Origin of the sequence: Kitasatospora sp. NPDC048365 (assembly GCF_043200835.1) — a bacterium.
Lineage (GTDB): Bacteria > Actinomycetota > Actinomycetes > Streptomycetales > Streptomycetaceae > Kitasatospora > Kitasatospora terrestris.
Genome location: NZ_JBICYJ010000031.1, coordinates 57672 through 113436 on the forward strand (window position 1 = coordinate 57672; position 55765 = coordinate 113436).

At 73.5% G+C, this 55765-nt stretch carries 57 protein-coding genes (2 of these 57 only partly in view); 41 read left to right on the top strand and 16 right to left on the bottom strand.

The window, feature by feature from the left end; translation table 11 throughout:
• From pafA to ACGFX4_RS27935, 23 genes are all read left to right on the top strand, one after another.
• A protein-coding gene (gene pafA / locus ACGFX4_RS27825) for a Pup--protein ligase (RefSeq protein WP_345700086.1) crosses the window boundary here: on the top strand, positions 1-287 show its 3' portion. The gene continues 1075 nt to the left of window position 1, outside the view; the window shows 287 of its 1362 coding nt (coding positions 1076-1362); its start codon lies beyond the left edge, outside the window; it ends in the stop codon at positions 285-287.
• A 57-nt stretch (positions 288-344) separates the two neighbouring features.
• Entirely contained in the window at positions 345-1328 is a 984-nt protein-coding gene (locus ACGFX4_RS27830) for an FKBP-type peptidyl-prolyl cis-trans isomerase (protein WP_393079794.1), read from the top strand.
• An 80-nt stretch (positions 1329-1408) separates the two neighbouring features.
• A complete protein-coding gene (locus ACGFX4_RS27835; protein WP_393079797.1) occupies positions 1409-2680 on the top strand; it encodes an FKBP-type peptidyl-prolyl cis-trans isomerase in 1272 nt (423 codons plus the stop codon).
• 46 nt (positions 2681-2726) lie between these two features.
• Positions 2727-3098, top strand: a complete 372-nt coding sequence (locus tag ACGFX4_RS27840; protein WP_393079800.1) for an FKBP-type peptidyl-prolyl cis-trans isomerase — start codon at positions 2727-2729, stop codon at positions 3096-3098.
• 116 nt (positions 3099-3214) lie between these two features.
• Positions 3215-4186 carry a helix-turn-helix transcriptional regulator gene (locus ACGFX4_RS27845; protein ID WP_393079803.1) on the top strand — a complete coding sequence of 324 codons (972 nt, stop codon included), beginning with the start codon at positions 3215-3217 and terminating at the stop codon, positions 4184-4186.
• Positions 4187-4193: 7 nt separating this feature from the next.
• Entirely contained in the window at positions 4194-5156 is a 963-nt protein-coding gene (locus tag ACGFX4_RS27850; RefSeq protein ID WP_393079805.1) for a helix-turn-helix transcriptional regulator, read from the top strand.
• On the top strand, positions 5153-5383 hold the full coding sequence (locus tag ACGFX4_RS27855; RefSeq protein WP_345700092.1) for a hypothetical protein: 231 nt from the start codon (positions 5153-5155) through the stop codon (positions 5381-5383). The genes ACGFX4_RS27850 and ACGFX4_RS27855 overlap by 4 nt, the downstream gene beginning before the upstream one ends.
• 13 nt (positions 5384-5396) lie before the next feature.
• Positions 5397-5558, top strand: a complete 162-nt coding sequence (locus ACGFX4_RS27860) for a hypothetical protein (protein ID WP_393079807.1) — start codon at positions 5397-5399, stop codon at positions 5556-5558.
• A 95-nt stretch (positions 5559-5653) separates the two neighbouring features.
• Entirely contained in the window at positions 5654-6115 is a 462-nt protein-coding gene (locus ACGFX4_RS27865; RefSeq protein WP_393079809.1) for a DUF6325 family protein, read from the top strand.
• A gap of 32 nt (positions 6116-6147) precedes the next feature.
• On the top strand, positions 6148-6456 hold the full coding sequence (locus ACGFX4_RS27870; protein ID WP_393079811.1) for an SHOCT domain-containing protein: 309 nt from the start codon (positions 6148-6150) through the stop codon (positions 6454-6456).
• A gap of 14 nt (positions 6457-6470) precedes the next feature.
• On the top strand, positions 6471-8072 hold the full coding sequence (locus ACGFX4_RS27875; protein ID WP_393079813.1) for an MFS transporter: 1602 nt from the start codon (positions 6471-6473) through the stop codon (positions 8070-8072).
• Between the two features lie 66 nt (positions 8073-8138).
• Positions 8139-8369 carry a Sec-independent protein translocase subunit TatA gene (gene tatA / locus ACGFX4_RS27880; protein ID WP_393079816.1) on the top strand — a complete coding sequence of 77 codons (231 nt, stop codon included), beginning with the start codon at positions 8139-8141 and terminating at the stop codon, positions 8367-8369.
• A 91-nt stretch (positions 8370-8460) separates the two neighbouring features.
• Entirely contained in the window at positions 8461-9357 is an 897-nt protein-coding gene (gene tatC, locus ACGFX4_RS27885) for a twin-arginine translocase subunit TatC (protein ID WP_393079819.1), read from the top strand.
• Positions 9358-9529: 172 nt separating this feature from the next.
• Positions 9530-10681, top strand: a complete 1152-nt coding sequence (locus tag ACGFX4_RS27890) for an NAD(P)/FAD-dependent oxidoreductase (protein ID WP_393079822.1) — start codon at positions 9530-9532, stop codon at positions 10679-10681.
• 5 nt (positions 10682-10686) lie between these two features.
• Entirely contained in the window at positions 10687-11001 is a 315-nt protein-coding gene (locus ACGFX4_RS27895) for a (2Fe-2S)-binding protein (RefSeq protein WP_345700099.1), read from the top strand.
• Positions 10982-12388: an FAD-dependent oxidoreductase gene (locus ACGFX4_RS27900; protein ID WP_393079825.1), complete on the top strand. Its 1407-nt coding sequence runs from the start codon at positions 10982-10984 to the stop codon at positions 12386-12388. The genes ACGFX4_RS27895 and ACGFX4_RS27900 overlap by 20 nt, the downstream gene beginning before the upstream one ends.
• A 135-nt stretch (positions 12389-12523) precedes the next feature.
• On the top strand, positions 12524-13387 hold the full coding sequence (locus ACGFX4_RS27905; RefSeq protein ID WP_393079927.1) for a dihydrodipicolinate synthase family protein: 864 nt from the start codon (positions 12524-12526) through the stop codon (positions 13385-13387).
• Between the two features lie 80 nt (positions 13388-13467).
• On the top strand, positions 13468-14472 hold the full coding sequence (locus ACGFX4_RS27910; RefSeq protein ID WP_393079828.1) for a proline racemase family protein: 1005 nt from the start codon (positions 13468-13470) through the stop codon (positions 14470-14472).
• Between the two features lie 145 nt (positions 14473-14617).
• The gene (locus ACGFX4_RS27915) at positions 14618-15997 is read left to right on the top strand and encodes an aldehyde dehydrogenase family protein (protein WP_393079830.1); all 1380 of its coding nucleotides are present in this window, start codon (positions 14618-14620) and stop codon (positions 15995-15997) included.
• Positions 15994-17001, top strand: a complete 1008-nt coding sequence (locus ACGFX4_RS27920) for a proline racemase family protein (protein ID WP_393079833.1) — start codon at positions 15994-15996, stop codon at positions 16999-17001. Before ACGFX4_RS27915 ends, ACGFX4_RS27920 begins: the two co-directional genes overlap by 4 nt.
• Positions 16998-17915: an ornithine cyclodeaminase family protein gene (locus ACGFX4_RS27925; RefSeq protein ID WP_393079836.1), complete on the top strand. Its 918-nt coding sequence runs from the start codon at positions 16998-17000 to the stop codon at positions 17913-17915. The genes ACGFX4_RS27920 and ACGFX4_RS27925 overlap by 4 nt, the downstream gene beginning before the upstream one ends.
• Before the next feature lie 40 nt (positions 17916-17955).
• Positions 17956-18666: a GntR family transcriptional regulator gene (locus ACGFX4_RS27930; RefSeq protein WP_393079839.1), complete on the top strand. Its 711-nt coding sequence runs from the start codon at positions 17956-17958 to the stop codon at positions 18664-18666.
• A gap of 90 nt (positions 18667-18756) precedes the next feature.
• Positions 18757-19353, top strand: coding sequence for a Uma2 family endonuclease (locus ACGFX4_RS27935; RefSeq protein ID WP_393079841.1), 597 nt, complete (start codon positions 18757-18759; stop codon positions 19351-19353).
• A gap of 45 nt (positions 19354-19398) precedes the next feature.
• Here the strand turns inward: ACGFX4_RS27935 and ACGFX4_RS27940 are convergent, their stop codons facing one another.
• Entirely contained in the window at positions 19399-20100 is a 702-nt protein-coding gene (locus ACGFX4_RS27940) for an ABC transporter ATP-binding protein (protein WP_393079844.1), read from the bottom strand.
• Entirely contained in the window at positions 20097-21167 is a 1071-nt protein-coding gene (locus tag ACGFX4_RS27945) for an FtsX-like permease family protein (RefSeq protein WP_393079847.1), read from the bottom strand. Before ACGFX4_RS27945 ends, ACGFX4_RS27940 begins: the two co-directional genes overlap by 4 nt.
• A gap of 257 nt (positions 21168-21424) precedes the next feature.
• Between ACGFX4_RS27945 and ACGFX4_RS27950 the strand changes: the two genes are divergently transcribed.
• The 4 genes from ACGFX4_RS27950 to ACGFX4_RS27965 all read left to right on the top strand — a co-directional run bounded on the left by ACGFX4_RS27950 (position 21425) and on the right by ACGFX4_RS27965 (position 25854).
• Positions 21425-22591, top strand: coding sequence for a sensor histidine kinase (locus ACGFX4_RS27950; RefSeq protein ID WP_393079929.1), 1167 nt, complete (start codon positions 21425-21427; stop codon positions 22589-22591).
• Positions 22588-23226 (top strand): response regulator, encoded by a 639-nt coding sequence (locus ACGFX4_RS27955; protein ID WP_393079850.1) that lies wholly within the window; start codon positions 22588-22590, stop codon positions 23224-23226. The genes ACGFX4_RS27950 and ACGFX4_RS27955 overlap by 4 nt, the downstream gene beginning before the upstream one ends.
• Positions 23227-23361: 135 nt before the next feature.
• Complete coding sequence (locus ACGFX4_RS27960) at positions 23362-24375, top strand: nitronate monooxygenase (RefSeq protein ID WP_393079852.1); 1014 nt, start codon at positions 23362-23364, stop codon at positions 24373-24375.
• A gap of 111 nt (positions 24376-24486) precedes the next feature.
• Positions 24487-25854 (top strand): acyltransferase, encoded by a 1368-nt coding sequence (locus ACGFX4_RS27965; protein WP_393079855.1) that lies wholly within the window; start codon positions 24487-24489, stop codon positions 25852-25854.
• A gap of 45 nt (positions 25855-25899) precedes the next feature.
• On the opposite strand, the gene ACGFX4_RS27970 is transcribed toward ACGFX4_RS27965, so the two are convergent.
• Both ACGFX4_RS27970 and ACGFX4_RS27975 read right to left on the bottom strand, forming a co-directional pair.
• The gene (locus ACGFX4_RS27970) at positions 25900-26274 is read right to left on the bottom strand and encodes a MerR family transcriptional regulator (protein ID WP_393079858.1); all 375 of its coding nucleotides are present in this window, start codon (positions 26272-26274) and stop codon (positions 25900-25902) included.
• Between the two features lie 74 nt (positions 26275-26348).
• The gene (locus ACGFX4_RS27975) at positions 26349-27803 is read right to left on the bottom strand and encodes an aminopeptidase P family protein (protein WP_393079861.1); all 1455 of its coding nucleotides are present in this window, start codon (positions 27801-27803) and stop codon (positions 26349-26351) included.
• A 205-nt stretch (positions 27804-28008) separates the two neighbouring features.
• Between ACGFX4_RS27975 and ACGFX4_RS27980 the strand changes: the two genes are divergently transcribed.
• The 7 genes from ACGFX4_RS27980 (at position 28009) to ACGFX4_RS28010 (ending at position 38030) form a co-directional block, all read left to right on the top strand.
• Positions 28009-29745 (top strand): ABC transporter substrate-binding protein, encoded by a 1737-nt coding sequence (locus tag ACGFX4_RS27980; RefSeq protein WP_393079863.1) that lies wholly within the window; start codon positions 28009-28011, stop codon positions 29743-29745.
• A gap of 16 nt (positions 29746-29761) precedes the next feature.
• Entirely contained in the window at positions 29762-30721 is a 960-nt protein-coding gene (locus ACGFX4_RS27985; protein ID WP_393079866.1) for an ABC transporter permease, read from the top strand.
• Complete coding sequence (locus ACGFX4_RS27990; protein ID WP_393079869.1) at positions 30718-31707, top strand: ABC transporter permease; 990 nt, start codon at positions 30718-30720, stop codon at positions 31705-31707. The genes ACGFX4_RS27985 and ACGFX4_RS27990 overlap by 4 nt, the downstream gene beginning before the upstream one ends.
• Positions 31704-32681: an ABC transporter ATP-binding protein gene (locus ACGFX4_RS27995; protein WP_393079872.1), complete on the top strand. Its 978-nt coding sequence runs from the start codon at positions 31704-31706 to the stop codon at positions 32679-32681. The genes ACGFX4_RS27990 and ACGFX4_RS27995 overlap by 4 nt, the downstream gene beginning before the upstream one ends.
• The gene (locus ACGFX4_RS28000; protein WP_393079874.1) at positions 32678-33697 is read left to right on the top strand and encodes an ABC transporter ATP-binding protein; all 1020 of its coding nucleotides are present in this window, start codon (positions 32678-32680) and stop codon (positions 33695-33697) included. The genes ACGFX4_RS27995 and ACGFX4_RS28000 overlap by 4 nt, the downstream gene beginning before the upstream one ends.
• 127 nt (positions 33698-33824) lie before the next feature.
• Entirely contained in the window at positions 33825-36164 is a 2340-nt protein-coding gene (locus tag ACGFX4_RS28005) for a collagenase (RefSeq protein ID WP_393079877.1), read from the top strand.
• A 96-nt stretch (positions 36165-36260) separates the two neighbouring features.
• Positions 36261-38030, top strand: coding sequence for a glycoside hydrolase family 36 protein (locus tag ACGFX4_RS28010; protein ID WP_393079880.1), 1770 nt, complete (start codon positions 36261-36263; stop codon positions 38028-38030).
• A gap of 14 nt (positions 38031-38044) precedes the next feature.
• On the opposite strand, the gene ACGFX4_RS28015 is transcribed toward ACGFX4_RS28010, so the two are convergent.
• The 8 genes from ACGFX4_RS28015 to ACGFX4_RS28050 form a co-directional block, all read right to left on the bottom strand.
• Entirely contained in the window at positions 38045-38419 is a 375-nt protein-coding gene (locus ACGFX4_RS28015) for a hypothetical protein (protein ID WP_393079883.1), read from the bottom strand.
• A 55-nt stretch (positions 38420-38474) separates the two neighbouring features.
• Entirely contained in the window at positions 38475-38900 is a 426-nt protein-coding gene (locus tag ACGFX4_RS28020) for a roadblock/LC7 domain-containing protein (protein WP_393079885.1), read from the bottom strand.
• A gap of 37 nt (positions 38901-38937) precedes the next feature.
• On the bottom strand, positions 38938-39795 hold the full coding sequence (locus ACGFX4_RS28025) for a transcriptional regulator (protein ID WP_393079888.1): 858 nt from the start codon (positions 39793-39795) through the stop codon (positions 38938-38940).
• Complete coding sequence (locus ACGFX4_RS28030; protein ID WP_345702041.1) at positions 39795-40178, bottom strand: hypothetical protein; 384 nt, start codon at positions 40176-40178, stop codon at positions 39795-39797. The genes ACGFX4_RS28025 and ACGFX4_RS28030 overlap by 1 nt, the downstream gene beginning before the upstream one ends.
• A 149-nt stretch (positions 40179-40327) precedes the next feature.
• Positions 40328-41608: an MFS transporter gene (locus ACGFX4_RS28035; RefSeq protein ID WP_393079891.1), complete on the bottom strand. Its 1281-nt coding sequence runs from the start codon at positions 41606-41608 to the stop codon at positions 40328-40330.
• On the bottom strand, positions 41605-42195 hold the full coding sequence (locus tag ACGFX4_RS28040; protein WP_393079892.1) for a winged helix-turn-helix domain-containing protein: 591 nt from the start codon (positions 42193-42195) through the stop codon (positions 41605-41607). The genes ACGFX4_RS28035 and ACGFX4_RS28040 overlap by 4 nt, the downstream gene beginning before the upstream one ends.
• Before the next feature lie 63 nt (positions 42196-42258).
• The gene (locus ACGFX4_RS28045) at positions 42259-44565 is read right to left on the bottom strand and encodes an immune inhibitor A domain-containing protein (protein ID WP_393079895.1); all 2307 of its coding nucleotides are present in this window, start codon (positions 44563-44565) and stop codon (positions 42259-42261) included.
• A 117-nt stretch (positions 44566-44682) separates the two neighbouring features.
• Entirely contained in the window at positions 44683-46776 is a 2094-nt protein-coding gene (locus ACGFX4_RS28050) for a prolyl oligopeptidase family serine peptidase (protein WP_393079897.1), read from the bottom strand.
• Between the two features lie 96 nt (positions 46777-46872).
• Here ACGFX4_RS28050 and ACGFX4_RS28055 point away from each other — a divergent pair, with 96 nt between their 5' ends.
• A complete protein-coding gene (locus ACGFX4_RS28055; protein WP_393079899.1) occupies positions 46873-48027 on the top strand; it encodes an aminotransferase class V-fold PLP-dependent enzyme in 1155 nt (384 codons plus the stop codon).
• A gap of 19 nt (positions 48028-48046) precedes the next feature.
• Here the strand turns inward: ACGFX4_RS28055 and ACGFX4_RS28060 are convergent, their stop codons facing one another.
• Together ACGFX4_RS28060 and ACGFX4_RS28065 are read right to left on the bottom strand one after the other, a co-directional pair.
• Positions 48047-48385: an ArsR/SmtB family transcription factor gene (locus ACGFX4_RS28060; protein ID WP_393079901.1), complete on the bottom strand. Its 339-nt coding sequence runs from the start codon at positions 48383-48385 to the stop codon at positions 48047-48049.
• Positions 48386-48412: 27 nt separating this feature from the next.
• Positions 48413-48787, bottom strand: coding sequence for a hypothetical protein (locus ACGFX4_RS28065; RefSeq protein WP_345700132.1), 375 nt, complete (start codon positions 48785-48787; stop codon positions 48413-48415).
• 264 nt (positions 48788-49051) lie between these two features.
• Here ACGFX4_RS28065 and ACGFX4_RS28070 point away from each other — a divergent pair, with 264 nt between their 5' ends.
• Positions 49052-51961, top strand: coding sequence for a DEAD/DEAH box helicase (locus ACGFX4_RS28070; RefSeq protein WP_393079903.1), 2910 nt, complete (start codon positions 49052-49054; stop codon positions 51959-51961).
• 27 nt (positions 51962-51988) lie between these two features.
• Here ACGFX4_RS28070 and ACGFX4_RS28075 read toward each other — a convergent pair whose 3' ends face one another.
• Together ACGFX4_RS28075 and ACGFX4_RS28080 are read right to left on the bottom strand one after the other, a co-directional pair.
• The gene (locus ACGFX4_RS28075; RefSeq protein ID WP_393079905.1) at positions 51989-52309 is read right to left on the bottom strand and encodes a DMT family transporter; all 321 of its coding nucleotides are present in this window, start codon (positions 52307-52309) and stop codon (positions 51989-51991) included.
• 3 nt (positions 52310-52312) lie between these two features.
• Positions 52313-52978, bottom strand: a complete 666-nt coding sequence (locus ACGFX4_RS28080) for an FMN-dependent NADH-azoreductase (protein ID WP_393079908.1) — start codon at positions 52976-52978, stop codon at positions 52313-52315.
• A gap of 116 nt (positions 52979-53094) precedes the next feature.
• Here ACGFX4_RS28080 and ACGFX4_RS28085 point away from each other — a divergent pair, with 116 nt between their 5' ends.
• The 5 genes from ACGFX4_RS28085 to ACGFX4_RS28105 all read left to right on the top strand — a co-directional run.
• A complete protein-coding gene (locus ACGFX4_RS28085) occupies positions 53095-53709 on the top strand; it encodes a TetR/AcrR family transcriptional regulator (RefSeq protein ID WP_393079911.1) in 615 nt (204 codons plus the stop codon).
• Positions 53710-53797: 88 nt separating this feature from the next.
• On the top strand, positions 53798-54262 hold the full coding sequence (locus tag ACGFX4_RS28090) for an SRPBCC domain-containing protein (RefSeq protein WP_393079913.1): 465 nt from the start codon (positions 53798-53800) through the stop codon (positions 54260-54262).
• Entirely contained in the window at positions 54259-54597 is a 339-nt protein-coding gene (locus ACGFX4_RS28095; protein ID WP_393079916.1) for an ArsR/SmtB family transcription factor, read from the top strand. Before ACGFX4_RS28090 ends, ACGFX4_RS28095 begins: the two co-directional genes overlap by 4 nt.
• A gap of 2 nt (positions 54598-54599) precedes the next feature.
• Complete coding sequence (locus tag ACGFX4_RS28100; protein WP_393079919.1) at positions 54600-55037, top strand: SRPBCC domain-containing protein; 438 nt, start codon at positions 54600-54602, stop codon at positions 55035-55037.
• Between the two features lie 79 nt (positions 55038-55116).
• A protein-coding gene (locus tag ACGFX4_RS28105; RefSeq protein WP_393079922.1) for a LacI family DNA-binding transcriptional regulator crosses the window boundary here: on the top strand, positions 55117-55765 show its 5' portion. It continues 374 nt past the right edge of the window; 649 of the gene's 1023 nt are visible here — the first part of the coding sequence; its start codon is at positions 55117-55119; its stop codon lies off the right edge, out of view.

Below are 55765 nucleotides of genomic sequence, written 5' to 3' on the forward strand. Positions count from 1 at the left end.
ACGACATCCACCGCCGCCGCGGCCTGTTCTACCTGCTCCAGAACAAGGGCCAGGCCCAGCGGGTCTCCACCGACCTGAAGACCTTCCAGGCCAAGTCGGTGCCCCCGCAGACCACCCGGGCCCGGCTGCGCGGCGACTTCATCCGCCGGGCGCAGGAGCAGCGCCGCGACTTCACCGTCGACTGGGTGCACCTCAAGCTCAACGACCAGGCGCAGCGCACCGTGCTGTGCAAGGACCCGTTCCGCTCGGTGGACGAGCGGGTGGAGAAGCTGATCGCGGGTATGTAGCCGCGCGACGGCGGTGCCTCCGGCAAGGGGGACGACCCGGGCCATACGCTGACGACCATGCGTCGAATCGCCGGCCTGCTGGTCGTCCCCCTTGCCGTGCTGCTTGCCGCGTGCAGCAGCGGATCCAGTGGCTCCTCCGGGGCCAGCCCGTCGGGCACGCCGACCGCCGCCGAGGTGCCGAGCCCGGTGGCCTCGGCCTCGCCGATGCCGACGGTCACCGGGAACTTCGGGACCAAGGCGACGATCAACCTGCCCGAGGGGCAGCCCAGCGGCCAGTTCGTGGTCAGCACGGTCAGCGAGGGCGACGGCGCCACGGTCGCCAAGGGCGACTGGGTGACCGTCAACTACACCGCCAAGGACTGGACCACCGGCAAGGACCTGGCCAGCTCCTACGACTCCGGCGGCAAGCCGCAGCTGTACCAGGCCGGGAACGGCCAGCTGGTGCCCGCCTTCGACCAGAGCGTGGTCGGCAAGAAGGTCGGCAGCCGGCTGCTGGTGGTGGCCCCGCCGGCCGCCGGCTTCGGCAGCCAGGGCTCCAGCGCGCTGAACGTCGGCAAGGACGACACCGTGGTCTTCGTGCTGGACCTGATGCAGTCGGTCCCGCAGGACTCCACCCTCTCCGGCACGATGACCGAGCCGCCGCCCACCGCCCCGCAGGTGAAGGACAACGGGAAGGCCGCGCCCACCATCACGATCCCGGCCGGCCAGGCCCCGCCCACCGAGCTGCAGACGTACGTGCTGATCAAGGGCGACGGCAAGGAGGTGAAGGCCGGCCAGCAGCTGGTGGTCCAGTACACCGGCGTCACCTGGGCGGACGGCAAGCAGTTCGACTCGTCCTGGAACCACGGCGGCGCGCAGGCGCTGCAGGTCGGCACCGGAAGCCTGATCAAGGGCTGGGACCAGGGACTGGTCGGCCAGACCGTGGGCAGCCGGGTCGAGTTGGTCGTACCGCCGTCGCTCGGCTACGGGGACCAGGCCAGCGGGTCGATCCCGGCCAACTCCACCCTGGTCTTCGTGATCGACATCCTGGAAGCGGTGTAGGTCCTCTCAGACCGACCTGACATACTTGCGCACCGCCGCACCGCGTGCAGGTCCCGTCGGGCGAGATGAATTGGGGAGTCATGTCTGAGAAACCGTCGAGCCCGGGCGAGGCCGACCTCACGGGCGGCCTCCGGGCCGGGGACGGCGAGTCGATCGTCGTCCCGCAGTCCCTGGTGACGCCGCAGGCCGGCTGGGGCCAGGTCCCGCCGCAGGGCCAGGCCTCCGCCGAGCAGAAGGACGCGCCGCCGCAGGTGTTCGCGTCGACCCAGCGCCGCCAGGAGATCTCCGAGGCCGGCTACGACGAGAACCCGCCCGGGGTGGGCCGTCTGGGTGTGATTCTCGGCACCGTGCTGGCCGTGCTGCTGGTCGGTTCCGGCATCACGCTGTACATGGTCAACAAGGACGACGGGAAGCCCGCCGCCAAGCCGGCCGCCGCGCCGAGCTCGCAGGCCCCCACCGAGGAGGCCGTCCCGCCGATCAAGGACAACGCCAAGGTGCTGCCCACGGTCACCGGCGACTTCGGGACCAAGGCGACCATCACCGTGCCCAAGGAGGCCGCCGGCGGCGACTTCGTGGTCAAGGAGCTGAGCGCGGGCAGCGGCACCAAGGTCGAGAAGGGCACCTGGGTCACCGCCGACTTCACGGCGCTGAACTGGAACACCGGCAAGGAGATCGAGGGCTCGTACGGCGACGGCGGCAAGCCGCAGCTGTTCCAGGCCGACTCCGGCAAGCTGATCGCCGCCCTCGACAAGGTGGTGACCGGCCACAAGGCGGGCAGCCGCCTGCTGGTGGTGGCCCCGCCGGCCGCCGCCTTCGGCCCGCAGGGCAGCCAGGAGATGGGCGTCGGCCCGAAGGACACCCTGGTGTTCGTCCTGGACGTCCGCAACGCCAACGCGCCCGGCGCGGTGCTCAGCGGTGACATGACGGCCCCGCCGGCCGACATGCCGAAGGTCAAGGACAACGGCAACAAGCCGGCCGACATCACCCCGGTCCCCGGCACCCCCGCGGTGACCGAGCTCAAGTCCCACGTGCTGATCCAGGGCAAGGGCCGCAAGATCGGCTCGGGCGAGAAGGTGCTGGTGCAGTACACCGGCGCGCTCTACGCCGACGGCAAGAAGTTCGACTCCTCGCTCGACCGCGGCCAGGCGTTCAGCTTCGTCACCGGTGGCGGCGGCGTCATCGAGGGTTGGGACAAGGGCGTCACCGGGCAGACCGTGGGCAGCCGGATCGAGCTGGTCATCCCCGCCGCGCTGGCCTACAAGGACCAGGCGACCGGTGGCATCCCGGCCAACTCGACCCTGGTGTTCGTGATCGACATCCTGGATGCGGGCGTCGGCGCCGCCGACCAATAGGATCGGTTCCGTCACGTTTGCATCACCGAACGAGAAGAGTTTCATCGTGAGCCTTACCAAGCCGGAGATCGACTTCCCGGGCGGCGACGCCCCGGCGGAGCTTCAGATCCGTGACATCGTGGTCGGCGACGGTGCCGAGGCCAAGGCCGGTGCCGTGGTCGAGGTCCACTACGTGGGTGTCACCTTCGCGTCCGGGGAGGAGTTCGACGCCTCCTGGAACCGCGGCCAGACCTTCCGCTTCCCGCTGGGCGGCGGCCGGGTCATCAAGGGCTGGGACCAGGGCGTCGAGGGCATGCGCGTCGGCGGTCGGCGCGAGCTGATCATTCCGCCGCACCTGGCCTACGGCAACCAGTCGCCGAGCCCGCTCATCCCGGCCGGCTCCACGCTGATCTTCGTCGTGGACCTGCTGGGCGTCTGAGCCTGCCTCCGTCCGAGCCCCCCGGTGCCCCTCGGCCCCGGGGGGCTCGGCTTTTACTCCGAGTGCCGGTACCGGTACGGTCGGCGGGTCACCAAGATTCCCAGGAAGGGACCGCGATGGCGATCGGCAAGGCCGAGCGGCTGATGAACCTCGCCCTGTGCCTGATGAACACCCGTCGGCCGCTCTCCAAGAAGGAGCTGCGCGAGTCGATCGAGGCGTACCGCGAGGCCTGGCAGCAGGGCAGCGAGGACGCCTTCAACCGGATGTTCGAACGGGACAAGGACGACCTGCGCGAACTCGGCCTGGTCATCGACGTCGACGAGAACGCGCTGGACGGCGAGATCGGCTACCTGGCCCGCCGCGACCGCAACCGGCTGCCCGAGATCGCGCTGGACGCCGAGGAGGCCGCCGCGCTCACGCTGGCCGCCCGGGTCTGGCAGCAGGCCAAGATGTCCGGCGCCGCCAGCGGCGCCCTGCAGAAGCTGCGCGCCGCCGGCGTCCCGTTCACCGAGGAGCAGGGCCACACCGCCCTGGAGCCGCGCATCCCGGCCCGCGAGGCCGCCTTCGAGCCGCTGCTCACCGCCGCCCGCGAGCGCCGCCCGGTCACCTTCGACTACCGCAAGGCCGGCGCCGCCACCCCGGAGCTGCGCTCCGTCGAGCCCTGGGCGCTGGAGTGCTGGCGCGGCCACTGGTACCTGGCCGGCTGGGACCGCGACCGGGCCGACGCCCGGGTCTTCCGGCTCTCCCGGATCACCGGCAAGGTCCGCTCCCGGGCCGGCACCTTCACCGGCACCGTCCCCGAGCACGTGGACGTCCGCGCCTACGTCGCCCGCTTCGCCGGCGAGGGCGCGACCGGCACCGCGACCGTCCGGCTGCGCCGCGGCGCCGCCTTCCCGCTCTCCACCCGCGCGCTGAGCTCGACCCCCGTCGACGAGCAGTGGGACGAGCTGGAGATCCCGTACGGCAACGGCCTGGGCGCCGACCTGGCCGAGTTCGGACCCGACGTGATCGTGATCGGCCCCGACGACCTGCGGGCCGACGTGATCGACCGGCTGCGCGCCGTCGCCGGCGTTTCCCAGGGGGAGTGACCCACCGATGAGCAATGCGATCGACCAGACCCGGCGGATGCTCTCGCTGGTCACCTACCTGCGCGAGCGGCCCGGCGCCGAGGTGGCCGAGGTGGCCCGCGCCTTCGGCATCACCGAGCGCGAGCTGATCGGCGACCTCAACGTGCTGCCGATGTGCGGCACCAGCTTCCGCGGCGGCGACCTGCTCGACATCGACACCGACGGCGAGCGGATCTGGTGGCACAACGTCGACGACGTGGCCCAGCCGCTGCGCCTCGCCGCCGACGAGGCCACCGCCCTGCTGGTGGCGGCCCGCGCCGTGGCCGGCCTGCCCGGCCTGCGCGAGCGCGACCGGCAGGCGCTCACCCGCGCCGTCGCCAAGATCGAGGACGCCGCGGGGGAGAGCGCCGAGTCCTCCGCCCGGGTCGGCGTCACCTTCGAGGCCGAGGGCCAGGTCTTCGCCGACATCGACCGCGCGCTCAGCGAGGGTCGGCTGATCTGGCTGCGCTACTGGTCGCACGGGCGCGGCGGCATGACCGAGCGCCTGGTCGACCCGATCCGGCTGGTCACCGAGGGCCACACCTACCTCGAGGGCTGGTGCCGCACCTCCGAGGACCGGCGGACCTTCCGGCTCGACCGGGTCGCCGAGATCAAGGTGCTCGACGAGCCCGCCAACCCGCCGCGGCTGCAGCCCCGCGACCTGTCCGCCGGCCTGGTCAACCCGTCCGCCGACGACCCCGAGGTGGTCGTCGAGGTCGGCCCCGGCGGCCGCTGGGTCGCCGAGTACTACACCCACGACAAGGCCGAGGAGCTGCCCGACGGCGGCCTGCGGATCACCCTGCGCAGCGCCGACCCCTCGGGGCTGCGGCCGCTCGCCCTGCGGCTCGGCCGCGACGGCCGGATCGTCTCCCCGGCGCTGCTCGCCGAGCAGGCCCGCGCCGCCGCGCGCGCCGCGCTGGAGCACTACCGGGACGGGGCCGCGACCGCGTGACGGAGGGCCTCAGATTCCAGGTGTACTGCTCGCAGTGCCGGGTCAAGGTGGAGCTCCCGGTGGAGGCGTTCCGGCTGGCGCTCGGCGCCACCAAGGAGCGCACCTTCTACAGCTTCACCTGCCCGGAGTGCGGGGCGGCCGTGCGCAAGCCGGCCGGGGAGAAGATCGTGACGGCGCTGACCGACGCGGGCGTGCGCACCATGCGGCTGCTGCCGGTGGACGGATAGGGTCGGGCCCACCATGACCTGGATCCTGACCGCCGCCGTCCTGCTCACCACTGCCGGCCTGCTGGTGCTGGGCGTCCTCGCCTGCCGCCTGTGGCTGGACGTCCGCACGCTCGCCCGCGAGGTCGACACCGCCTCCCGCACCCTCGCGGCGGCCAGCCGTGACCTGATGGGCTAACGGCCCCTCCCCCCGGTGGCCGCACCGGGCCCGCCCGCCCAGGCTGGTGTCGTGCCCCGTGCCGCCCCGGCCGGGGCGGACCCCTGGGAGCCGTCGTGAGCAGTGCAGCGAACGAGCCCGGCGAGACGGACGAGCCGGGCCCCATCGACTACGTGATCGTGGAATTCCCCGGCAGCAGGCTGACCGGTGAGGGCATGCCGATCCTGGTCGACCTGGTCGAGCGCGGCATCATTCGCATCCTCGACCTGTCCTTCGTCCACAAGGAGGAGGACGGCTCGCTGAGCGGCATGGAGCTGGCCGACATCGACGGCGACGGCAAGCTCGACCTGACCCTCTTCGAGGGCGCGGCCTCCGGTCTGCTGGACCAGGAGGACGTGTCGAACGCGGGCGGCCTGCTCAACCCCGGCGACTCGGCCGCCATCCTGGTCTACGAGAACCTCTGGGCGGCCCCGTTCGCCGCCGCGATGCGCCGCGCCGGCGCCCGTCTGATCGCCAGTGGCCGGATCCCGGTCCAGGACGTCGTCGACGCCCTGGACGCCCTGGAGACCGAGGCCTGAGCCACCGCACCCCGACCGAGGAAGGATTCGTCATGGGACTGCTTCGAGGAGTCGCCCGTACCGCCGTCGTCGCGGGTACGGCGACCGCCGTCTCCAACCGCGTCTCGCGCCGCCAGGCCGGCCGCTGGGCCGACCAGGAGGCCGCCCAGCAGCAGCAGTACGCGCAGCAGCAACAGCAGTACGCGCCGCCCCCGCCGCCGCCCCCCGCGGCGCCGCCGGCCCAGGCCGCCACGATGGACCAGAAGCTCGACCAGCTGAAGGACCTGGCCGCCCTGAAGGACCAGGGCGTGCTCTCCGAGGAGGAGTTCGCGGCCCAGAAGGCCCGCATCCTGGCCGGCTGAGAGCGAGCGAACCCGTGAACCGGTGGAAGGCGCTGGCCGTTCTCGGCCTGGCCCAGTTCCTGATGGTGCTGGACGCCTCGGTGATGAACGTGTCGATCAGCCAGCTGGTCGAGGACTTCGACACGGAGGTCACCGCCATCCAGGCCGTCATCACCCTGTACACCCTGGTGATGGCGGCCTTCATGCTGACCGGCGGCCGGCTCGGCGACATGTTCGGCCGCCGCCGGGTCTTCCTCGGCGGGCTGATGGTCTACGCGGTCGGCTCCGGGCTGACCGCGGTGGCGCCGACGGTCGGGGTGCTGGCCCTCGGCTGGTCGGTGATCGAGGGACTCGGCGCGGCCCTGGTGCTGCCCGCGCTGGCCGCCCTGGTCGCGGGGGCGTACCAGGGCAAGGACCGGGCGGTGGCGTACGGCGTGATCGGCGGGCTGGCCGGCGCGGGCATCGCGGTCGGTCCGCTGCTCGGCGGCTGGGTCACCACCTACCTCACCTGGCGGCTGGTGTTCGCCGGCGAGGTGGTGCTGGTGGTGCTGATCCTGGTGCTGAACAAGTGGATCCCGGCCGAGGAGCGGCCCGCCGAGCGCGGACGGCTGGACGTGCCGGGCGTGGTGCTCTCCGCGGCCGGGCTGGCGCTGGTGGTGCTGGCGGTGCTGCAGAGCGGCACCTGGGGCTGGGTGCAGCCGCGCAACCCGCCCTTCACCGTGCTGGGATTCGCACCGACGCTGTTCGTGATCGGGGTCGGCGGGGCGCTGCTGTACGCCTTCGTCCACAACGAGCGGCGCGAGGAGCGCCTGGGGCGGACCCCGCTGGTGCACGTGCGGCTGTTCCGGATCGGGGTGCTGCGCTCGGGCCTGATGACGCTGTTCAACCAGAACACCATCCTGCTCGGCCTGTTCTTCGTGATCCCGCTCTACCTCCAGGTGGTGCAGGGCCTGGATGCCTTCGAGACCGGGCTGAAGCTGCTGCCGGTGTCGATCGCGATGCTGGTGGCCTCGATGTCGGGCTCGCTGCTGCTGCGGGTGGCCTCGCCGCGGCGGATCGTCCGGGTCGGGCTGCTGGTCCTGCTGGCGGCGACGCTGTGGCTGATCACCACGATCGGCCCGGAGCTGAACGGCGCCTCCTTCGCCGGCTCGATGGCGCTGCTCGGGCTGGGCCTCGGGATGCTCGCCTCGCAGCTGGGCAACGTGGTGCAGTCCGGTGTCGAGGAGCAGGACCGCAGCGAGGCCGGCGGCCTGCAGTACACCGCGCAGAACCTGGGCTCCTCGGTGGGCACCGCGCTGATCGGCGCGCTGCTGATCGGGGCGCTGGCCACGTCGGTGACCGAGCTGGTCGGCGCCGACCCGCGGATCTCCGCGGCGGTCTCCGCGCAGGCCACGACCCGGGTGGAGGCCGGGATCTCCTTCGTCCCGTCCGACCAGGTGGCCGCGGCGCTGGCCGCGCAGCCCGGGCTGCCGCCGGCCGAGGCGGCCGCGCTGCTGGAGCACTACGAGAGCGCCCAGATCGCGGGGCTGAAGTCCGCGGTGCTGGCCTGCTCGGCCATCACGGCGGCCAGTCTGCTGTTCACCCGGCGGCTGCCGAGGGAGCGGTCGGGAAATCGGAAGGACCTGGGTTCCCGGTAGGCCACCCCCAGCGGCTACCATCGCCGGAAGCGGGGGAGTGGTCCCTCCGCAGGGAGGTGGTCCGCCGTGAGGATCTCGCCGACGGCGATCGTTCTGGTCGTGCTCTTCGCCGTGCTGCTCTTCGGCGGCAAGCGCCTGCCCGACGCCGCGCGGGCGCTGGGCCGCTCGCTGCGCATCCTGAAGAGCGAGACCAAGGCCCTGCGCTCGGAGTTCGTCGACGCCTCGAAGCCCGAGGCGGAACCGGACCGGGTGGTCAAGGCGGCGCCCGGCGCGGCCCGTACCGACCGCGCCGCCTGAGCCCGTACCGCCGCTCCGCTGAAGCCGCCGCACGATTCGAGGACCCGGGTTGACCAAGTCGTCCAAGTCAGACAAGGACCCTGAGGGTCGGATGGCCCTCGCCGACCACCTGCGCGAGCTCCGCAACCGCGTGGTGAAGTCGGTGCTCGCCATCCTGGTGTTCACGATCGTCGCGGCCTACTTCAACAAGCACCTGATCAACTTCCTGACCGACCCGCTGCCGCGCTGCCTCCCCGACGGCAGCAAGCCGGCCGGGCTGGAGAGCTGCGTCAAGGTCGCGAACATCGGCCTGCTGGCGCCGTTCACCGTCGTCCTCAAGGTCAGCCTCACGGCCGGCCTGGTGGCGGCGACCCCGGTCTGGCTGTACCAGCTCTGGCGCTTTGTCGCGCCGGGCCTGCACAAGCACGAGCGCCGCTACTCGCTGAGCTTCCTGGGCTTCGGCACGCCGCTGTTCCTGGCCGGCGCGGCCTTCGCCTACCTGGTCATGCCGACCACCGCGGCGGTGCTGGCCGGTATGGCGGGCGACGACGTCGAGGCGATCGTGCCGGTGGAGACCTACCTCGACCTGGTCACCCGGATGGTGCTGGTCTTCGGCCTGGGCTTCGAGCTGCCGCTGTTCCTGGTGATGCTGAACTTCGTCGGCGTGCTCACCGGCAAGCGGCTGCTGGGCTGGTGGCGCGGCATGGTGATGGGCATCACCGTGTTCGCCGCGTTCGCGACGCCGAGTGCCGACCCGCTGTCGATGCTGGCGCTGGCCGCGCCGATCTGGGCGCTGTACTTCGTCGCCGTGGGCATCTCGCTGATGAACGACAGGCGCAGGGCGGCCCGCAACCCCGACGCCGGCCTGGACGACGACGAGGCGTCCCACGTGGACCTGTCGGTGGACGGTGTGGAGGGCGCGGAGGAGATCGAGGCCTCCGCGACCCCGGAGGTGCCCGCCCCGGTGCCGGCCGCGCGCCGCGAGCACATCGACGACGACATCACCTGATCCCGCCGACGCCCGACCCGGGCCCCGTACCGCCGACCACCCCGGCGGTGCGGGGCCCTCGGCGTTCCCGCCCCGGTGTTCCCGCCCCGGACGTTCCCCGGGCGTCTGACCTGGGAAGGCTCGCGGTGGGGCGGGGTTGGCAGAGCATTGAGCCATGTGACATATTACTGAGGTGCTCAAGCGATCCCCCCACGACGTCGTGGTGATCGGCGCCGGTGTCGTCGGCGCCGCCTGCGCGTACTACGCCACCCTGGCCGGCCTGCGGGTCGCCGTGGTCGACCGCGGCCCGGTGGCCGGCGGCACCACCGGCGCGGGCGAGGGCAACCTGCTGGTCTCCGACAAGGAACCCGGCCCCGAACTCGACCTCGCGCTGCACTCCACCCGGCTGTGGCGCGAACTCGCCGACACCCTCGGCGAGGCGGTCGAGTACGAGCCCAAGGGCGGCCTGGTGGTCGCCTCCGGCGAGGCCGGGCAGGACGCCCTGCGCGCCTTCGCCGCCGAGCAGCGCACCGTCGGCGTCGACGCCGAGGAGATCCCCGGCGACCGGCTGCGCGAGCTGGAGCCGCACCTCGCCGAGGGCCTGGCCGGCGGCTTCCTCTACCCGCAGGACGCCCAGGTGCAGCCCGCCCTGGCCGCCGCCCACCTGCTGCGCGCCTCCGGCGCCGACCGCTTCCTCGGCGAGGCCGTCACCGGCCTGCTGCGCGGCCCCGGCGGCGCCGTCACCGGCGTGCGCACCGCCCGCCGCGAGCTGCCCGCCGCCGCCGTGATCAACGCGGCCGGCACCTGGGGCGGCGAACTCGCCGCCCTCGCCGGGGTCGAGCTGCCGGTGATGCCCCGGCGCGGCTTCGTCCTGGTCACCGAGCCGCTGCCGCGGATCGTCCGCCGCAAGGTGTACGCCGCCGACTACGTCGCCGACGTCGCCAGCGGCTCCGCCGACCTGCAGAGCTCCGCCGTGGTCGAGGGCACGCCCGCCGGGCCGGTACTGATCGGCGCCAGCCGCGAGCGGGTCGGCTTCGACCGGACGCTCTCCACCGAGGTGCTGCGCCGGCTCGCCGCCCAGGCCGCCGCGCTCTTCCCGGTGCTGCGCACCGTCTCGGTGCAGCGCGCCTACCGCGGCTTCCGCCCGTACCTGCCGGACCACCTGCCCGCCATCGGCGCCGACCCCCGGGTCGACGGGCTGTACCACGCGTGCGGCCACGAGGGCGCCGGCATCGGCCTCGCCCCCGCCACCGGACTGCTGATCGCCGAACAGCTCACCGGCAAGGAGCCCGGCCTCGACCTCACGCCCTTCCGGGCCGACCGCTTCAGCAAGGGAACGGAGTGACCGCCATGGGCCGCAACCCCATCGACCTGGTCGGCGCGGAGCCCGGGCCCGCCCGCACCGTCCTCTTCGACGGCCGCCCGGTGCCCGCCCTGCCCGGGCAGACCATCGCCGCCGCGCTGTGGGCCGCCGGCGTGCTCGCCTGGCGCACCACCCGCGACGGCGGGAGGCCGCGCGGCGCGTTCTGCGGCATCGGCCAGTGCTTCGACTGCCTCGCCACCGTCAACGGCCGGCCCAACCGGCGCACCTGCCTGGAACCCGCCGAGGACGGCGACACCGTCACCACCCAGGAGGGCCACGGCCATGCCGAACTCGCGATCTGAGGAGCGCCCGGCCGGCCGGGTGCGCGGGGGGTACGACCTGGCGGTGGTCGGGGCCGGGCCGGCCGGGCTGGCGGCCGCGGTGACCGCGGCCGACCTGGGCCTGCGGGTCGCGCTGGTCGACGCCGGGGCGCGGATCGGCGGCCAGTACTACCGGCACCCCGCGCCCGAACTCGGCGCGGCCCGCCCCGAGCGGCTGCACCACGGCTGGTCGGTCTTCGCCGGCCTGCGCGAGCGCCTCGCCGCGCACGCCGCCGTCGACCACCTGGCCGGCCACCACGTCTGGGCCGCCGAGTGCGGCCCGGTGTGGCGGCTGCACACCACGCACGGCCCGGAGGCCGCCGACCGCACCACCGTCGAGGCGGGCGCCGTCCTGCTCGCCACCGGCGCGTACGAGCGGCAGCTGCCCTTCCCCGGCTGGACGCTGCCCGGGGTGGTCACCGCGGGCGGCGCCCAGGCCATGCTGAAGTCCGGCCTGGTGCTGCCCGGGCGGCGGATCGTGGTGGCCGGCAGCGGGCCGCTGCTGCTGGCCGCCGCCTCCTCGCTGGTGCACGCCGGCGCCGAGGTGCCGGCGGTGGTGGAGGCCACCGACTACCTCGGCTACGCCAAGGGCCTGCCCACCCTGCTGGGCAACCCGGCGAAGCTGGTCGAGGGCGCGCAGCACGGTGCGAGCCTGCTGCGCCACCGGGTCCGGCTGCGCCGGTCCAGCGCGGTGGTGGAGGCGCACGGCACCGACCGGGTCACCGCCGTCACGGTGGCCCGGCTGGACCGGGACTGGCGGCCGGTGCCCGGCACCGAGCGCCGGATCGCGTGCGACGCGGTCGCGGTCGGCCACGGGCTCGTCCCGCAGGTCGAGCTGGCCACCGAGCTGGGCGCCGCGACCAGGACCACCCCGGACGGCGCGGTGGCGCTCGCCGTCGACGCCGAGCAGCGCACCAGCCTGCCCGGGCTGTTCGCGGCCGGGGAGACCTGCGGGGTCGGCGGCGCCGACCTGGCGCTCGCCGAGGGCGTGCTGGCCGCGTACGCGGTCGCCGGGCGCCCCGCGCCGCGCGGGGCGGTGGTCCGCCGGGACCGCCGCCGGGCGTTCGCGGAGCTGATGGCCGCGGCGCACGTGCCGGGCGCCGGCTGGACCGGCTGGCTGACCCCGGAGACGGACGTCTGCCGGTGCGAGGAGGTCCCCGTCGCGCGGATCCGGGAGGCCGTGGAGGAGCTCGGCGCGGGCGACGCCCGGACCGTCAAGCTGCTCACCCGGGCCGGGATGGGCTGGTGCCAGGGCCGGATGTGCGGCACGGCCGTGGCCTGCCTGTCCGGCGGGGCCGGGGGCCGGGCGGACAGCCGTCCGCTGTCCTGCCCGGTGCCGCTGGCGCAGCTGGCCGAGCCGCCGGCCTGAGCCTTTCGCGGCTTTTCGGCGGGGGACCCTTGTGGTCTTCTGCTTCTCTTCTATAAAATGTCACACCTCACCTACAAGGGAGTTCCCCCCGTGTCCCTCGAAGCGCACGACCCCACTCGTCCGTGGCGCGGCATCATGGTCGCCACCACGCTTCCGTTCCGTGACGACCTCACGGTGGACTACGACGCGTACGCCGAGCACGTCCGCTGGCTGATCGACAACGGCTGCGACGGCGTGGTGCCCAACGGCTCGCTGGGCGAGTACCAGACCCTCACCCCGGAGGAGCGCGCCAAGGTCGTCACCGTCGCCGTCGAGGCGGCCGGCGACGGCGCCCGCGTGATGCCCGGCGTCGCCGCGTACGGCAGCGCCGAGTCCCGCCGGTGGGCCGAGCAGGCCGCCGAGGCCGGCGCCGGCTCCGTGCTGCTGCTGCCGCCGAACGCCTACCGCGCCGACCGGGCCGCCGTCCGCGCGCACTACGCCGAGGTCGCGCAGGCCGGGCTGCCGATCGTGGCCTACAACAACCCGATCGACACCAAGGTCGACCTGGTCCCCTCGCTCCTCGCCGAGCTGCACGCCGAGGGCTCCATCGTCGCGGTCAAGGAGTTCAGCGGCGACGTCCGCCGGGCGTACGAGATCGCCGAGCTCGCCCCCGAGCTGGACCTGCTGATCGGCGCCGACGACGTCCTGCTGGAGCTCGCCCTCGCCGGTGCCGTCGGCTGGATCGCCGGCTACCCGAACGCGCTGCCGCAGGCCTCCGCCACGCTGTACCGCGCGGCCGTCGCCGGTGACCTCGCGGTCGCCCTCCCGCTGTACAAGTCGCTGCACTCGCTGCTGCGCTGGGACTCCAAGACCGAGTTCGTCCAGGCGATCAAGCTCTCCCAGGACATCGCCGGCCGCCGCGGCGGCCCGACCCGCGCCCCGCGCCTGCCGCTCGTCCCGGAGATCGACGCCGCCGTGCGGGCCGCCACCGAGAAGGCCATCGCCGAGGGCCACAAGTAACCCGGACCGGCACCACGCCAGACCGCAGGGCCGGCTCACCGGGGGGAGCCGGCCCGCCCACCCTTCCAGGAGCACACGCGATGCGCAGCCGTCACGTCTTCCACGCCGTCGACTCGCACACCGAGGGCATGCCGACCCGGGTGATCACCGGCGGGTTCGGCACCGTGCCCGGCGCCACCATGGCCGAGCGGCGGGTCCACTTCCAGCAGCACCTCGACCACTTCCGCACCCTGCTGATGTACGAGCCCCGCGGCCACGCCGCGATGAGCGGCGCGATCCTGCAGCCGCCCACCCGGCCGGACGCCGACTTCGGCGTGCTCTACATCGAGGTCTCCGGGCTGCTGCCGATGTGCGGCCACGGCACCATCGGGGTCGCCACCGTCCTGGTCGAGACCGGCATGGTGCCGGTCGTCGAACCGGTCACCACCGTGCGCCTCGACACGCCCGCCGGGCTGGTCGTTGCCGACGTCCACGTCGAGAACGGCGCGGCGAAGGCCGTGACCATCCGCAACGTCGCCTCGTACTCCGTCGCCCTGGACCTCAAGGTCGACGTGCCCGGCTTCGGGACCGTCACCTACGACCTGGCGTACGGCGGCAACTTCTACGCGATCCTGCCGCTGGAACAGTTCGGGCTGCCCTTCGAGCGGGAGCGCAAGCAGGAGATCCTGGACGCCGGGCTCGCCATGATGGACGCCGTCAACGCGAGCGCCGACCGGCCGGTCCACCCGGACAACCCGTCCATCCACAGCTGCCACCACGTCCAGCTGCTCGCCCCCGGCTCCGACGCCCGGCATTCCCGGCATGCGATGGCCATCCACCCCGGCTGGTTCGACCGCTCGCCGTGCGGCACCGGCACCTCCGCGCGGATGGCCCAGCTGCACGCGCGCGGCGAACTCCCGCTGGACACCGACTTCGTCAACGAGTCCTTCATCGGCACCGGCTTCACCGGCCGCCTGGTGGAGGAGACCGAGGTCGCCGGCCTGCCCGCCGTCGTGCCCACCGTCACCGGCCGGGCCTGGGTGACCGGCACGGCCCAGTACTTCCTGGACCCGACGGATCCGTTCCCGGCGGGGTTCCTGCTCTGACGCTCCCGCGTGCCCCGTTCCGTCCGTGCCGCGACCCGACCCGCCTGCTCTTCCGCTCCGCGCAGTTCTCCCCCAGCCTTCGGCCGGGAGGGACCCCCACGCGCCCCTGGTGGGGCGCCGGGAGAATCTGAAAGGTAAGTGTCTGATGACCATCAGCTCGTACAACCCCGCCGACCCGGCCGATCTGGTGGTTGCCGTCGAGGCCCCCGGCGCCGCCGGGGTGGCGGCGGCGGTGGCCCGGGCCCGCGCCGCGCAGCCCGGCTGGCTGGCGATCGGCGCCGCCGCGCGGGCCGCGGCGCTTGGCCGGGCCGCCGACGCGGTGGAGGCGAACGCCGAGGAGCTGGTCGCGCTGACCGTCCGCGAGGTCGGCAAGCCGGTCGTCGAGGCGCGCGGCGAGCTCGCCCGCACCGTCGCGATCTGGCGCTACTACGCGCAGGCGGCGTTCGCCCCGTCCGGTGCGGTGCACGAGCCGGCCGCCGGCGAGGGCCTGCTGCTCACCCGGCGCCGCCCGTACGGCGTGGCCGGACTGATCACGCCGTGGAACTTCCCGCTGGCCATCCCGACCTGGAAGGCGGCGCCCGCGCTCGCCGTCGGCAACACCGTGGTGCTCAAGCCCGCGCCCGAGGCCACCGCGTGCGCCCTGCGCCTGGCCGAGCTGGCCGGCCTGCCCGAAGGCGTGCTGACCGTCGTCCCGGGCGGCGCCGAGGAGGGCGCCGCGCTGGTGGCGGCCACCGACGTGGTGTCCTTCACCGGCTCCACCGGCGTCGGCCGGGCCGTCGTCGCGGCGACCGCCGAGCGCGGCGTCCCCGTGCAGGCGGAGATGGGCGGCCTGAACGCCGCGCTCGTCCTCCCCGACGCCGACATCGCCCAGGCGGCCGCCCACCTGGCCGCCGCGATCGCCGGCTACGCGGGCCAGAAGTGCACCGCCACCAGCCGGGTGATCGCGGTCGGCGACGCGTACGAGCCGCTCGCCGAGGCGCTCGCCAAGGCGCTGGCCGCCACCCCCGCCGCCGACCCCGCCCTGGCCGCCACCGCGTGCGGCCCGGTCATCAACGAGGCCGCCCTCGACCGGCTGACCGCCGCGATCGGCAGCGCGACCGCCGCCGGGGCGACCCTGCTGGCCGGCGGCCGCCGCACCGAGCAGGACGGCTGGTACCTGGAGCCGGCCCTGCTGGAGAACGTCCCCGCCGATCACCCGCTGCGCACCGAGGAGTTCTTCGGCCCGGTCGCCGTCCTGCTGCACGCCGCCGACCTGGACGAGGCGATCGCGCTGGCCAACGACACCCGGCACAGCCTCTCCACCTCCGTGCACAGCCGCGACCTGGACGTGGCGCTGGCCGCCGCCGACCGCCTCGACGCGGGCATGGTCCGGGTCAACGCGCCGTCCAGCGGCGTCGACTTCCACCTGCCGTTCGGCGGGGCGAAGGCCGCGAGCTACGGCTCGCGCGAGCAGGGCCAGGCCGTGCTCGACTTCTACACCGCCTCCCGCACCGTCACCCTGCTCCCCGCCGGAGGCGCCCGGTGAACATCGCCACCACCGACTACCACACCGCCGGCGAGCCGTTCCGGATCGTCACCGCCGGCCTGCCGCCGATCCCCGGCGACAGCGTCGCCGAGCGCCGGGCCATCGCGATCGGCTCCGGCGGCACCGCGACCTCGCCGCGGCCCAGCGCCCTGGACGACATCCGCCGGCTGCTCACCCGCGAACCCCGCGGCCACGCCGGGATGTACGGCGGCTTCCTGGTCCCGCCGGACGACAGCGAGGCCCACCTGGGCGTGCTGTTCTGGCACAAGGACGGCTACTCGACCGCGTGCGGCCACGGCACCATGGCCCTCGGCGCCTGGGCGGTCGACTCCGGACTCGTCCAGGCACCCGACGACGGCACCGCGCTGGTGCGCATCGACGTGCCGTCCGGGCGGGTCAGCGCCACCGTGCACCGCGCCGGCGGCCGCACCACCGGCGTGACCTTCCGCAACATCCCCACCCGGATCGTCGCCCGCAAGATCGAGACGGCCACCGCCCGCGGCACCGTCGAGGTCGACCTGGCGCACTCCGGCGCCCTGTACGCCTCGGTCCGCGCCGCCGACCTCGGCCTGCAGGTCGTCCCCGGGCAGCTCGCCGAACTGACCGCGGCCGGGCGGGAGATCCGCGCCGCCCTCGCCGACCACCCGGCGGTCGCCGCGGTCCGCGACGGCATCTACGGCGTGATCCTCTTCGACGAGCTCGCCGACACCCCGGCCGGCCCGCACCAGCGCAACGTCACCGTCTTCGCCGACGGCCAGATCGACCGCTCCCCGTGCGGCTCCGGCAGCTCCGCCCGGCTCGCCCTGCTCGCCGTCGACGGCCGGCTCGGCGCCGGCGAGGAACTGCGCCACGAATCGGTCATCGGCACCGTCTTCACCGGCCGCGCCCTCGCCGAACAGGACGGCGGCATCGTCACCGAGGTCACCGGCACCGCGTACCGCACCGGCGAGCACCGCTTCGTCCTCGACACCGACGACGCGCTCGGGACGGGATTCCTGCTGTGACCGCACCGCTCGACCTCACGCTGACCCCGGAGGCGGCCGTCGCCGCGCTGGAACGCGTCCTGCTCGACGGGCTCGACCCGGAGCGCTGCCCGCAGCGCTCCACCGTCCCGGTGCCCGCCGGCGAGCTGCTGCTGATGCCCGCCGCCACCGAGCGGTACGCCGGCGTCAAGATCGCCGGCGTCGCGCCCGCCAACCCCGCCCGCGGCCTGCCCCGGATCACCGGCAGTTACCTGCTGCTCGACGGCCCCACCCTGCAGCCGCTCGCCCTGCTGGACGGCGCCGCGCTCACCGCGCTGCGCACCCCCGCGGTCACCGCCGTCGCCCTGCGCCGGCTCGCCGCACCCGGCACCGGGCACCTGGTGCTGTTCGGGGCCGGCCCCCAGGCGTACGGGCACCTCGACGTGCTGCGCGCCGTCCTGCCGCTCGCCGAGCTGACCGTGGTCGCCCGCAGCGCCGGGCCCGCCGAGCGGCTCGTCGAGTACGCCGCCTCGCTCGGACTGAAGGCCCGCACCGGCGGGCCGGAGGCCGTCGCCGCGGCCGACGCCGTGGTCTGCTGCACCACCGCCCGCACCCCGCTCTTCGACGGCGCCCTGGTGCCCGACCACGCGGTGGTCGCGGCCGTCGGCTCGCACGAGCCCGAGGCCCGCGAGGTCGACGCCGTCCTGGTCGGCCGGGCCGCCCGGTACGTCGAGGCCAGGACGGTGGCGCTGCGGGAGGCCGGCGACCTGATCCAGGCCGGGGCCGCGGCGGACAGCCTTGCTAATCTGTCAGAACTGGTGACCGGCGAGGCAGTTGTACCGCACAATCGGCCGAGGTTCTTCAAGAGCGTCGGCATGGCGTGGCAGGACCTCGCGGTGGCCGCCGCACAGTACGAACTGGGCCGCGGCCGGGCGGATTCACTCACCGTAACGTGACATTGTACAATGAGGTCCTGCAAACCTCCGGAGGAACACCATGGCGGACCTCAAGCCCCGCACCCTCATCTCCGTCCAGGAGCGGCTGCGCGACCAGGTCGCCCACGCCCTGCGCGCGGCGCTGATCTCCGGCGAGCTGCGCCCCGGCGTCGTCTACTCGGCGCCCGCGCTCGCCGCGGACTTCGGGGTCTCCGCCACCCCCGTGCGCGAGGCGATGCTCGACCTGGCCCGCGAGGGCCTGGTCGAGGCCGTCCGCAACAAGGGCTTCCGGGTCACCGAGCTCAGCGAGCGCGACCTCGACGAGTACACCGAGATCCGCGCCCTGATCGAGGTCCCCACCGTCGGCCGGGTCGCCCGCACCGCCACCGCCGAACAGCTGGAGGCGCTGCGGCCGCAGGCCGAGGCGATCGTCGCCGCCGCCCGCAAGCACGACCTGATCGGCTACCTCGAGGCCGACCGCCAGTTCCACCTTGACCTGCTCGGCCTGGCCGGCAACTCCCGCCTGGTCGAGACCGTCGGCGACCTGCGCAAGCGCTCCCGGCTCTACGGCCTCAACCGCCTCGACCAGCGCGGCGAACTCGTCTCCTCCGCCGAGGAGCACCTCGAACTCCTCGACCTGATGATCTCCGGCGACGCCACCGCCGCCGAGGACTGCATGTCCCGCCACCTCGGCCACATCCGCTCCCTCTGGGCCTCCGGCGCCGACACCCCCGTCGAGGAACGCCCGGCGCTGCGCCTCGGCACCCGCTGACCCCTTTCGGGTGATCCGCGGGGATCCCGACTCTTTCGCGCTGCGCGGCCTACGATGATGCTCTCGACATCGGCAGCCAGGAGGAAATCCATGTCCGCCGCAGCAGTGGAACAGCCGGCCGAGCAGCCGACCCTGCTCGAAGCCGCTGACATGATCTCCAGCCAGCTGGTGGGTCATCGAGTCGAGATCATCGGGAGCGAGATCACTGTGACGCCACCCGCGAGCGGTTCGCATGCAGATGTACTGACGGAGATCATGCTTTCGTTGGCGGCGGCGGGCCTGCACGGAGAGCACAGCAGGGTTCTCCAGGCCGTCGGGCTCTGGTTCCCCGAGGGGCCGTTCGACTATGCGATCCCTGACCTCGCGGTGGTCGACGCCGATTTCAGGGATCATCTTGTCGAGTACAACTGCCTTGACCCGGCTGTCTTCCGGATGGTCCTGGAGGTCACCTCGTCCAATCTCGGGGACGACCTGAAGAAGAAGCCCGCGGCGTACGCCTCCGCCGGGGTGCCGGTGTACGTGATCGTGGACCGGAAGAACCGGCGGGTGCTGGTGCTGACGGAGCCGCGGGACGGGGAGTACCGGGTGCAGGCGCCGTACCGGCCGGGGCAGTCGTTCGAGCTGCCGGAGTCGGTCGGGGCGAGGGTGGTGCTGTCGGTGGACAGCGTGCTCGGCCCGGAGAAGTGAACGGCGAAGGCCCCCCGCGAGGATCGCGGGGGGCCTTCGGGCGTCTCAGGACAGGCGGCCGTCGTGCATCTCCAGGACGCGGTCGACGCGGCCGAGGAGGTCGCGGTCGTGGGTGACCATGACGGTGGCGGTGGAGTGGGCGCGGGTGATCTCGGCGAGCAGGGTGACGATCTGGGCGCCGCGCTCGTGGTCGAGGGCGGAGGTGGGCTCGTCGACCAGCAGGACGGAGGGCTCGCCGAACAGGGCGCGGGCGATGTTGACCCGCTGGCGCTCGCCGCCGGAGAGCTGGTGCGGGCGGCGTCGCTGCTTGGCGCCCTCCAGGCCGACCGAGGCCAGCAGCTCCTCGGCGCGGCGCCGGGCCTCCCGGGGGCGGCGGCCGCGGACCGACTCCAGCACCAGCAGCTGCTCGACGGCGGTGAGCGAGGCGAGCAGGTTGGACTGCTGGAAGACGATGCCGAGCCGGTCGCGGCGCAGCGCGGTGCGCTCCCGGTCGCCGAGCGCGCCCGCGTCGACGCCGTCGATCAGCACCTCGCCGCGGTCGGGGCGCAGCAGGGTCGCGGCGACCGCCAGCAGGCTGGATTTGCCGGAGCCGGACGGCCCGGCGACGGCGGTGAACTCGCCGGGCGCGACGTCCAGCGAGACCGCGTCCAGTGCGGTGAGCCGGGCCTCGCCGTCGGGATAGGTCAGGGTGACGTCGCGCAGGGCGAGGCCGGTGCGGGTGGTCAGGGTGTCGAGTGCGGTGGTCATCGGTTGGCCCCCAGGGCAGCCAGCGGGTCGACGGCGGTGATGCGGCGGACGGCGAGCGCGGCCCCGGCGAGGCCGAGCAGGACCATCACGGCGACCGGCACGGCCACGCTGGAGACGCTGACCGCGAACGGCACGGCGGCGGCCGCGAACAGCCCGCCGAGGCCGCCGACCGCCCCGCCGAGCAGCGCCCCGCCGAGCAGGACGGCCGCGGCCTGCGCCAGCGCGTCGCGCACCAGGTAGCCGCTGGACGCGCCGACCGCCTTGAGCACCGCGATGTCGGGCTTGCGCTGCACCGTCCACACCGTGAAGAAGGCGCCGACCACCAGGGCGCTCACCGCGAACAGGAAGCCCTGGATCATCTGCAGGCTGCCCTGCTCGGCCGCGTACCCGTTGATGCCGGACAGCGCGTCCGACAGCGGCACGGTGTCGGTGGACTGCTGCGCGTCGAGTGCGGCGAGGCCGCCGGGCGAGCCGGTCAGGGCGAGCGCGGTCGGCTGGGACTGGCCGGAGACCTGCTCCCAGGTGGCCACGGTGGTCCACACCGTCGGCGCGTGGGAGAAGGAGCGCTCGGCGGCGAGACCGGAGACGGTCAGCCGCTTCGGGCCGACCGCGACCTGGTCGCCGACCGCCAGGCGGTACGTCTTCGCGGTGTCGGCGCCGACCACGAGCTGCCCGTCCTGCGGGGCGGCGCCGGCGGAGATCGGCGGCAGCATCGCGGCGGTGGTGCCGACCACGGAGACCGAGGCGGCCGCGTCGGAGGCGGTCAGCCGGGTCAGCGAGATGCCCAGTGGCGCCACCGAGCGCACGCCCGGCGCGGCGGTGAACGCGGCCTGCTGCTGCGCGGAGACCGTGCTGTTGCTGAACGACACCTCCGGTGCCGCGCCCGCGGGCGCGCCGAAGACGATCCGGTCGGCGGGCAGCTCGGCGACGGTCGACGAGGCGGCCGAGGCCAGCCCGCCGGTCAGCCCGTACAGGAACACGACCAGGGTCGTTATCAGGGTGACGACCGCGCCCATCAGGGCGAAGCGCCCCTTGGCGAAGCGGATGTCACGCAGTGCGACGAACACGGGGACCTTCCGGGACGAGGGTGGATACCTGGTGCTGAGTACCCCTCCACCCTGGCGAACCGGGGCGCCCCTGCCATCGGGGAGACGTACGGGTCCGCCGCCGCACAGGCGGTGGACCTGCAAATACATCGAACGGTTGATGCCGGGCCGCTCCTGTGAGGGCGCCGCACCCCGTACCCTCGGAAGGCGTGTCCCGTACCGAACCGCCCGCACCCGAGGGTCCCGTCCACTCTGCCCACACCCCCGCCCTGCGGCTGATGAACCTCGCCCTGCACGGGCTGTTCTTCACCCTGCTGGGCGTGCTGCTGGTCCGGGGCGTGGTCGGCGGCGGTCTCGGCGCGGGCGGCCTCGCCACCGCCGGGGTGCTCGCGGCCGTCTACGCGTCGGGGGGCGTGGCAGAGCGGGTCCGCGACACCCGGCTGTGGGCCGGCGTCTGGCTCGGCGCGGTCGTCGCGCTGTGGATCGCGCTCACCCTGCAGCACCCCGAGTTCTGCTACCTCGCCTTCCCGCTGTACTTCGTCTGCCTGCACGTGCTGCCGCTGCGCTGGTCGCTGACCGCCGTGTTCGCGCTCACCGGCGTGGTGGTCGCCGCCCAGGCCTCCACCCCCGGCGGGCTCACCGTCCCCAAGGTCCTCGGCCCGGTCGCCGGCGCCGCCGTCGCCCTGCTCACCGCGTACGGCTACGCCGCCCTCTACCGGGAGAGCCGGGCCCGGCAGCAGCTCATCGACGACCTGGTCCGCACCCGCGACGAGCTCGCCGCCAGCCAGCGCGAGGCGGGCATGCTCGCCGAGCGGCAGCGCCTCGCCCGCGAGATCCACGACACCCTCGCCCAGGGCCTGTCCAGCATCGTGCTGCTCGCCCGTTCCGCCGAGGCCACCCTGACCACCCACCCGGGGGCCGCCGCCGAGCGGATCCGCGAGGTCCAGGACACCGCCTCCGCCAACCTCGCCGAGGCCCGCCGGTTCGTCCACGCGCTCGCCCCGCCCGCGCTCGACGACGCCACCCTGACCGAGGCGCTGCGCCGCCTCGCCGCCGGCGCCGACGCCGACTTCCACCTCGACGGCGAGCCCTACCCGCTGCCGGTCGAGGCCGAGGTCGCGCTGCTGCGCCTCACCCAGGAGGCGCTCGCCAACGCCGTCCGGCACGCCCGCGCCTCCCGGATCGCGGTCACCCTCAGCTACCTCGACGACGAGGTCACCCTGGACGTCTTCGACGACGGCATCGGCTTCGACGCGGTCACCGCCCCCGGCCCCGACTCCTTCGGCCTGCACGGCATGCACGAGCGGATCACCGCCCTCGGCGGCACCCTCACCGTGGAGTCCGCCCCCGGCGAGGGCACCGCCGTCGCCGTCTCCCTGCCGCTGCGCGCGATCGGGACGGCGGAGAGCGCGCCCACCGAGGCCCCGGTGGCGGTGGTCCGGTGATCCGCGTGCTGCTGGTGGACGACCACCCCGTGGTCCGGCGCGGCCTGCGCGCCATGGTCGACGACCTGCCCGACGTCGAGGCGGTCGGCGAGGCCGCGGACGGGGCGGCCGCGCTCGCCCTGCTCGACGAGCTCGACACCCGGCCCGACGTGGTCCTGATGGACCTCCAGATGGGCAGCGGCATGCACGGCGTCGAGGCCACCCGGCGGATCACCGCGCTGCCCTCGCCGCCCGCCGTGCTGATCCTCACCACCTACTCCACCGACGCCGACATCCTCGCCGCCGTCGAGGCCGGGGCCACCGGCTACCTGCTCAAGGACGCCCCGCCCGAGGAGGTCGCCGCCGCCGTCCACGCCGCCGCCCGCGGCGAGACCGTGCTCGCCCCGCCGGTCGCCGCCCGCCTGCTCGGCCGGGTCCGGGCCGGGCGCCCGACCCTCAGCCCGCGCGAGGCGGAGATCCTCCAGCTCCTCGCCGAGGGCCTCGCCAACCGGCAGATCTCCAAGCGCCTGTTCATCAGCGAGGCCACCGTGAAGACGCACCTCGTGCACATCTACGACAAGCTCGGCGTCGACTCGCGCACCTCCGCCATCGCCGCCGGCCTCAGCACCGGGCTGATCCGTCCGGCCGCCTCCTGACCCGTCCGGGCCCGGCGGCGAGGTCGCGGCGGTCCGCGGCCCGGGGAGCTGACGGGGTGTCGTGTCGGGGTGCCGGGGGTGGGGCGGGCCGTGCGTAGGGTGGCCGGGACGGGACAGCTGCGGAAGGTGGTCGGGATGGGGCTCGGGCTCGCGGTCGGGGTGGTGGCGGCGCCGATGGCCGGCGGCGGGTCGACGCCCGAGCTGGTGGCGGCGGTCGGCGGGGCCGGCGGGCTGGGCTTCCTGGCGGCCGGGTACCGGACGGCGGCGGCGATGGCCGAGCAGGTCCGTGCCACCCGGGCGCTGACGGACCGTCCGTTCGGGATGAACCTGTTCGTGCCGGGCCCGCCGGCCGACCCGGCGGTGGTCGCGGCGTACCGGGAGCGGCTGCTGCCGGAGGCGCGGCGGTGGGGGGTGGAGCTGCCGGAGCGGGTGGCGGAGGACCGGGACGGCTGGGAGGCGAAGCTGGCGGCGCTGCTCGCCGACCCGGTGGCGTACGTGTCGTACACCTTCGGGCTGCCGAGCGCCGAGGAGGCGGCGGCGGTGCGGGCGGCGGGCAGCGTGCAGGTGGGGACGGTGACGAGCGTCGCGGAGGCGGTGGCGGCGGCCGGGCGGGGCATGGACGCGCTGACCGTGCAGGGCCCGGAGGCGGGCGGGCACCGGGGGACGCACCGGGCCGAGGACGAGCCCGGCAGCGTACCGCTGCTCGAACTGCTGGCGGCGGTACGGCAGGTGACGGACCTGCCGCTGATCGCGGCGGGCGGCCTGGCGGACGGCCCGGGCATCGCGGCGGCGCTGGACGCGGGCGCGGAGGCGGTGCAGTTGGGCACGGCGTTCCTGCGCAGCGACGAGTCGGGGGCGTCGGAGGCGCACCGGCGGGCGCTGCTGGAGCTGGGGGAGACGGTGGTGACCCGGGCGTTCACCGGGCGGCCCGCGCGGGGGCTGCGCAACGCGTTCATCGACCGGTACCAGCCGTACGCGCCGACCGGCTACCCGGAGGTGCACCACCTGACCCAGCCGCTGCGGGCGGCGGCGACCCGGCGCGAGGACCTGGACGCGATGCACCTGTGGGCGGGCACCGGCCACCGGCTGGCCCGGACCGGCCCGGCCGCCGAACTGACCCGCGCGCTCTGGGCGGAGGCGGGACGGTAGCGCTTCCCCGGCCGCCCGGCGATTGGACTGGACCATTGGCCGGGCCAGGCCCTAGGGTCTGAAGTCGCCGCCGCCGCACGTCGGTTGGTGTCCGGACGGACCTTCGCCCCCGTGGGAGCAGCATTGAGCGCCTGGCCGCAGTTCCGTGGAGTCCGGACCGTCACCGCCGGCGGGGCGACCGGGACAGTGGTACGCTGCGGGCTCACCGACACCATGCTCGCCGACCTCTCGGTCTCGGTGGTGCACTTCTACGAGCGGGCGCTGGACGAGGACCGCCTGGCCGCCGGGCTCGCCGCGGCCCTGGCCGCCGTCCCGGAGTTCGGCGGCCGGCTGCGCACCGCCGACGACGGGGTGCTGGAGATCGTCTGCGACGACGCCGGTGTGCCGATGGCGGCCTACGAGGTGGACGGCACCCTGGAGGAGCTGATGGGCCGGGTGACCGCGCCCGGCGGCGGCGACCTGGTCGACCCGGTGGACGCCGCGAAGGCGCGCGGCGGCGGCCTGCCGCTGTTCACCGTGCGGGTGACCCGCCCCTCGGCCGGCGGCACGGTGCTCGGCTGCTCCTGGCACCACGCGGTGGGCGACCTGCAGTCGTTCATGCTGCTGATGCGGGCCTGGTCGGCGGCGGTGGAGGGCGGCGCCGCCGAGCCGGCCGTGCAGGTGGTGGACCGCGAGGCCTACCTGGAGCGGCACCTGCCCGCGACGGACTGCGGACGGCCGGGCTTCCGGGTGCCGGACGCGGCGGAGGCGGCGGCGCTGGCCGCCGAGGTCGCGGCGGCGGGGCGGGCCAACCGGACCCTGCAGGTGTTCTTCTCCGAGGAGGAGGTCGCCCGGCTGCACCGGGAGACGGCCGACGCGGCGGGGCGCCGGCTGTCGGCGAGCGACGCGCTGACCGCGCACGTGGTGGCCACCCTGCGGGAGCTGGACGGCGACACCGAGGCCCGGTGGGTCACCGTGCCGGTGAACGTCCGCCGCGCACTGGGGCTGCCGGCGGCGCTGGTCGGCAATCCGCTGAGCGAGATCCACCTGTCCTGGGCACCGGCACAGGGCCGGCCGGCGCTGGCGGCGGCCCTGCGCGACGCGGTGCTGCGCTTCTCCGAGGACCACCTCAACCTGCGGTCCAACCTGGACTTCCTGCGGGCGCTGGGCCCGGAGCGGACGGGGGAGTGCGTGCCGCTCGGCTTCGATCCGGCGAACCGGCGGTTCAGCCTGTCGAACTGGTCGCGGTTCGGGCTCTACGAGGTGGTGTTCGAGGGGCAGCCGCCGGTCTTCTTCAGCCCGGCGGGCAACTTCCCGGTGCCGTGGATGTCCTGGATGGCGGAGGGGTTCGGCGGCCGGGGCTCGCTGCTGACCGTGGTGCTGCCGGCCCGGCTCGCCGCCCGGCTGCGCGGCGAGGCGGGCCGGGCGGCGCTGCACCGCCACCGCCGGGCGGAGGACGGGCTGCCGGCGCTCGCGAGCAGCCTGGGCAAGCTGCTGTAGCGGCCGGCGGGACATCCGGCGGGCATCCGGCGGGACGGCCGGTGGCTACGGGGCGATCGCCGAGCGGTAGAAGTCGACCTTGTGCTGGAGGTAGGCCCGCTGGCGGCGCAGCAGCTCGATCTGCTCGTCCACCTGGACCGAGTGCTCCAGCAGGACGGCCAGCCGGTCGGCGAAGGTGTGCTCGCCGTTGCGTACCAGGTCGGCGAAGCGGAGCATGTCGGCGATCGGCATGCCGGTGTCGCGCAGGCAGCGCAGCACGCCGAGCCATTCCAGGTCGGCGGGGGTGAAGCGGCGGTGCCCGCTGGCGGAGCGCTCCACCCCGTCCAGCAGGCCGATCTTCTCGTAGTACCGCAGGGTGTCCAGGCTGAAGCCCGACTCGGCGACGGCCTGGGCGGGGGTCAGATAGCTGATCGTCGACATGGCATCAGATCATGCCGGGTCGGCTGGAGCGCGCTCCAGGCATTATCCGGGACAGCGGCGCGGGCCGCGCACGGTCAGCCCAGCAGGGTGCCCATCCACTCCTCGACGTCGTCGGCGGTGCGCGGCAGGTCGGCGGACATCAGCCGCGCCCCGTCCGCGGTGATCACCAGGTCGTCCTCGATCCGGACGCCGATGCCGCGCAGTTCGAGGGGCAGCGTCTCGTCGTCGGGCTGGAGGTAGAGGCCGGGTTCGACGGTGAGCACCATGCCCTCCTCCAGCACGCCGTCCAGGTAGGTGGCGGCCCGGGCCCGGGCGCAGTCGTGCAGGTCGAGGCCGAGCATGTGCCCGCTGCTGCACAGGGTGTAGCGGCGGTGCAGGCCGATGTCGTCGCGCAGCGACTCCTCGGCGGTCACCCGCAGCACCCCCCAGTCGGCCAGGCCCTCGACGATCACCCGCATCGCCGCGCGGTGGAAGTCGCGGAAGGAGGCGCCGGGCTTGAGGGTGGCGATGCCGGCGCTCTGGGCGGCCAGCACCAGGTCGTAGACCTCGCGCTGGACGGGGGTGAAGGTGCCGCTGATCGGCAGGGTGCGGGTGATGTCGGCGGTGTAGAGGGTGTCCGTCTCCACGCCGGCGTCGAGCAGCAGCAGCTGGGTGGGGTCGAGCGGGCCGTCGTTGCGGATCCAGTGCAGGGAGCAGGCGTGCGCGCCGGAGGCGACGATGGTGTCGTAGCCGACGCCGTTGCCCTCGGCGCGGGCGCGCTGGTTGAAGGCGCCCTCCAGCCAGCGTTCGCCGCGCGGGTGGCGCAGCGCGGCGGGCAGGGCGCGGACCACGTCGGCGAAGCCGGTGACGGTGTGGTCGACGGACAGCTGCAGCTGCTCGACCTCCCAGGCGTCCTTGACCAGGCGCAGCTCGGCGAGGACGGCGGCGAGCTCGCCGTCGGCGAGGGCGGTGGCGGCAGACGGGCGTCCGGTGGCGGCGTCCACCGCGGGGTCGGCGCCGGTGAGCACCCGGGTGGCGGGCTGCGGGCCGTCCAGCAGGGCGGCGAGCCGGTCCAGGTGGACGGTGCGGATGCCGGTCAGCTGCTCGGCCTCGGCCAGCTCGGGGCGGCGGCCGACCCAGAACTCGCCGTGCCGACGGTCGCCGTAGAACTCCCGGCTGCCGGGGGTGCGCGGCGAGCGCGGCCGGGCGTACAGCACGGCCTCGCCGGTGGGTTCGACGACCAGGACGTGGCCGACCTGGTCCTCGCCGGTGAGGCCGGTGAGGTGGGCGTACGCGCTGTGCGGGCGGAAGCGGTAGTCGCAGGAGTTGGACCGCACGTGCAACTGCCCGGCGGGGACGACCAGCCGCTCGCCGGGGAAGGCGGCGGCCAGCCGGGCGCGCCGGGCCGGGGTGACGTGGTGGCCGGGGGTGCGGGCGTCGGCGGGCAGCGGGGTGGGGGCCCAGCCCTGGGTGAGGAAGGCGGCCAGGGCCCCGGAGACCGGGAGGTCGTGGCTGCCGGTGGCGAGGGCGGCGAGGGGGTCGGCGGTCATGGCTGCTCCTGGGTGCGGCGCGGAACCTGCGAACTATGAGAATCGGGACACGAGTTGCGGAAGGTCAGGACACGTCTCGATAACGGCCCGCACACCTCTTGCGCTGTGCAATTTCACATTACTATGTTACGGGTCACACCTCAGAGCGGGCCAGATGCGGCCGGGTAGATCCCGAAGAGCGGCCCCCCATCGTGGAGTTGCACACATGAACAGGCGTACCCACACCGCCATTGCGGCGGCCATCGCGGCGACACTGACCCTCGGACTCGGCGCGTGCAGCAGCACCGGCGGCGACGCGGGCGACGGCGGCCAGCAGGGCGTGACCACCGAGGGCAACGGCATCATCGGAGGTACGCCGGTCAAGGGCGGCACCCTCACCATCCTGTCCAACCAGGACTTCGACCAGCTCGACCCGGCCCGCAACTGGACCATGCCGGTCATGGACGTCGGCGTCCGGATGCTCTACCGCACGCTCACCACCTTCAAGGCCGCCCCGGGTTCCGAGGGCCTGAAGATCGAGCCGGACCTGGCCACCGACCTCGGCACCCCGAGCGACGGCGCCAAGACCTGGACCTTCCACCTGAAGGACGGCCTCAAGTACGAGGACGGCACCGCGATCACCGCGGACGACATCAAGTACAACGTCGAGCGGTCCTTCTCGCCCGAGCTGCCCGGCGGCCCGGACTACGCGGTGCGCTACCTCAACGCCCCGGCCGGCTACCAGGGCCCGCTCAAGGGCGAGCGCCTCGGCAAGGAGGCCATCGAGGTCCCGGACGCGAAGACCATCGTCTTCCACCTCAAGCGCCCGGTCGCCGAGTTCGGCTACACCGTCACCCTGCCGACCTTCGCCCCGGTGCCGAAGGCCAAGGAGACCGGCGCCAACTACAGCAACCACCCGGTCTCCTCCGGCCCGTACAAGATCGAGACCTACGACCGCGGCAAGCGCATGGTGCTGGTCCGCAACACCAACTGGGACCCGAAGTCGGACACCGTCCGCAAGGCCTACCCGGACAAGATCGTGGTGGACCAGACCCTCAAGGGCACCGGCATCGCCGACCGGCTGATCGCCGACCAGGGCGAGGACAAGAACGCGATCTCCTATGTCGACCTGACGCCGTCGAAGATCAGCGAGGTGCTGACCAACCCCGACGTCAAGAAGCGCCTGATCAGCGAGAACGCGGGCTGCACCACCAAGCTGGACATGAACACCACCAAGGCGCCGTTCAACAACGCCAAGGTCCGCCTGGCCATGCAGTACGCGGTGGACAAGGAGGCCTTCGCCGCCACCACCGGCGGCCCGGCGTTCAACGACATCGCCACCACCTACCTGCCGCCGGTGCTCACCGCGGGCAACCCGATCGACCACTTCCAGATCAAGCCGGCCGGCGACCCCGAGAAGGCCAAGGCGCTGCTGACCGAGGCGGGCTTCCCCAACGGCTTCGAGACCGAGCTGGTCACCTCCACCGGCGGCAAGCCGCAGGCCGAGGCGATCCAGGCGGCGCTGAAGCGGGTCAACGTCAACGTCACCATCACCACCGTCGACCCGACCGCGGTCAACTCGATCATCGGTGACAAGGACAAGCAGCCCGGCCTGGCCAACCTCGGCTGGTGCCCGGACTACCCGTCCGCCGCGACCTTCCTGCCGATGATCTTCGACGGCCGGCAGATCAAGGACAAGGGCAACCAGGGCGACGTCACCCGGTTCAACGACCCGGAGACCATCGCCGAGCTGGACCGCATCGCCGACATGGCCGACCTGCAGAAGGCCAACACCGCCTGGCTGGCGCTGGACGCCAAGATCATGGACAAGTCGCCCGCCGTCCCGCTGGTCTGGCAGAAGAAGCCGCTGCTGGTCGGCTCCAACATCGCCGGCGCCTACGCACACCCCGTGTGGGCCGGCCAGATCGACTACGCCGTCATCGGCCTGAAGTCCGCGAGCTGAAGCGGAGCACCCTCCCATGACCGCCCCGATCCTGACGGAAGCGGCCGAGGGTGAGGGGGCGGCGGAGCAGACCGCCGCCCCCGCCTCCCCCTGGGCCCTCGCCTTCCACCGACTGCGCCGCCAGAAGGCCGCCGTGACCGGCCTGGCCATCATCGTCTTCTTCGTCCTGGTCGCCGTCCTGGCACCGGTCCTCACCGCGATCAGCGGCACCGGACCGGCCGACATCGACAAGAAGGCCGTCAACCCCTACCTCGGCGGACTGCCCCGCGGCAGCTTCGGCGGCATGAGCCCCCAGCACTGGCTCGGCGTCGAACCGCTGCTCGGCCGCGACATCTTCGCCCGGCTGGTCTACGGCGCCCAGATCAGCCTGCTGGTCGCCTTCAGCGCCGCCCTGCTGATCACCCTGATCGGCGTCTCGCTCGGCATCGCCGCCGGCTACTTCGGCGGCCGCGTCGACGCCGTGATCAGCCGGCTGATGGACGTCATGATGTCCTTCCCCAGCCTGATCTTCATGATCGCGCTGCTCTCGGTGGCCCGAGACGTCAACCGCGTCCTGCTGCTGATCGGCGTGATGAGCTTCTTCGGCTGGCCCTACATCGCCCGGGTGATCCGGGGTCAGACGCTCTCGCTCAAGCACCGCGAGTACGTCGAGGCCGCCCGCGCCTGCGGCACCCGCAGCAGCCGGATCCTGCTCACCGAGATCCTGCCCAACCTCACCGGCACCGTCATCGTGTACGTCACCCTCGCCATCCCCGGCCTGATCGGGGCCGAGGCGGCGCTCACCTACCTCGGGGTCGGCATCCGCCCGCCCACGCCCTCGTGGGGGCAGATGATCGCCGACTCGGTGCTCTACTACAAGGTCGACCCGATGTTCTTCGTCCTGCCCAGCGCCTGCCTGTTCCTGGTGGTGCTCGCCTTCACCCTGCTCGGCGACGCCCTGCGGGACGCCCTCGACCCGAAGGGCAGCCGGACGTGATCGGATTCCTGCTCCGGCGGACCGCCGCCATGCTGGTCACCCTGCTGGTGATCTGCGCGCTGACCTTCGCCGTCTTCTACCTGCTGCCCAACGACCCGGCCGCCCAGTTCTGCGGCAAGGACTGCTCGGTGGAGCGGATCGTCCTGGTCCGCCAGCAACTCGGCCTGGACGACCCCCTGATCGTCCAGTTCGGCCGCTACGTGGTCGGCATCTTCGCCGGCCAGACCTTCGGCACCGGCCAGTACGCGGTCAGCTGCGACTTCCCGTGCTTCGGGTACTCCTTCCAGAGCGCCCAGCCGGTCTGGGACCTGATGATGGACCGCCTGCCGACCAGCGCCTCGCTGGCCGTCGGCGCGGCCGTCCTCTGGCTCGGCCTCGGCGTCTCGGCCGGCGTGCTCTCCGCGCTGCGCCGGAACAGCTGGATCGACCGCACCGTGATGGTCGGCACCATCGGCATCGCCGCCCTGCCGGTCTACTTCACCGCGATGATCCTGCTCTACGTGGTCGTCACCCTGCTCGGCATCCTGCCGTACCCGCGCTACATCGCCTTCACCGAGAACCCCGGCGGCTGGATCGCCAACCTGATCCTGCCGTGGATCACCCTCGCGCTGATCAACGCCGCCATCTACGCCCGGATGACCCGCAGTTCGGTCATCGAGACGATGGCCGAGCCGTACGTGCGCACCGCCCGCGCCAAGGGCCTGCGCGAGCGCCGGGTGGTCGGCCGGCACGGCCTGCGGCCCGCCCTCACCCCGGTCGCCACCATGCTCGGCATGGACCTCGGCGGCCTGCTCGCCGGCGCCCTGATCACCGAGTCGCTGTTCAGCCTGCCCGGCGTCGGCAAGCTCTTCGCCGACTCGCTCAACAAGGCCGACCAGCCCGTGATCATGGGCATCACGCTGCTCGCCTCCTTCTTCATCGTCACCTCCAACCTGGTCGTGGACCTGCTCTACGCCTGGATCGACCCGAGGGCGAGGCTCGCATGACCCTTCTCCAAGTCTCGGACCTCTCGGTGGAGTTCAACACCGCCGAAGGCGTCGTGCGGGCCGTCAAGGGGGTCGACTTCAGCGTCGAGCGCGGCCGCACCCTCGGCATCGTCGGCGAGTCCGGATCCGGCAAGTCCGTCACCTCGCTGGCCGTCATGGGCCTGCACCGCGGTGCCACGGTCACCGGTTCCGCCAAGCTCGACGGCACCGAACTGATCGGCGCCGACGAGGAGTCGCTGCGCCGGCTGCGCGGCCGCCGGATGGCCATGGTCTTCCAGGACGCGCTCACCTCGCTGCACCCGTACTTCACCGTCGGCGACCAGATCGCCGAGGCGTACCGGGAGCACCACGGCGGCAGCCGCAAGGCCGCCTGGGCGCGCGCCGCCGAGGTGCTCGGCGACGTCGGCATCCCCGAACCCGCCCGGCGGGCGGGGGAGTACCCGCACCAGTTCTCCGGCGGCATGCGGCAGCGCGCGATGATCGCCCTGGCGCTGTCCTGCGAACCCGACCTGATCATCGCCGACGAGCCGACCACCGCGCTCGACGTCACCGTGCAGGCCCAGGTGCTGGAACTGCTGATGAAGCTCCAGCAGGAGCGCGGCCTGGGCATCGTGATGATCACCCACGACCTCGGGGTGATCGCCCGGGTCGCCGACGAGGTCCTGGTGATGTACGGCGGCTCCGCCGCCGAACAGGCGCCCGCCGACTCGCTGTTCGCCACCCCCCGGCACCCGTACACCCGCGGCCTGCTGGACTCGCTGCCGCGCCTGGACGCCGAGGACGGAAACGCCCTGCGGTCCATCCCCGGCAGCCCGCCCTCGCTGCTCTCCCCGCCCGACGGCTGCGCCTTCCATCCGCGCTGCCCGGTCTACGCCGCCGAGCGCAACCCGCTCTGCACCGGCGAACGCCCCCGGCTGCGCCAGGTCGCCGACGCCCACCGCAACGCCTGCGTCCTCGATGAGGTGACCCGATGACCACCGAGACGACCACCACGGTCCCCGAGACCCGCACGGTCGGCGAGGCACCGCTGCTCAGCGTCCAGGACCTCGGGATGACCTTCCCCGGACCGCGCGGCGTCCTGCGCCGCAAGGCCGGCATCAAGGCCGTGGACGGCGTCACCTTCGACGTGCGGCCCGGCGAGACGCTCGGCCTGGTCGGCGAGTCCGGCTGCGGCAAGTCCACCACCGGACGGATGCTGGTCCGCCTGCTCGACCCCACCGCGGGCCGGGTCAGCTTCCGCGGCGCCGACATCACCCGCACCGGACAGCGCGAACTGCGGCCGCTGCGCAGCAAGTTCCAGATGATCTTCCAGGACCCGTTCGCCTCGCTGAACCCGCGGCAGACCGTCCAGCAGATCATCGCCGCGCCACTGCGCGCCCAGGACGTCGCACCCGACGCGATCCGGCGCGAGGTGCGCGACCTGATCGGCCTCGTCGGCCTCGCCCCCGAGCACCTGGAGCGCTACCCGCACCAGTTCTCCGGCGGCCAGGCCCAGCGCATCGGCATCGCCCGGGCGCTCGCCACCCGGCCGGAGCTGGTCGTCGCCGACGAACCCGTCTCCGCCCTCGATGTCTCCATCCAGGCCCAGATCGTCGGCCTGATGGAGCGGCTGCAGCGCGAACTCGGCGTCGCGTACGTGTTCATCGCGCACGACCTCGCCGTGGTCAAGCACATCAGCCACCGGGTCGCCGTGATGTACCTCGGACGGATCGTCGAGATCGGCGAGAAGGACGAGGTGTACGCCAACCCGGCGCACCCGTACACCAAGGCGCTGCTCTCCGCCGTGCCGCTGCCCGACCCGGCGGCCGAACGGGCCCGGGAACGGATCGTCCTGCTCGGCGACCCGCCCAGTCCAGCGAACCCGCCCAGCGGCTGCACCTTCCACCCGCGCTGCCCCAAGGCGCAACCGGTGTGCAGCACGGAGCGACCCCTGCTCCAGCTCACCGCGCCGACCGGTACCCGGCAGGCCGCCTGCCACTTCCCCGACTAGCGCAACCACCAACAGGGGCGCGAGGAACTGCGCGCCCGGCCACCCCCACCTGAGTGCCGGGCCGGCCGCGCAGTTCCCCGCGCCCCTGACGGGGCGCTGATCCTCTCCCCCCACTCGGAGGACCCCCATGTCCCACCGCAGAACCCGCAACATCCTGCTCGCGGCCACGCTGGCCGCGTCGTTCACGCTGCCCGCGGCGCAGGCGCTCGCTACGCCGACCCCGGTCACATCCCCCCAGTCCCAGCCTGTCCCCGCCTCCGGCGACCCCACCGCGTACGACGAGGTCGACCGGCTCGGCACCGCAACCGCGAAGCCCGGCGGTCCCGCGCCGGCGCCGGGTGGCGGTTCGCTCGGCGACTCGCTGATCCCCGGCCCGCTGCCCGCCCGTGTCGGCAGCCCGGCCCCGACGGCCGGCGCCCAGGCCGCCACCGGCACCGCGGCCGTCACCACCGCCGCCGGCGTGCCGTGCACCGTCGACGGGATGACCGGCCTCGGCCCCACGCAGCTCGCCGACTTCCTGGCCGACCCGGCGCTCACCATCGACTGCCTGAACGGCATCATCTGGACCTGGGACGCCCGCTTCGCCACCACCATGGACGACGCGCACGTGCAGGCGGTGGCCGCCAAGGCCCAGCAGCTGGCCGCGACCAACCACCCGAACCTGTTCCAGATCTGGACCTTCCTGCACGCCACCGTCTACCACGACTTCTCGCACGCCGAGATCGACGTCACGGACGCCCCGACCGTCGCTGCGATCCAGCACGCGATCGACGCCCACCTGGCCGGCGGCCACGCGTACGACACCACCGAGGCGGCCGGCCTGGTGCTGCGCGAGCTGGGCACCACGGCCACCGCGCCGGGCCTGCGGCAGAACAACCTGGGCCTGGTCAAGCAGGTGCTGTCCCGCTTCGGCCCGGGCACGGCGCTGGCCAACAGCTGGGCGTGGGGCGGCGCCGCGCTGTCCGCGCTGAACATCAACTACCTCGGCATCTACAACGGCGACACGGCGTTCCGGTCCGCCGTCGCCGCCGACCCGGCGTACCGCTCGGTGCTGCGCGGCTTCGCCACCGCCGGGCACCTCAAGGGCACCCAGAACGAGTGGCTGGCCCGCGACGGGATGGCCGAGTACGGCCGTCTCGGCCAGATCGACGCACTGAAGGCGTCGATCACCGCCGAGATCGGCACCCTGCTGGCCGACACCAAGGCGACCTTCGGCGAGTACTCGGCGCCGTGGATCAAGGTGGTCGGCTGGGCCAACACCTACGGGGTGTGCGCCCAGTACAACGTCTGCACCGACACCATCGAGGCCAGGCTCTTCCCGTACACCTACAAGTACGACAACGGTGCCGTCGCGGTCCGCACCGGCCTCGACAAGGCCACCGTCGACCAGATGTACTACGCGTCGAAGCAGGTGAAGACCCAGTACTTCCGGGTGCTGGGCACCGACGTCCCGCTCACCGGTGACGTCAACTCCACGCTGAACATCCACCTCTACGCGACCCGCTCCGACTACGAGGTCTACCACCCGCTGCTGACCGGCATGGGCACCAGCAACGGCGGCATCTACATCGAGCGCGGCGCGACGTTCTACACCTACCAGCGCACCACCGCCGAGTCGTACCTGACGCTGGAGGAGCTGTTCCGGCACGAGTACGTGCACTACCTCAACGGCCGCTGGGCGGTGCCGGGTTACTTCGGCGACAGCCGCTGGTACGCGAACGACAAGACGACCGCGATGGACGAGGGCACCGCCGAGTTCTTCGACGGCTCGACCCGCGACCAGGGCATCCTGGTGCGCAAGTCGCTGGTCAACAAGCTGGCCCAGGACGAGGCGGCCGGCATCCCGCGGCTGACCGTCGACCAGGTGCTGCACGCGAGCTACGACGACACCCCGGCGTTCCACTTCTACAACTACGCCGGCACCTTCTTCGAGTTCCTCTGGACCAGCCACCCCTCGCTGCTGCGCGAGATGTACGGCTACCAGCGGGCCGACGACCCGGCCGGCTTCGACGCCTGGCGCACCCGCCTGGGCGCCGACGCCGCGCTGAACGCCGAGTACTGGGCGTTCCTGGACGCCCAGATCGCCAAGGTGGGCTCGCTGTACGTGCCGAACACCTCGTTCACCGCCAACGGCTACCTGGACTACGCCTACCCGTCCGAGGTGCAGGCCGCGTTCACCAGGACCGCGTACATGACCCCGGACTGCAAGGACAACGGCGACTGGGACAACAAGCCGATGCGGTTCGTCTGCACCGGCCGGATCACCGCCAACCTGTCGAACTCCGGCAACCCCGACCAGGTGTTCAAGGACATGTCGGCGACCGTGGACTACTTCGTCCTGGAGCGCACCAAGAACGCCGCCAACAACCTCAACGACATGAACTGCTACTTCGGCAAGGTCGACGTCTGGCCGAGCGGCCAGGCCGGCACCGCCGACTACACCTGCGAAGGCCCGCTCCGCCGGTGACCCGGTAGCAGCACCCGACTCCCGCACGGGCCGGCCGTCTCACCGCTTCCGCGGCCGGCCCGTGCGGGCACCACCGCACCTGAAAGGAACCACCGCGTGACCGCGCTGTCCTGGGACGGCTCCGCCCCGCCCTCCGGCCGTACCGAGACCACCCTGACCGTCGACGCCGGCCCGCTGCGGCTGCGCGTCACCGCGATCGGCTCGGACCTCCCGCCCACCGTGACCGTCACCGAGCAGGACACCCCCGGCGTGCTGCTGGTGGACGCGGCCTGCCCGGCGCCCGGCGCCCGGCTGCGGGTGGAGTGGCAGCTGCCCTGCACCGGCGCCACCGGCTACTGGACGCCGACCACCAACTCCCGCTGGCTGCCGCCGTCCTGGGCGCTGCCCCGGGAGGCGTCGGTGGCCAAGGGCGCCCCGGTCGGCAGCCTGGTCGGCCCGGGCGACGCCGCCCTGTGCACCTACGCGGTGGGCGAGCCGGTCCGGCCGGTCGGCATCGGCGAGGGCGCGGTCGAGGAGACCGGCGCGTTCAGCTGGTGGGTCGAGCACGAGGGCCCGGAGCTCAGCCTGCGGCTCGACCTGAGCGGCCGGCACTTCGCCGACACCGTGCGCGCCGCGGCCGGCTGGTGGGCCTCCCTGCAGGGCCCGGCGACCGTCCCGGACAGCGCCTTCGACCCGGTGTTCTGCACCTGGTACGCGCTGCACCTGGCGATGACCTCCGCCGACGTGGAGCGGCTCGCCGCACTCGCCGCGCCGCTCGGCTTCCGCTCGCTGATCGTCGACGACGGCTGGCAGACCGACGAGCGGTCCCGCTCGTACGCCACCACCGGCGACTGGCGGCCCGCGCCGGCCGGCTTCCCCGACTTCCCGGAGCACGTGAAGCGGGTCCAGGCGCTCGGCCTCAACTACCTCCTGTGGTACGCGATCCCGTTCGCCGGCGACCGCAGCGCCGCGGCCCGCGAACTGGCCGGGCACACCCTGGCCCACCTGCCGACGCTGGAGACCTTCCTGCTCGACCCGCGCAGTGCCGCGGTCCGCGACCACCAGGTGGCGCGGCTGGCGGCCGCGGTCGAGGAGTTCGGCGTGGACGGGCTCAAGGTCGACTTCGTCGACACCTTCGCCCGCCCCGCCGAGACCGCCTCCCCGGAGGCCGACTGCCCGACCGTGGCCGAGGGCGTGCACAAGCTGCTCGCCCAGCTCGACGCCCGGCTGCGGGCCACCCGCCCCGAGGTGCTGGTCGAGCACCGGCAGGGCTACGTCGGGCCGGGCCTGTGGCCGTTCGCCACCATGGTCCGCGCCACCGACTGCCCGCACAACGCCGCCGAGAACCGGGCCCGGACCGCCGACCTGCGGCTCACCGCCGGCCCGCTGGCGGTCCACGCCGACCCGCTCACCTGGCACCCGGAGGAGAGCCCCGAGCAGATCGCGGTGCTCCTCCAGTCGGTGCTGTTCGCCACCGCCCAGGTCTCGGTGGAGCTCTCCGCCCAGGGCCCCGGCCAGCTGGCCGCGCTGCGGTTCTGGCTGTCGGTGATGCGCGAGCACCGCGACCTGCTGCAGCGCTCCGGGCTGCGCCCGCACCGCCCGGACCTGGGCTACCCGGTGATCGAGGCGCGCGGCGAGCGGGCGCTGGCCTTCGGCCGGTACGCCCCGCTGCCGCTGCGCGCCGAGGGCGACTGGGAGCTGCTGCTGGTCGCCAACGCCGACCAGGACACCCTGGTCCGGCTGGTCTTCGACCGGGCGCCCGGGCCGGTGTCGCTGCTGGTGCAGGACTGCCTGGGGGCCGAGGTCGCCACCGCCGAGACCCGGGTGGACGGCCCGGAGCTGACGCTGCACGTGCCCACCGGCGGCCTGCTGACGGTCCGCCGGTAGGGCCAGACGGAGGGTCAGACCTCCAGGTCGGCCTCGATCTTCTTGAGCTGGTGCCGGGCCATCGCCAGGTTGGCCCGGTTCCGGTCCAGCGCCAGGTAGAGGAACAGGCCCTTGCCGGTGCGCGAGGTCAGCGGCCGGATCAGGTGGTACTGGCCGGACAGGGTGATCAGGATGTCCTCGATCGCCTCGTTGAGGTTGAGCAGCTCCATCGCGCGGAGCTTCGCCCGCACCACGTCGGTGTTGCCGGCCGCCGCCACATTCAGGTCCAGGTCGGGGCCGCCGCCGAGGGTGCCCAGAGCCATGCCGCTGTTGTAGTCGACCACGGCGATGCCGATGCTGCCCTCGATCGAGGACATGATTTCCTTGAGAGCGGTGTCGATGGTGGCCATGTGTTTCTCTTCCTGTCGGTTTGTCGATGTTCGGTGAATGAATGAGTGGCTGGGGTCAGCCGCGGTCGAGTTCGGCGTCGGCCAGCGCGGCGATCCGCGCGCCGGCCCGGCGGGCCTCCAGGTGGAGCCGGCCGACGTTGGTCTCCGGTCCGGCCATCAGGGTGAGCACGGTGTAGGCCCCCGCCGCGTAGGTGGCGGTGTAGCCGCGCTCGCCGCGGGTGAGCAGTTCGCGGAACGACCCGTGGCCGGTGGCCTCGGCCAGCCGGGCGCCGACGCCGAGCGCCGCGGCGGTCAGCGCCGCCACCGACTCGGCCTCCAGGCCGCTGGTGTCGTGGGCGACCACCAGGCCGTCGGTGGTGGCGACCAGGCCGCCGGTCAGGTGCGGGATCCTGGCGCGCAGGCCGCGCAGTTCGGCCTGGACCTCGGGTTCGGGCAGCACGGTTGTCCTCTTGACGGTGAGCTGTCGCAAGGTCCGCCTCATGACTTCGTCGGCGGGACACAGCGGGCGGGCGGCGGGGTCACAGGGCCTCCAGAGCGGCGCGTAGTCGAAGGAGCAGCCCCACCTCCGGATCCGCCGGGTCGTAGGTGCGGGGGCCCGGCGGCAGCGAGACGTCGGGCAGGGCGGCCGGTTGCCCGACCGAGACCGGTGGCGGAGGAGGGGTGGCCGGCTGCGGACGGGCCTCCAGCAGTCCGGCGGCGGCCAACTGCCGGACGTCCAGCAGCGTGCCGAAGGCGGAGCGCCCGATCAGCCGGGCGATCTCGGGGGCGGTGCGCGTCCCGTCGCAGGCGGCCAGCAGCGCCTCCCGGCGGCGGACCGGGACCGCGGGCCGGCGGGCCGGCGCGCCGGCGCGGCGCAGCAGCGGCACCGCGTCCACCGCGGTGGAGGGCCAGCAGCGGTCGAGCAGCGCGCGCCGCCGGCCGACCACGCCGCGCAGCTGGTGCACGGTCAGCGGCCGGGTGAGGCGGAAGCGCGGCAGGGCCAGGGCGTCGAAGGTCAGCTCGCCGCCGTGCTGGCCGAGTGCGAAGTGGGCGGCGTCGAACAGCGCGGTGAGCCGGCAGAGTTCCAGCTCGCCGCGGCCGACCTGGCCGGCCGCCAGCAGGTACTCGGCGAGCCGGCCGGCGCCCAGCAGTTCGGCGTCCTCCCAGTCCCGGGCCGCGATCCGGCCGCTGCCGGTGAGCAGTTCGCCGACGCCGGCGGCGGCGGGCGCCTCGGCGTGCACCACCTGGCCGTAGGCGAGGTGGACGGTGCCCTCCGGGCCGGAGAGCGAGCCGGTGGCGTGCTCGCCGGCGAGGTCGGTGAGCGCGGCCTCGAAGGTGGTGGCGGGCGCGCAGGACGAGCGGTGCCGGCGCGGCAGCGGGGCGGGTGCGGTGCGCATCAGACCAGCACCAATCGGTCGGCGACGGCGGCCAGCCGGATCCTGGCCATCGCCAGGTTCGCCTTGTCCCGGTCGAGTCGCAGGTAGAAGAAGACGTTGGAGTCGAAGACGGTGTCGACGAAGCGGATCAGGTGGTACGCGCCGGCCGAGCTGACGATCACGTCCTCGGCGGGGGCGGCGCCGGTCGCCGGGTCGGCGAAGGACGGGGTCTGGGTGACGGCGCGGGCCAGCTCCGTGGCGTCCGCCGCGCCGGCCTCGTGGTCGCCGTCCGGGCCCTCGCCGGCGGTGCCTATGGCGAGGCCGCTGGTCCAGTCGACCAGGCTCACTCCCAGGGCGCCGGTGATCCCCATGGCTTCCGCAAGGCACTCCTCGATCCCCGGCACTGACTGCTGCCCCTCCCCGCGCGCGGCCACGGCGCACGCCCCTGCCACCGCCGTCACCTGCGGTAGTCTGACCAGGACGCAACGCTACCGGGGACACTCGCGCGGGGGGAGTCTTTCCCGCATATCCGTCGGGCATATGCCCGAATGCGCTAGGGTGCACCGTCCTCTGACGAACCGTCAGGGAGGTCTCGCATGCGCGGGATCGGCGAGGCGACCACCCACAGGAACGAGGCCAGCGCGCCCACCGCGGCGATCCACAGCGCGGGCCGCAGCCCCAGGGTGGCGCCGAGCGCGCCGCCGAGCAGCGAACCGATCGGCCGCACGCCGTAGTTGACCGCCTGGTACGCACCGGAGACCCGGGAGCGCAGGGCGTCCGGGATCACCCCGGCGAAGATGGTGCCGGCCGTGATGTCCAGGATCATCACCCCGACGCCGGAGACGAACTCGGCGGCGAACAGCAGCCCCAGGGTGCCCGGGCCGGAGCCGTGCACGGCGGGTATCAGCAGCAGCGGCGCGGGGAAGAGCACCAGGCCGACCACGAAGGCCGGGCCCACCCCGATCCGCCGGGCCAGCCGCCCGGTGACCATCGCGCCGAGCACCGTGCCGACCGCGGCCGCGCCCAGCACCGCGCCGAGCAGGCCCGCGCCCAGCCCGAGGTCGGTGGTGGCGTAGAAGACGAACAGCGCGGCGAAGACGAAGGTGAACAGGTTGACCGTGGCGGTGCCGAGCAGGGCCGCGCGGATCACCGGGTTCTGCCGGATCCAGCGCAGGCCGGCGCCCAGCGCGCCCCGTCCGGCGGGTTCGGCGGGCGGCTCGGCCGGGTCGATGCGGGCCAGGAAGAAGGCCGAGGCGAGGTAGGAGAAGGCGTCCGCGACCAGGGCCAGCGGCACGGCCAGCAGCTGCACCAGCAGGCCGCCGGCGCCCGGTCCCGCGACGTAGGTGACCGCCCGGCTGCCCATCAGCAGCGAGTTGCCCTGCAGGTAGCGGTCGGCGGGCACCAGGGAGACGAACAGCGGCGGGTTGCAGACGTTGAAGAACACCGACAGCGCGCCCACCCCGAGCACCACGGCGTACAGCTGGGGGAGGGTCAGCACCCCGAGGGCGTGGGCGGCCGGGACGGTCAGCAGCAGCGCGGCCCGGCCCAGGTCGGTGGCGATCATCACCCGGCGGCGCCGGGCGTACCGGTCGGCCCAGCTGCCCGCGTGCAGCGAGAGCAGCAGGTACGGCAGCCAGCCGGCGGCGGCCAGGTAGCCCATCTGCGCGGCGTCGGCGTGCAGGGCGGAGATGGCGATCAGCGGGACGACCAGCATGGTGACCTGGTCGCCGAGCGAGGAGATCGTCTGGCCGGTCCAGTACCGGCGGAAGGCGGTGTCGCGCAGCAGCGCGGGTGTCCGGCCGGTGTCGGCGGGGGAGTCGAGGACGGCGGTCATCGTCGCACCTCCGGGCCGGCCGGGAGGGCGAGCTGGACCAGCACCACCGGGCGGCTGCCCTCGGGCTGCTGCTCGGGGTGGCGCACCCGCTCCAGGTAGGGCCGGGTGAGTTCGGCGAACCGCTCGGTGAGCTCGGCGAGTTCGGCGGCGGTGACCTGGACCACGGTGTCCCCGGCGCCGGCCGCCTCGCGCCACTCCCGCGGCTCGTCGGCGGAGGCGGCGAGCCAGCTCACCGCGCGCTCGTAGTGGCTGTCCAGGACGGCGCGCTGCAGGGCCTCGCCCGCGGTGGCGGCGGCCGGGTCGTCCGGGGCCGCGTCCCAGCTGGTGAAGGTCGCGGTGGCGCGCCAGGGCTTCTCCCGGCCGCGGCCGCCGCCGGCCTCCTCGACCAGCCCGTACTTGGCGAGCTGGCGCAGGTGGAAGGAGCAGCTGGCCACCGATTCGGTGCCGAGCAGCTCCGCCGCGCGGGTCGCGGTCAGCGGACCCTCGCGGCGGAGCAGGCCCACCAGGGCCATCCGGGTCGGATGGGCGTAGGCGCGCAGGGCGCGCGGATCGGTGAGCCGGATCTCGGTCGGCGGGTCGTCGCTCATGGATGTAAAGCTATCTTTAGAAAGAAGTCTTTACAAGCGGCGACCCGCCTCTGCCCTGCGGGTTCAGGACGCGGGGCCGACCTTGATGGTGGTCAGCCGCCCGCCCTGGGTCTCCCGGACGACCTCGATCTTCGTGTTGGTGTCCGGCACGGCCACGCCCAGCTGCGGGATCGCCGGGTCGCTGTACACCCCGCTGTGGTCGTCGAACGCCTTCACCGCGGGCTCCGCGGGCACCACGGTGGCCACGCCCGCCTTGTGCAGGGTGAACGAGGTGGTCGGCTGCAGCGAGAAGGTCGCGTCGTAGCTCTGCGACCGCCCGTTGGTGACCGTCCCGTCGGCGAACCGGGTCGCCTGCGGGTGCGCGTCGACCGGCAGGATCAGGCCGCCGCCCAGGTGGTCCTTGGTGTTGTTGTCGCCGTAGGAGGTGTCCCACAGCCACACCAGGACGCCCTGCTGGTAGGGGTAGTTGTCGATGACGTTGGACTTGCCGTCGACGCCCCACCACCCGAAGTTGTACGGGCCGGTCTTCAGGTAGGCGCCGTAGCCGACGTACCGGCGGTTCTCCACCAGGTACGCCCGCGGGTGCTCCTTGACCGCGTCCTTGCCCTTGATCACCGAGAAGCCGCCGGCCCGGGCCCAGCCGCTGCCGCCGCCCTCCGCGCCGTCCTGGACCACGGCGGTGCCGTCGGCGGTCACCTGGACCGCGTCCAGCAGCACGCCCTTGCCGTGGGTGTTGGAGTCGGAGGTGACGTGGAAGCGCACCTGCACGCTCTTGCCCAGGTAGGCGTCGAGCGGGATGTTCAGCCGCCGCCAGGCGTTGGAGGTGCCGGACAGGCCGGGCACCAGCGCCGTGGTGTTGCCGATCGGGGCGCCGTCCACCGTGCCGCCGAGCGCCGTCCAGGACTTGCCGCCGTCGGTGGAGGCCTCCACCGTCAGGAAGTCGTAGTCCTGCTCGATGTCGTACCAGGTGGCCGCCGAGATCGACGCCGACGCGGTGGCGCCGGTCAGGTCGACCGTGCGGGTCAGCGAGGCGTCCATGTAGTCGCCGGTGTCGCTCCACCACTGCGAGCCGCCCTCGTAGGGCTCGGCCAGCGTGGTGGTGGTGCGGCCGGGGGGCAGGTGCACCAGCACCGCCTGCGCCTGGTCGGTGTTGTAGCCGCTGACGCCCAGGGTGTGGCTGGAGCGGGTGGCGGCCTGCGCCTCGTCGTAGTTCAGCCAGCCGAGCTGCAGCTTGCTCCAGGCGTCCAGGTCGCCGGGGAGCGAACCGGTGGTGTTCTTGCCCCGGCCCAGGTACGAGGCGGAGGACATCAGCGACCAGAAGTTGACCGAGTTGTCCCCGCCCGAGGTCGGGTACAGGTCCGGCAGGCCCAGGTTGTGGCCGTACTCGTGCGAGAAGAGGCCGACGCCGCTGTTCTCGCCCGCCTGCACGTAGTCGTAGACGTAGAGGCCGCTGTCGCCGACCTGGGCGCCGCCGATCCTGTTGCCGGCCGGTCCGGTCTGGCCGGTGGGGTCGGGGAAGGTCCAGGATCGGTGCGCCCAGAGGGCGTCCTGGCCCTGGGCGCCGCCGCCCCAGGTCTCGTCGACGCCGGCGTGCACCACGATCACGTTGTCGAGGTAGCCGTCCGGCTCGTCGAAGTTGCCGTCCTTGTCGAAGTCGTACCGGTCCTGGACGTCGTACTGCGCCAGCTCGGCCTTGACGTCGGCGGCGCTGCGGCCCTTGGCGATCTCGCCGTCGTACCAGGCCTTGGTGGCGTCCCGGACGAGCTCCTGCGCCTGGGTCCAGGCGCCGCCGCCCTGCGGGCCCTTGTTGGAGCCGTAGCGGGCCTCGTTCCACGGCAGCGTCACCCAGTCGGAGACGGTGCCCTCGATGTCGTACCGGCCCGAGGACTGGGTGCGGTAGTAGTTGCGCATCGAGTTGGCGCCGGGCGTGTCGTCGAAGAACATCCGCTGGTAGTAGTCGCGACTGAAGTCGCTCTCCCAGTAGGTGTGCGTGTCGTCCTTGCCCGGCTTGGCGATCTGGTTGTGCTTCGGGCCAGGGGTGCCCGCGTAGCGGGGCTGGCCGTTGTAGAGGGTCGAGTTGTCGACCTGGTCGCCGAACTGGGCGAGGATCACGAAGACCTTGTCCGTGCGCTGCTGCGCGAGCTGGACGTAGTCGTTGCCGATCTTCACCTTCTTCGGCGTGGTGCCCTCGGCGCTCTTGGCGACGGTGCCCTGGTTGACGCCGGCGAGGGCCTCGGTGCGCAGGGCCTGGCGCCGGCGCTCCTGCGGGGCGAGCGGTGCCGCGGGGGCCTCCTGGCCCTCCGCGCCCTGGTTCTGGGCCAGGGTCGGGGAGGGGGCCACCGGCGCTGCGCCGGCGGGGGGTACTGCCACGGCTATCGCGCTGGAGGCCAGCGCTACCGCGATTGCGACGGAAAGTCTGCGCAACTGACCTGTCCTTTCCGGACGGTGGGTGGTGTTGAGCGCGGGTAATATTTCACATGTCATCGGTCACATGGAAGGGTTTGAGCCAAGCGCGTTCCGCAGGAAGGCCAGCTCGGCCGCCGCGACGGCCTCCAGCCCGCCGTCCGGCGTCATGTGGCTCACCCCCGGCAGCGGCAGCACGCTGTGCGGCCGGCCCGCGCGGGTCAGCGCCTCGGAGAGGAGCAGGGTGTGCGAGGGGTGCACGTTGTCGTCCGCCAGGCCGTGGATCAGCAGCAGCGGCCGGGACAGCCCCGGCGCGTCCGGGATCAGGCAGTCCGCCAGGTAGCCGTCCGGGTTCTCCTGCGGCAGGCCCAGGTAGCGCTCGGTGTAGGCGGTGTCGTACAGCCGGAAGTCGGTCGGCGGGGCACCCGCGCTGGCCGCGTGGAACACGTCCGGGCGGCGCAGCACCGCGAGCGCGGCGAAGTACCCGCCGTACGACCAGCCGCGCACGCCGACCCGGCCGAGGTCCAGGTCCGGGTGGTCGGCGGCGAGCGCCTGCAGCGCGGCCACCTGGTCGTCGATCGCCACCTGCGAGAACCGGCGGAAGATCGCCCGGGTGAACTCCGGCGAGACGAACGGGGTGCCCCGGTTGTCGGTGGTGACCACGGCGAAGCCCTGGTCGGCCCACCACTGCTTGAGCTGCCAGCGGCGCGGCTCGTTGGCCACCGCCTGGTAGCCGGGGCCGCCGTAGACGTCCAGCAGGACCGGCAGCGGGGTGCCCGGCGCGTGCGCGCGCGGGTACACCACGGCGGTGGGCAGGCCGAGTTCGGTGACCCGGGCGAGCTGCGGGGTCACCCGGTGGGGGAGCGGCGCCGCCAGGTCGGCCAGCGGGAAGTCGCCGTCGGCGGTGTGCAGGGTGCGGCGGATCCCGGCCTGGGTGGCCGAGGTGAGCAGCAGGGTGCCGCCGTTCACCGCGGTCGCGCTGTGCACGCCGGGGCCCTCGGTGAGCCGCTCGGGCGCGCCGCCGTCCGGGTCGAGCAGGAAGAGCTGCTGGTCGGCCGGGTCGCCCTCGCCGCCCTCGATCAGCAGCCGGTCGCGGTAGGTGCCGACCACCCGGCGGACCTGCAGCCGCTCGTCGGTGAGGATCCGGCCGTCCAGCGCCACGCCCCGGGCCGCCGGGGTGTCGTGCGAGGTGAGCACCCGGCCGTCGGCCAGCCGCTGCGGCGTGCCGGGCAGCGGGTCGACCCAGAACTCGTCGGTGGTCGCCGCGAGTTCGGTGGTCTTCCCGCTCGCCGGGTCGGCACTGAGCAGCACGACGCGCTGCTGCAGCCGGTCGGCGACGGTCAGCAGCAGCTCGCCGTCGCCCTCCCAACCGGCCGCGGTCAGGTAGGGGAACTCCTCGGTGTCCCAGAGGATCCGGACCCGGCCGCCGTCCAGGCCGAGCACCCAGAGCTGGAGGTCCGCGTTGGGGCCGCCGGCCTGCGGGTAGGCGAACGACTCGGGGGCCCGCTCGGGGTGCGCGGGGTCGGCGAACCATCGCAGCGGCAGGGCGGACTCGTCGATCCGGGTGACCAGCAGCGCCGAGCCGTCCGGCGACCACCAGTGGCCGCGGGTGCGGCCCAGTTCCTCGGCCGCGGCGAACTCCGCCACGCCCCAGACCGCGCCGTCGCGCGGGCTGAGCGGGGCGTCGGCCGGCTGCTCGCCGGTGAGCCAGAGCTGCCCGCCCGCGACGTACGCGACGCGGGTGCCGTCGGCGCTCGGGCGGGGGTCGAACGCGGGCCCGGCGACCGGGAGTTCGGTGGTGGATCCGGTGGCGGTGTCGGTCCGGAAGACGCGGCCGTCCAGCGCGAAGACGGCGGTGGCCAGGTCGCCGGTGGCGGCGAAGGAGCCGATGCCCGGCGCCCACAGCCGCAGCCGCTCGCGCAGCCGGCGCTCCAGCACCGGCAGGTCGGCCGGGTCGCCGGTGCGGTCGGGGGCGAGCGCCGCCGGGTCGGCGACCAGGGTCTCCTGGCGGGTGGCCAGGTCCAGCAGCCAGAGCCGCTCGACCGGGTCCTCCGCGCCGGTGGAGCGCAGGAAGAGCAGGCGGGCGCCGTCCGAGGAGAGCGCGGCGGCGCGCGGGGAACCGTAGCTGAAGCGGCCGGTGCGGGCGCTCAGCGCGAGGAAGGGGTCGGTGTGGGTCACCCGCCGATGGTTGCCGCGACCCCCACCATTCGGCTAGAAGTATGCAGTGTGAAATGTCACACAGCATAAAATTCGAGACGACCCCTGGACGAACCGATGACCTCACCCCTGCCCGGTACCGGAAACCTCTTCACCCTCGACCCGGAGGTGGCCCACCTCAACCACGGCTCGTACGGCGCCGTCCCGGTCCCCGTGCAGCGCGTCCAGGCCAGACTCCGGGCCGAACAGGAACGCGACCCGGACGGGTTCTTCCTCGACCTGCCCGACCGGATCGCCCGGGCCCGCGCCGAGGTCGCCTCCGCGCTCGGCGGCGACCCGGGGAAGCTCGCCCTGCTCACCAACGTCACCGAGGGCGTCGCGGTCGCCCTGGACACCGTCCCGCTCGGGCCCGGCGACGAGGTGCTGGTCACCGACCACGGCTACGGCGTGGTCACCCGGGCCGCCGAGCGGCGCGCCGCGGAGAGCGGCGCCACCGTGCGCTGCGTCCGGATCTCCCCGCACGCCCCGGACGAGGAGGCGGTCCGCGACCGGGTGCTGGACGCCGTCACGCCCCGCACCCGGGTCGCCGTGCTCGACCTGATCACCTCGCCCACCGCCCGCGCGATCGCCACCCCGGAGCTGCTCGCCGACCTCGCGGCCCGCGGTGTGGTCACCGTGGTGGACGCCGCGCACGCCCCCGGCATGCTGCCGGTCGACCTGGGCGGCGCGGCCGGCGGCGCCGACTTCTGGATCGGCAACCTGCACAAGTGGGCCTTCGCCCCGCGGGCCGCCGCCGTGCTCGCGGTCACCGCCGCCTGGCGGCCCAAGGTCCGCCCGCTGATGCTCTCCTGGGAGCACGACCGGGGCTTCCCGGCCCGGGTCGAGTGGCGCGGCACCTGCGACTACACCCCGTGGCTGGCCGCCCCGGCCGGCTTCGCCCTGCTGGAGAAGCTCGGCACCGACCGGGTCCGGCGGCACAACGAGGCGCTCGTCGGGCACGGCCGCCGGCAGCTGATCGAGCGCGCCGGGCTGCGCCCGCTCGCCGAGTGCGCGGGCACCTCGATGCGGGCGCTGCGGCTGCCGCCCGGGGTGGCCGAGAGCGAGCACGCGGCGAAGGCGCTGATGGTCGCCGTCCGCCGCCGGCTCGGGGCCCGGATCGCGGTCCGGCCCTGGATCGGCGGCGGCGTCCTGCGGGTCAGCGCCCAGGTGTACAACCGCCCGGAGGAGTACGTCCGGCTGGCCGAGGGGCTGACCCATCTGATCACCCGTTAGGCGACTGCCCGTGGGGCGATCACCCGTTGGGGCCGCCCGCGCGCAGCTCGGCCAACAGGATGTTCTGGTCCGTCAGCAGTTCGGTGAGGATCCGGCGGGCGGTGCGCAGCAGCTCCGCCACGTCGGCGCCGGCCAGCTCGTAGACCACGCTGGAGCCCTCCCTGGTGGCGGTCACCAGCCCGGCCCGGCGCAGCACCGCGAGCTGCTGGGACAGGCTGGAGGGCTCGATGTCCAGATCGGCCAGCAGCTCCCGGACCGGGGTCGGCCCGGCCTGCAGCAGCTCCAGCACCCGGATCCGCACCGGATGCCCCAGCATCCGGAAGAACTCGGCCTTGGCCTGGTACAGCGGTTTGGGCATCGACGCCCCCTCCCTCCGGACCCCCGGTCAGATCTCCAGCGTGGACTCGATCCGCTTCAGCTGGTGCCGGGCCATCGCCAGGTTGGACCGGGTGCGGTTGAGCGCCAGGTACAGGAACAGCCCGCGACCGGTCTTCGTGGTCAGTGGTCGGATCAGGTGGTACTGGCTGGTCAGGCTGATCAGGATGTCCTCGATGTCGTTGTCCTGGAGATTCAGCATCTCCATGGTGCGCATCTTGGCACGGACCAGGTCCGTGTTGGCGGCCGCTGCGACATTGAGGTCGATTTCGGCACCGTCACCCAGGGTGCCGAGCGCCATGCCGCTGTTGTAGTCGACCAGGGCTACCCCCATGGCCCCCTCGATGTTCATCGCTTCCTTCAGCGAGGTCTCCAGATTCGCCATCGTGATCCTCCAGTTCGTGGCGTGCTCGGTGGTCCGACTGTAGGAACCGTTCGGTCCTGGCATGACTGTTGATCAGAAGAGTCTGAATTCGATCGACTGTTGATCCGACCTGACGTTTCGTCGACCGAATGAAGACATTTGCAACTCAGGATGTGAGCACTTCGCCAGTTGCATGATCACCGGGAGCAGTGGTCCGACCGCGCCGCGTGGCCCCCGGAAAACGGTGTCATTGATGTCAGTGCAGCCGGGTAACCTCAGGCTGAGATGCACGATCAACCACACCGAACCCAGCAGCTGCGCCCCGTCGCACGGGAAGACCAGGTGACACCAGTGGACACCCCCCTGCCCGAGCAGCAGCTGAGCCCCTCCGAGGCGTACGCCGCCGCGCGCGAGCGTGCCAAGGAGCAGGCCACCGCGCTGCACGGCTTCCAGCAGCTGTACGACTTCCCGCTCGACCCCTTCCAGATCGAGGCCTGTCGGGCCCTGGAGGCCGGCGAGGGCGTCCTGGTCGCCGCGCCCACCGGCTCCGGCAAGACCATCGTCGGCGAGTTCGCCGTCCACCTCGCCCTGGCGAGCGGCCGCAAGTGCTTCTACACCACGCCGATCAAGGCGCTCTCCAACCAGAAGTTCGGCGACCTGGTCAAGCGGTACGGCGCCGCCAAGGTCGGCCTGCTCACCGGCGACAACAGCGTCAACGGCGACGCCCCGGTGGTCGTGATGACCACCGAGGTGCTGCGCAACATGCTGTACGCGGGCTCCTCCGCCCTGGACGGCCTCGGCTACGTGGTGATGGACGAGGTCCACTACCTCGCCGACCGCTTCCGCGGCGCCGTCTGGGAGGAGGTCATCATCCACCTGCCCGAGTCGGTGGTGCTGGCCTCGCTGTCGGCCACCGTCTCCAACGCCGAGGAGTTCGGCGACTGGCTGGACACGGTGCGCGGCGGCACCCGGGTGATCGTCTCCGAGCACCGCCCGGTCCCGCTGTGGCAGCACGTGATGGCCGGCAACCGGATGTACGACCTGTTCGCCAACCCGGACCGCGACGGCCGCCCCAAGAACGCCCCGCGCAACCCCGCCAAGGCGGTCAACCCCGAGCTGGTCCGGCTCGCCCGCTCCGAGATGGACCGCGGCGGGCGCGACCGCTTCGCCAAGGGCCGCGGCCGCTCGATGCCGGCCGGCCGCCCCGGCCGGGTCTGGACGCCGGGCCGGATCGACGTGATCGAGCGGCTCGACGCCGAGGGCCTGCTCCCGGCGATCACCTTCATCTTCAGCCGGGCCGGCTGCGAGGCCGCCGTCCAGCAGTGCCTCTCCTCCGGCCTGCGCCTCAACCGGGACGCCGAGCGCGCCCAGGTCCGGCAGATCGTCGAGGAGCGCTGCGCCGACATCCCCGACCAGGACCTGCACGTGCTCGGCTACTACGAGTGGCTGGACGGGCTGGAGCGCGGCATCGCCGCCCACCACGCCGGCATGCTGCCCCGGTTCAAGGAGGTCGTCGAGGAGCTCTTCGTCAAGGGCCTGGTCAAGGCGGTCTTCGCCACCGAGACCCTGGCGCTCGGCATCAACATGCCCGCCCGCTCGGTGGTCATGGAGAAGCTGGTCAAGTGGAACGGCGAGACCCACGCCGACATCACCCCCGGCGAGTACACCCAGCTCACCGGCCGGGCCGGCCGCCGCGGCATCGACGTCGAGGGCCACGCCGTGGTGCTCTGGCAGCGCGGCCTCGACCCGGAGGCGCTGGCCGGCCTGGCCGGCACCCGCACCTACCCGCTGAAGTCCTCCTTCCGCCCCTCGTACAACATGGCGGTCAACCTGGTCGGCCAGTTCGGCCGGCACCGCTCGCGGGAGCTGCTGGAGACCTCCTTCGCGCAGTTCCAGGCCGACCGCTCGGTGGTCGGCATCGCCCGCCAGGTGCAGCGCAACGAGGAGGGTCTGGAGGGCTACCGCGAGTCGATGACCTGCCACCTCGGCGACTTCGACGAGTACATGTCGCTGCGCCGGCAGCTCAAGGAGCGGGAGAACGAGCTCGCCCGCGAGGGCAGCAGCCAGCGCCGCTCGGCCGCCGTCGAGTCGATCGAGCAGCTCAAGCCGGGCGACATCATCCACGTCCCGACCGGCAAGTTCGCCGGCCTCGCGCTGGTCCTCGACCCGGGCCTGCCGCCGGTCTCCCGGCACGGCCGCGGCGCGAGCCGCCACCCCGACTACCAGGACGGGCCGCGCCCGGTGGTGCTCACCGCCGAGCGCCAGGTCAAGCGCCTCGCGATGATCGATTTCCCGCACCCGGTGGCCCCGGTCGACCGGATGCGGATCCCCAAGTCCTTCAACCCGCGCAGCCCGCAGTCCCGCCGCGACCTCGCCTCGGCGCTGCGCACCAAGGCCGGCCACACCGAGCCCGAGCGCTTCCGCCGCGGCCGGGCGGCCGCCGCCGACGACCCCGAGATCGCCCGGCTGCGCGCCACCCTGCGGCAGCACCCCTGCCACGGCTGTGACGAGCGGGAGGACCACGCCCGCTGGTCCGAGCGCTACCACCGCCTGCACCGGGACACCGAGCTGCTGGAGCGGCGGATGCGCTCGCGCACCCACACCATCGCCCGCACCTTCGACCGGGTCTGCGGCCTGCTCACCGACCTCGGCTACCTCACCGGCGACACCGTCACCGCGGACGGCAAGCGCCTGGGCCGGCTCTACGGCGAGCTCGACCTGCTCGCCTCCGAGTGCATCCGCGAGGGCGTCTGGCGGGGCCTGGCCGCCGCCGAGCTCGCCGCCTGCGCCTCGGCGCTGGTGTACGAGGCCCGGCAGTCCGACGACGCGCTCGCCCCGCGGGTGCCCGAGGGCAACGCCAAGACCGCGCTCGGCCACATGGTCCGGATCTGGGGCCACCTGGACGCGCTGGAGGAGCAGCACAAGATCTCCACCGCCGAGGGCGTCGGCCAGCGCGAGCCCGACCTGGGCTTCGCCTGGGCCGCGTACCGCTGGGCGCTCGGCCACGAGCTGGACCAGGTGCTGCGCGACGCCGACATGCCGGCCGGCGACTTCGTCCGCTGGACGAAGCAGCTGATCGACGTGCTCGGTCAGATCCAGGACGCGGCCGGCGAGGACGCCGAGCTGCGCTCCACCGCCCGCAAGGCGGTCGACGGCCTGCGCCGCGGCATCATCGCCTACTCCTCGGTCGGCTGACCCGACCGCACCGTCCGCCCGGCCGGGTCACCCCGACTCGCCCAGGCGGACGGTGACCAGGCCGGCGGTGATCAGCGCGAGGCCGACGGCGCGCAGCGGGGTGAGCGCCTCGCCCCGCAGCAGGGCGCCGACCAGGACGGCTCCGACGCTGCCGATGCCGGTGAAGACCGCGTACGCGGTGCCCACCGGCAGGTCGCGGACCGCGCGGGCGAGCAGGAACACCGCGCCCAGCATCAGCGCGAAGCAGAGCACGGTCTGCGGGAGACGGGTGAACCCGTCGGTCGGGCGGATGCTCTGCGCCCAGGCGACCTCGACCGCACCGGCCGCCAGCAGCCAGATCCACGCCACGGCTCAGCCCTCCCGTCCGGCCGCGGCCAGCTCGCGGGCCAGTGCGTCGGCCTGCTCCAGCGCCCGGGCGGCCGAGTCCCGGTGCTGCGGCAGCCGGGCCGCCAGCGCCGGGTCGACCGTCGCGTTGACCAGTTCGGCGCCGATCAGCCGGCCGTCCTCGACCGCGTAGTGGCCGCGGAAGAAGTCCAGCAGGTAGCGGCCCTGGTGGTCGAACGGTTCCCGGGGCGTCCCCGGGCCGTACGCGCCGCCGCGGGCCGAGAGCACCACGAAGCGGCGCGGGGCCAGCACCATCTTCGGGAAGGTCACCTGGTCGATCCAGGCCTTGAGCGCGGCCGGGACGCCGAAGTTGTACATCGGAGCGCCGATCAGCACCACGTCGGCGGCGGTCAGCTCGGCCAGCAGCGGGGCGACCACCGCCCACGCCCGCCGCTGCTCGGGGCCGCGCACCGCCTCCGGGTACCGGGCGATCTCGGTGATGCCCTCCCGCAGCAGGGTGTCGCAGATGCCGGTCCAGCCGGCGCCGATCGGCGGCACCGGCTCGGCGGCGAGGTCGCGGTGGACCACCGCGCCGCCGCCGGCCTCCCGCCAGCCGCGGACGAACGCCGCGCCGAGGCGGCGGGTGACGGAGTCGGTGCGTGCGCTGCTGTTCAGGTGCAGAAGCCGTGGCATGGCGGACCCCCAGGAAGCCGGTGGCAGGCAAGCAAGCGGACACGGTGTCCGCTTGTCTCCCTCCGCACCCTACGAGCAAGTGGACGCGATGTCCACTTGTCCCTAGGCTGTCCACCGTGACCGAACTCCCCCCGCTGCCCCGGATCGACGAGGGTCGTCCGCGCGAGCGCGCCGACGCCGCCCGCAATCGGGCCCGGGTGCTCGCTGCCGCCGAGCGGCTCTTCGCCGAGGGCGACCCGGCCGCCGTGACCATGGACGACATCGCCAAGGCCGCCGGCCTCGGCCGCGGCACGCTCTACCGGCGCTACCCGGACCGGGCGTCGATCGCCCGGGCGCTCCTCGACGAGCACGAGCGGGCGCTCCAGGAGCGGGTGATCGCCGGCCCGTCGCCGCTCGGCCCCGGCCCGGCGGACGGGCCGCACCCCGCGCCCGGGGAGCGGCTGGCCGCTTTCTACGCGGCGATGGCCGGCCTGCTGGAGACCCACGTCCACCTGGTGCTGGGTGCGGAGACCGGTGAGGCGCGCTACCGGACCGGCGCCTACGGCTTCTGGCGGCTGCACGTCGCCCACCTGGCCCGGCAGGCCGGCCTGCCCGACCCCGAGGCCGCCGCCGACCACCTGCTGGCCCCGCTCGCCCCCGAGCTCTTCCGCCACCAGCGCCAGGGCGGCCTGTCGCTGGAGCGGATCGTCGCGGCGCTGGAAGGGCTGGCGCGTCGCGCGCTGGCCGCCTGACGGGCCTGTCGCAACCATCGGTTGCGAGTCGCTGGGGTTCGGTCTACAGTGATGTGCAACCAAAGGTTGCTTATCCCTGGAGGCTTCGATGGAGTACGGCAGCATCGAGCGGGAGATCCACATCGACGCCGCCCCCGAGGTGGTCTACGAGGTCGTCAGCACGCCCGAGCACCTGCGCGAGTGGTGGCCCGACGAGGCCGACCTCAAGCCCGTCCCCGGCGCCACCGGTGTGATCACCTTCGGCGACCCGGCCTCGCCCGACGCCACGGTGGCCCCGATCACCGTGGTCGAGGCCGACCCGCCCCGGCGGTTCGCCTTCCGCTGGGTGTACGAGGACGGCGAGAGCGCCGCCCCCGACAACTCGCTGCTGGTCACCTTCGACCTGGTCCCCTCCGGCGCCGGCACCCTGCTGCGCTTCAGCGAGGTCGGCTTCCGGGAGAAGGGCTGGGAGGCCGCCGTCCTGGAAGAGGCCTACCTGGACCACGCCCGCGGCTGGGACCACTTCCTGCCCCGCCTGGCCGCCTACGCGCCCCGAGCGGCGGCGACGTCGTGACCACCGCCGTCGACGACGAGCTCTGGTCCGCGGTCGGCGACCCGATCCGCCGCCGGATGCTCGACCTGCTGCTCACCGAGGGCGGCGGCACCGCCACCACCCTCAGCGACCACCTGCCGGTCACCCGCCAGGCCGTCGCCAAGCACCTCGGCGTCCTCGACCGCGCAGGCCTGGTGCACGGCACCGCCCTGGGCCGCGAACGCCGCTACGAGGTCGACCGCGCCCAGCTCGCCCGGGCCGTCGCCCAACTCACCGCGGTCGGCGCCGCATGGGACGCCCGACTGCACCGCATCAAGCGGATCGCCGAGGCGATCCAGCAGACCCGAGAGGAATGACCATGGACATCGTGCACCGCATCGGCGCCACCGCACCGATCGAGAAGGTCTACGCCGCTCTCACCACCGTGGACGGCCTGGCCGCCTGGTGGACCGAGGACACCGACGGCGACGCCGCGCCCGGCGGCGTGCTCCGCTTCCGCTTCCTGCCCGGCGGCTTCGACATGAAGGTGCTGGAGGCCGAGCCCTCCCACCGGGTGCTCTGGGAGGTCGTCGACGGCCCCGAGGAGTGGATCGGCACCCGGGTCTCCTTCGACCTCAGGACCGAGGGCGAGTGGACGATCCTGCTCTTCCGCCACGAGGGCTGGCGCGAGCAGGTGGAGTTCATGTCCCACTGCAGCACCAAGTGGGCCAGTTACCTGCTGAGCCTCAAGAAGCTCGTCGAGACCGGCGCGGGCGAGCCCTCCCCGAACGACGTCCGGATCTCCGACTGGCACTGACACCGACCCCGGACTGACGGTGCGCCCGATTCTGACGTATCGTCAGAATCGGACGCACACCCACCGTAGACTCCTGCGGGTGACCAAGGTGACGCGCGACGACGTGGCCAGGATGGCGGGGACCTCGACCGCGGTGGTCTCCTACGTGGTGAACAACGGCCCGCGGCCCGTGGCACCGGACACCCGCGAACGGGTGGTCGCGGCGATCGCCGTCCTCGGCTACCGCCCCGACCGGGTCGCCCGGGCGATGGCCAGCCGCCGGACCGACCTGCTGGGCCTGATCGTCCCCGACGCGCGGCAGCCCTTCTTCGGGGAGATCGCGCACGCCCTGGAGCAGGCCGCCGCCGAGCGGGGCACGATGGTGCTGGTCGGGAACTCGGACTACCGGGACGAGCGCGAGGTTCACTACCTGCGCGCCTTCCTCGACATGCAGGTCTCCGGGCTGGTCCTGGTCAGCCAGGGGCCGAGCGAGCAGGCCTCCGCCGAGCTCGCCGACACCGACGCGCGCGTGGTCCTGCTGCACGAGAGCCCCGAGTCGTTCCGCGAGTTCGCCGTGGTGACGGACGACGTCGGCGGGGCCCGGCTCGCCACCCGCCACCTGCTGGAGCACGGACACGCGTACGTGGCCTGCCTCGGCGGCATCGAGCCCACGCCGACGATCGGCGACCCGGTCACCGACCACGTCGAGGGCTGGCGGCAGGCCATGCGGGAGGCCGGACGGTCCACCG

Bases quoted from the DNA above. Each gene is read 5' to 3' on its own strand.
- ACGFX4_RS27830 (WP_393079794.1), top strand. From the start codon at position 345: ATGCGTCGAATCGCCGGCCTGCTGGTCGTCCCCCTTGCCGTGCTGCTT.
- ACGFX4_RS27835 (WP_393079797.1), top strand. From the start codon at position 1,409: ATGTCTGAGAAACCGTCGAGCCCGGGCGAGGCCGACCTCACGGGCGGC.
- ACGFX4_RS27845 (WP_393079803.1), top strand. From the start codon at position 3,215: ATGGCGATCGGCAAGGCCGAGCGGCTGATGAACCTCGCCCTGTGCCTG.
- ACGFX4_RS27850 (WP_393079805.1), top strand. From the start codon at position 4,194: ATGAGCAATGCGATCGACCAGACCCGGCGGATGCTCTCGCTGGTCACC.
- ACGFX4_RS27860 (WP_393079807.1), top strand. From the start codon at position 5,397: ATGACCTGGATCCTGACCGCCGCCGTCCTGCTCACCACTGCCGGCCTG.
- ACGFX4_RS27870 (WP_393079811.1), top strand. From the start codon at position 6,148: ATGGGACTGCTTCGAGGAGTCGCCCGTACCGCCGTCGTCGCGGGTACG.
- tatC (WP_393079819.1), top strand. From the start codon at position 8,461: ATGGCCCTCGCCGACCACCTGCGCGAGCTCCGCAACCGCGTGGTGAAG.
- ACGFX4_RS27895 (WP_345700099.1), top strand. From the start codon at position 10,687: ATGGGCCGCAACCCCATCGACCTGGTCGGCGCGGAGCCCGGGCCCGCC.
- ACGFX4_RS27900 (WP_393079825.1), top strand. From the start codon at position 10,982: ATGCCGAACTCGCGATCTGAGGAGCGCCCGGCCGGCCGGGTGCGCGGG.
- ACGFX4_RS27905 (WP_393079927.1), top strand. From the start codon at position 12,524: ATGGTCGCCACCACGCTTCCGTTCCGTGACGACCTCACGGTGGACTAC.
- ACGFX4_RS27910 (WP_393079828.1), top strand. From the start codon at position 13,468: ATGCGCAGCCGTCACGTCTTCCACGCCGTCGACTCGCACACCGAGGGC.
- ACGFX4_RS27915 (WP_393079830.1), top strand. From the start codon at position 14,618: ATGACCATCAGCTCGTACAACCCCGCCGACCCGGCCGATCTGGTGGTT.
- ACGFX4_RS27930 (WP_393079839.1), top strand. From the start codon at position 17,956: ATGGCGGACCTCAAGCCCCGCACCCTCATCTCCGTCCAGGAGCGGCTG.
- ACGFX4_RS27935 (WP_393079841.1), top strand. From the start codon at position 18,757: ATGTCCGCCGCAGCAGTGGAACAGCCGGCCGAGCAGCCGACCCTGCTC.
- ACGFX4_RS27940 (WP_393079844.1), bottom strand. From the start codon at position 20,100: ATGACCACCGCACTCGACACCCTGACCACCCGCACCGGCCTCGCCCTG.
- ACGFX4_RS27950 (WP_393079929.1), top strand. From the start codon at position 21,425: ATGAACCTCGCCCTGCACGGGCTGTTCTTCACCCTGCTGGGCGTGCTG.
- ACGFX4_RS27960 (WP_393079852.1), top strand. From the start codon at position 23,362: ATGGGGCTCGGGCTCGCGGTCGGGGTGGTGGCGGCGCCGATGGCCGGC.
- ACGFX4_RS27970 (WP_393079858.1), bottom strand. From the start codon at position 26,274: ATGTCGACGATCAGCTATCTGACCCCCGCCCAGGCCGTCGCCGAGTCG.
- ACGFX4_RS27975 (WP_393079861.1), bottom strand. From the start codon at position 27,803: ATGACCGCCGACCCCCTCGCCGCCCTCGCCACCGGCAGCCACGACCTC.
- ACGFX4_RS27980 (WP_393079863.1), top strand. From the start codon at position 28,009: ATGAACAGGCGTACCCACACCGCCATTGCGGCGGCCATCGCGGCGACA.
- ACGFX4_RS27985 (WP_393079866.1), top strand. From the start codon at position 29,762: ATGACCGCCCCGATCCTGACGGAAGCGGCCGAGGGTGAGGGGGCGGCG.
- ACGFX4_RS27995 (WP_393079872.1), top strand. From the start codon at position 31,704: ATGACCCTTCTCCAAGTCTCGGACCTCTCGGTGGAGTTCAACACCGCC.
- ACGFX4_RS28000 (WP_393079874.1), top strand. From the start codon at position 32,678: ATGACCACCGAGACGACCACCACGGTCCCCGAGACCCGCACGGTCGGC.
- ACGFX4_RS28005 (WP_393079877.1), top strand. From the start codon at position 33,825: ATGTCCCACCGCAGAACCCGCAACATCCTGCTCGCGGCCACGCTGGCC.
- ACGFX4_RS28015 (WP_393079883.1), bottom strand. From the start codon at position 38,419: ATGGCCACCATCGACACCGCTCTCAAGGAAATCATGTCCTCGATCGAG.
- ACGFX4_RS28020 (WP_393079885.1), bottom strand. From the start codon at position 38,900: ATGAGGCGGACCTTGCGACAGCTCACCGTCAAGAGGACAACCGTGCTG.
- ACGFX4_RS28025 (WP_393079888.1), bottom strand. From the start codon at position 39,795: ATGCGCACCGCACCCGCCCCGCTGCCGCGCCGGCACCGCTCGTCCTGC.
- ACGFX4_RS28035 (WP_393079891.1), bottom strand. From the start codon at position 41,608: ATGACCGCCGTCCTCGACTCCCCCGCCGACACCGGCCGGACACCCGCG.
- ACGFX4_RS28040 (WP_393079892.1), bottom strand. From the start codon at position 42,195: ATGAGCGACGACCCGCCGACCGAGATCCGGCTCACCGATCCGCGCGCC.
- ACGFX4_RS28055 (WP_393079899.1), top strand. From the start codon at position 46,873: ATGACCTCACCCCTGCCCGGTACCGGAAACCTCTTCACCCTCGACCCG.
- ACGFX4_RS28060 (WP_393079901.1), bottom strand. From the start codon at position 48,385: ATGCCCAAACCGCTGTACCAGGCCAAGGCCGAGTTCTTCCGGATGCTG.
- ACGFX4_RS28065 (WP_345700132.1), bottom strand. From the start codon at position 48,787: ATGGCGAATCTGGAGACCTCGCTGAAGGAAGCGATGAACATCGAGGGG.
- ACGFX4_RS28070 (WP_393079903.1), top strand. From the start codon at position 49,052: ATGCACGATCAACCACACCGAACCCAGCAGCTGCGCCCCGTCGCACGG.
- ACGFX4_RS28080 (WP_393079908.1), bottom strand. From the start codon at position 52,978: ATGCCACGGCTTCTGCACCTGAACAGCAGCGCACGCACCGACTCCGTC.
- ACGFX4_RS28090 (WP_393079913.1), top strand. From the start codon at position 53,798: ATGGAGTACGGCAGCATCGAGCGGGAGATCCACATCGACGCCGCCCCC.
- ACGFX4_RS28100 (WP_393079919.1), top strand. From the start codon at position 54,600: ATGGACATCGTGCACCGCATCGGCGCCACCGCACCGATCGAGAAGGTC.